This window comes from Jatrophihabitans sp., assembly GCF_036000465.1.
GTDB lineage: Bacteria > Actinomycetota > Actinomycetes > Mycobacteriales > Jatrophihabitantaceae > Jatrophihabitans.
Genome location: NZ_DASYFV010000013.1, coordinates 114,080 through 169,950 on the forward strand (window position 1 = coordinate 114,080; position 55,871 = coordinate 169,950).

Genomic DNA, 55,871 nt, shown 5'->3' on the forward strand with positions numbered 1-55,871 from the left:
TGCTCATCCGCGGCATGCTCGAGAACACCAGCGACGGCGTGATCAACGTGCTCGCCGAACGCATCGACCGGCTTCACCTCGGCCTGCACACCCGGTCCCGGGATTTCCGGTGACGTTCCGCTGGAAGGTCGCCGACGACGGGGAACCGGCACTGTTCGGGGTGGACGAACTGCTGGCCCCCGAGCGCGGGACCGGCCGGCTGTCCGGGCTCGAGTTCCTGCACGTCACGGCGAAGCGGGTGCTCAACCAGGTGCCGGAGCAGTCCCGCGCGCCCTTCCGCTGGACGATCAACGTCTACCGCGGCTGCACCCATGCCTGCGCCTACTGTTTCGCTCGTCCGACCCACGAGTACCTCGGCCTGAACATCGGTGAGGACTTCGATCGCAAGATCGTCGTGAAGCTCAATGCGGTGCAACGGGTGCGCGCCGAACTGGCCGATCCGCGCTGGGGCGGCGAGTCGGTCGCGATGGGCACGAACACCGATCCGTACCAGCGGGCCGAGGCGAAGTACCGGCTCACCCGCGGCGTCGTCGAGGCCCTGACCGAGCGCGCCAACCCGTTCTCGATCCTGACCAAGTCGCCGCTCGTCATCCGCGACCTCGACCTCCTCGCCGAAGCCGCGCGGCGCACCGAGGTGTCGGTCAACTTCTCCGTCGCCACCCTGGACGAGCGGGTGTGGCGCGCCACCGAGCCGGGCAGCCCCCACCCGCGTCGTCGGCTCGACGCGATGGCGAAGCTGGCCGCGGCCGGGGTGCGCACCGGCGCGCTCGTGGCGCCGGTGCTGCCGCGGCTCAGCGACTCCCCGACGCAACTGCGGGCCGTGGTCGAGGCCGTGCGCGACGCGGGCGGCGACCTGCTCGGCATCGGCCCGCTGCACCTGCGCGGCGCCGTGCGCGACCACTTCCTCGACTGGCTGCAGGGCTTCGACCCGCTGCTCCACGCCGACTACCTGCGCCGCTACGCCGACGGCGCCTACGCGCCGAAGCGCTACGCCGAGGACCTCTACGCGCGCGCCGGCATCACCGACCGGCCGACCTCGATCTACCGCTCGACCCGCTGAGCCTGCCCAAACGATCTTCATGCCCTGACGGCAGCGGGGCCGCAGACCCGAAGTCCGAGCGAGCGGGTGGCAGTCATCGACTGCGGTCCGCGCGCCGTCCTGACTTCGCTCTCCGCCGCCTCGGCGTGGGGATTGACCGGATGGCAGCGCGACGAGGTGCACGTCCTGGCCCCCGGCGGCGCCACGAACCCGCACCTCGACGGGCTCGTGCTGCACCGCACGCGCGACCAGGAGCGAGCCGACATCGCCCCGCACCGGCGCCTTCACCGACTCGCGCCCGCCCTGCTCGTCGCCGCCGCGAGCCTTCGATCCGAGCGACCGGGCTGCGGTCTGCTCGCTGCCGGCGTGCAGCAACGGACGACATCGCCCAGGGCGCGCAGGCGCTCCGCGTGATCGATCTCGTCCGCCTCTGCCGGCGGTTCGGACTCCCGGAACATCGCCAGACGGTCCCGTACCGATCGGTTCGGACGACGTCGCTACCTCGACGTCGAGTGGCGACTTCCGGACGGGCGCGTCGTCGCGGTCGAGATCGACGGGGCGCTGCACCTGTCGCCACTGCGCTGGGTCGACGACCAGCTTCGCCAGAACGAGGTGGTGATCGGCGGAACGCTCGTGCTCCGCTTCGCACGTGCGCTCGGCGTGCCGTTTCCGAAACTGATGGTCATGCTCCTACGGACTCTCGACCTGGTCACAGCATGAAGATCGGGTTCAGGGGGGCCGCCTCAGGTCGGCGGGTCGACGGCGAGGGCGTCCATCAGGCCCTCCAACACCGCACCGACCTCGCGCCGCGCCCGCGACGGGTCGTCGGACTGAGCGACGAACAGCGCGGCCTCGTCGAGCGCACCGATGAGCACGTGCGCGAGCGGTTCGGACGGCTGGTCGGCGATGCGACCGACCGAGATGGCGTACTGGACGAGCGACTGGACCAGCCCCAGGCCGTAGCGCAGTCCGATCTCGCGCCAGCGGGCCCACCCGAGCACGGCCGGCGCCTCGACCAGCACGATGCGCTGCGCCTCGGGCTCGGCGCACGCGTCCAGCCACACGCCCGAGCCGAACTTCATCAGCGCGATCGGGTCGCTCTCCCCCGCGTCCGACACCGCGGCGTCGATGCGAGCGGTCATCTCGGCCTCGACCGTCTCGAAGACCGCGGCGAACAGGTCCGTCTTGTCGGCGAACTGGTGATACATCGCGCCCCGCGTCACCCCGGCCGCCGCGACGATCGCCTCGGTACTCACCGCCGCGAAGCCGTCGGCGGCGAACAGCGGCCGGGCGGCGCGTACCAGCGCATCGCGGGTCGCCGCGGAGCGGGACGCCTGCGTCCTCGGGTTGTCTTTCATACAGGCAGTACGTATGTTAGTTCCAGCACGATCCGAACCTATCGCGAGGAGCAGCGTCATGCCGACCGTCGACCTTCCGCAGGGCCGCGTCCACTACCGCGAGTTCGGCCCGACCGACGGCCCGGCGGTCGTCCTCGTGCACGGCCTGCTGGTCACCGGGGAGCTGTGGACCCAGGTCGCCGAGGCACTCGCCGGCGCGGGCATCCGCAGCGTCGTGCCCGATCTCCCGCTCGGCGCCCACCCGATCGCCCTGAACGACGACGCCGACCTGTCCCCGCGCGGGGTCGCCCGGCTGATCCTCGACCTGCTCGCCGCCCTCGACCTCACCCACGTCACGCTCGTCGGCAACGACACCGGCGGCGCGCTGTGCCAGTTCCTGATCGACGCGGACGCGTCGCGCATCGGGCGACTCGTCCTCACCAACTGCGACGCGTTCGACCAGTTCCCGCCGCCGCCGTTCGGCCTGCTCGTCAAGCTCGGACGCCGCGCCGGGCGGGTGCGCTTCATGGCCAACTCGATCCGGCCGAAGGCGCTGCGCCACTCGATGCTCGGCTACGGCGGCCTGGTCCGCGACAAGCTCGACCCCGAGCTCACCCGGCGCTGGATCACCCCGGCCCTGACCGACGCCGGCGTGCGGCGCGACGCCGCGCGGTTCATGGGCGCCGTCGATCCGCAGGACCTCCTCGACGTCTCGACCCGCCTCGGCGAGTTCACCAAGCCGGTCACGCTGCTGTGGGGCAACGCCGACCGCTTCTTCAAGCTCGACTTCGCCCACCGCCTGCGCGACGCCTTCCCGGACGCGACGCTGGTCGAGATCGAGGGCGCCAAGACATTCGTCGCCCTCGACGAACCGCAGCGCGTGGCGGCCGGGATCCGCGCCGCCTGCGACGTCCCCCGCTGACGGACGGGGCGATTGGACCTAGCCAGGGCCTCGCGACTGCGGCAGGGTGAAAACCCCGCCCCCGAGACCAGTGAGGTGAGCGCAGTGAAGATCTCCGACATCCTTCGCCACAAGCACACGGCCCCCGGAACCAGTGTCGTCACGATCGCACCGTCCGACACCGTCACCACGCTGCTCGCCACTCTCGCCGAACACAACGTCGGCGCCCTGCTCGTCGTCGACCCCGGCGCCGACGGCGCCGTCGCCGGCATCGTGTCCGAGCGCGACATCGTCCGGCGCATCGCCCAGGACGGCGCGCACGTCCTCGAACAGCCCGTCTCGGTGATCATGACCAGCGGCGTCGTCAGCTGCTCGAGCTCGGATTCCGTCGACAGCATCGCCGAGACGATGACTACGCGGCGTATTCGGCATATGCCGGTTATCGACAACGGCATCTTGACCGGAATTGTCTCGATCGGAGACGTTGTGTCCAGTCGAATCCGACAATTGGAGCACGACCGCGGCCAACTGGAGCAATACATCTCGAGCTGACAACGGGGCATCGTCATAATGATCGATCCGAGCTACTCTCGACTCACCCCGACTTAACACGCCTGGATATTCGACGGCAGAGCGTGAGACAGGCGCCGCGATGTATCAGACCTACGGACCGGTGTTGGAGGCTCTGCGCATGCGGGGCGTCAGCACCGCGCTGCTGGCTGCCGCCCTGGACTCCTCCAACGAGTCCGGCCGCCCACTGCGCGACGTCCTCGTCGACGACGGCCTGGTCACCGAGGTCGAGCTTGCCGAGGCGCTGGCCCTGGCCTACGGCCTGAAGAGCATCGATCTCGGGACCTACCCGATCGACGCCGCCGCGATGGCCAAGATCCCGGTCGCCCTCGCTCGCCGCCACCGCGTCCTCGGCGTCGCGGTCGACGACCAGGAGATCGTGGTCGCCATCGCCGACCCGGCCGACGTCCTCGCCCTGGACGACGTCCGAGCGGCGTCCGGGCTGCGCGTCCGCCCGGTCGTGGTTGCTCGCGACGAGCTGCTCAAGGCGCTCGAGCGCTTCCAGCGCTCGGAGAACGACCTCGACGACGTCGCCGCCAGCCTGGGCATGGACTCCGGCCCGTCGCTCAACAGCGCCCTGGAGTCGGTCGGCGAGGAGACGCCGATCATCCGCTACGTCAACTCGCTCATCGAGCAGGCGATCGACAACCGGGCATCGGACCTGCACCTCGAGCCGAGCGAGCACGAGCTGCGGGTGCGCTTTCGCATCGACGGCGTGCTGCACGAGATCGACACGGTGCCGCGCTCGATCCAGTCGGCCCTGATCAGCCGCCTGAAGATCATGTCCGGCGTTGACATCAGCGAGCGCCGGGTGCCCCAGAACGGCCGGATCACCGTCGACCTCAACGGTCGCAAGATCGACCTGCGCACGGCCACGCTGCCCACCGTGTGGGGCGAGAAGATCGTGCTGCGCGTGCTCGACACCGGCGGCATCGATCTCGAGCTCAAGCGGCTCGGTTTCAGCGAGGCGAACTACGAGCGGTTCTCCACGTCGTTCGCCAAACCGCACGGCATGGTGCTGGTCACCGGACCCACCGGCTCGGGCAAGTCGACGACGCTCTACGCCACGCTCACCGAGATCAGCAAGCCCGAGATCAACATCATCACCGTCGAGGACCCGGTCGAGTACCGGCTGCCCGGCGTCAACCAGGTGCAGGTCAACCACAAGGCCGGCCTGACCTTCGCCGCGGTGCTGCCGGCGATCCTGCGCTCGGACCCCGACGTCGTGCTCATCGGCGAGATCCGCGACCGCGTCACCGCCCAGCTCGCCGTCGAAGCCTCCCTGACCGGTCACCTCGTGCTCTCGACCCTGCACACGAACGACGCGCCGTCGGCCGTCACCCGGCTCGTCGAGATGGGCATCGAACCGTTCCTCGTCGGCTCGTCGCTCGACTGCGTGATGGCCCAGCGCCTCGCCCGGCGGCTGTGCCAGTGGTGCCGGGCGCCGTACTCGCCGACCCGATCCGAGCTCGGTGCGGCCCGCTGGCCGTTCGGCGAGATCGAGGCGCCGCACGAGCTGCACAAGGCGGTCGGCTGCCGCTCGTGCGCCGGCACGGGTTACCGCGGCCGGATCGCGCTGCACGAGGTCATGTCGGTCAGCGAGGAGATCGAGCGGCTCGCCGTCGACCGCGCGTCGGCCCACGAGATCCAGCGGGTGGCGATCGAGGAGGGCATGGACGTGTTGCGCACCGACGGGCTGCGCAAGGCGGCCGCCGGCGACACCACGCTGGCCGAGGTGCTGCGCGTCGCGGTCTGACCCGCACCGGCGCTCCTTCCGGCCAATGGCGCGTATTCGGACATATGCCGGCGATATATGAGAAGTGCCGATATCAACGTCATTATCGATAAACGTCGCCAGGCGAATTCAAGATCCAATTCCGGCGGCCCGCAAAAAACCTGAAATTGGCCTTTACAAGGATTGTATTTCGCCTACTCGCGACGTAAGGTCGGCGTTAAGTCAATCCCACAACCCCTAGTCGCCTGGTGGGGGCCAGCGACACTCTTGCCGAAGGGCATGACGTGGACGCTCCCTCCTCCACCGCTGTGCGCGAGCCGCGTGGCGAACTGCGCGATGCCCGCAGCGAGATGCGCGAAGTGCTCGACACGATGCTCGTCGCGCTGGTCGACGCCGGCGGTTCGGACCTGCACCTCACCACGAGCGCCCCCCCGTCGATCCGCATCCACGGCGACCTGCAGCCCCTGCCCGACTACCCGGCGCTCAGCCCGGCGGACACCGCCCTGCTCGTCCGGTCCGTGCTCAGCGACGAGCAGTGGGAGAAGTTCGAGCAGACGCTCGAGATCGACATCGCGTACTCGCTGCCCGGCGTCTCCCGTTTCCGGGTCAACTGCTTCCAGCAGCGCAACGCCTACGGCGCCGTCATGCGCGCCATCCCGCACACCATCAAGCCGCTGCACGAGCTCGGCATCCCGTCGCAGATCGCCCGCTTCGCCGCGATGCCCCGCGGCCTCGTCCTGGTCACCGGGCCCACGGGCTCGGGCAAGACCACAACGCTGGCCAGCCTGCTCGACCTCGCGAACCGCACCCGCCGCGACCACATCGTCACCATCGAGGACCCGATCGAGTTCCTGCACCAGCACAACCGCTGCCTGGTGAACCAGCGCGAGGTCGGTGTCGACACCGTCGGCTTCGCCGAGGCGCTCAAGCGGGTGCTGCGGCAGGACCCCGACATCATCCTCGTCGGCGAGCTCCGCGACCTGGAGACGGTGTCGACCGCGCTGACCGCGGCCGAGACCGGTCACCTCGTGCTGGCCACGCTGCACACGCAGTCGGCCGCGCAGACCATCGACCGGGTCATCGACATCTTCCCGTCCCACCAGCAGCAGGAGATCCGGGCCCAGCTCTCGACCGCGCTGCAGGGCGTCGTCACCCAGGCCCTCGTCAAGCGATCCGACGGCAGCGGGCGCACGGTGGTCTGCGAGGTCATGTTCGCGACCGCCGCGATCCGCAACCTGATCCGCGAGGGCAAGAACCACCAGATCCCGTCGTTCATGCAGTCCTCGGGCTCCGACGGAATGCTCACCTTCGACCAGCACCTCGCCGAGCGAGTGCGGGACGGCCAGATCCCGTACGAGCAGGCGATCGGTCTCTGCCACTCGGCCGAGGAATTCAAGCGTCTCGCCGGACGGATGTGATCCGGTGAGCGCCTCGACGAAGACCAGGACCTACGAGTACGTCGTCATCGACCCGCAGGGCAAGAAGAGCAAGGGCAAGGTCGACGCGACGACCGAATCGGCGGCGGCCGCCGCGTTGCGCCAGCAGGGGGTCACCCCGCTCGCGATCTCGGAGTCGGGCAGCGGCCTGAACAAGGAGCTCAGCCTCTTCCCGGGCCGCAGGAAGAAGGTCTCGCTGAAGGACCTCGCCATCTTCGCCCGGCAGTTCGCGACGATGACGTCGTCGGGCCTGTCGCTGCTGCGGTCGCTGGCGATCCTCGAGGAGCAGACCGAGTCGCCGACGCTGCAGAAGGCGATCCGCGACGTCCGGCGCGACATCGAGGGCGGGCTCTCGCTGTCGGTCGCGATGGGCAAGCAGGACATCGTCTTCCCCCGCCTGATGATCGCCATGATCCGGGCCGGCGAGACCGGCGGCTTCCTCGACAGCGCGCTCGACCGCATCGCCATGAATCTGGAGAAGGACGCGAACCTCAGGGCCAAGATCAAGTCGGCGCTGACCTACCCGGTCATCGTGATCTGCTTCAGCCTGCTGATGATCACCGGCGTCCTGATCTTCATCGTCCCGATCTTCCAGAACATGTTCAAGAACCTGGGCGGATCGTTGCCGCTGCCGACGCAGATCATGGTGTCGCTCAGCCACAACATCCTCTGGGTCGGGCCACTGGTCGCGGGCATCGGCATGGTCAGCACCAAGCTGTTCAAGAAGCGGCTGCACGACGACTACCCGACCCGGCTGAAGTTCGACACCTTCAAGCTCAAGCTCCCGGTGTTCGGCAAGCTGCTGACCAAGATCGCGATCAGCCGCTTCGCCCGCAACCTCGGCACGCTGCTCGCGGTCGGCGTGCCGATCATGCAGGCCCTCGACATCGTCGGCGGCACCACCGGCAACGCGGTGATCGGCGAGGCCATGAACGACGTCGCGGCGTCGGTCCGCAACGGCCAGCCGATGTCGACGCCACTGGAGAAGCATGACGTCTTCCCGGCCATGGTCACCCAGATGCTGGAGGTCGGCGAGGAGACCGGCCAGGTCAGCGCGATGCTCGACAAGGTCGCCGACTTCTACGACCACGAGGTCGAGACCGCCACCGAGTCGCTGACCGCCGCGATCGAGCCGATCATGGTCGTCGTCATGGGCGCGCTCGTCGGGGTCATGGTCATCTGCCTCTACCTGCCGATGTTCACGATCTACCAGCACATCCAGGGCGCGGGCTGATGAAGCGCTCCCGAATCCTGCTGGCCGCGGGCACGACGGCGATCCTGCTGTCGGCCACCGCGGCGAACCCGGCCGAAGCCGCGCCGATCACCCCGAGTGCCTCGGGTTACGCATCGGCCGCGAGCACCGGAACCGCCACGCTGGGGGCCACCCTCGCGCTGTCCGGATCGCTCGGTTCGCTGCTCGACGGCCTGATCGGGCCGATCGTCAGCTCGACGCTGAACCCGCTCGTCTCCGCGATCAGCGGCACGGTGAACACCGCCGTCGCGTCGACGTTCGGCGCGGCCAGCCCGTACAACGCGGCGACCGGCAGCGGCACGACCCAGGTGACGACCGCCCCGGCGGCCTTCCCGAACGACACCCTCCCGTCGCCGTGCACCGCCGGCGGCAGCCAGCCCTGCATGAGCGGCGCGAACATCGCCCTCAGCGCCCCGCCGCTCGCGACCGCGCAGGTGGGCACGATCAACGGTTACGCCGAGCAGGTGGCCTCGACCGCCGACGCGACCAGTCCGATCTTCGGACGCGCCGGCGTCGCCAACACCAACGTCTCGCTGCTCAGCGGCGTCCCGACCCTGATCCCGGGGCTGCCCTCGGTCACGAACCCGCTCGTGAACGTGAACGCCGTCGCGGCCAAGTCGAACTGCCCCAACGACGGCGCCACCGGTGCGAGCAAGCCGAAGACCGCACCGTCAGTCGGCATCGAGGGCACCGGGATGTCGCTGCTCGGCGGGCTGATCACCTTCGACGTCGTCGGCACCCAGATCGCCAACCTGAAGGTGAACGGCACCGCCTACGGGACGGTGCTCAACCTGCCGACGCTGACGATCAGCGGCATCACCGTCTCGCAGTACGGCCGCGCCGTGCTGGTGTCGATCCCGCTGACGCTGAACCAGGTGATGGCCGCTCTCGGGATCACCGGCACGCTCGCCTCGAGCCTCACCTCGTACGCCACCGGGTCGACCGTCGCCCTGAACCTCGTCGTCGGCCCGAACTCGACGCTGACCAATCGCACTGCGTCGGCGTGGGGCCTCGGCATCGGCGCCGACCTCTCCGGCGCCCTCACCTTCAACCTGCAGAACCTGGTGACCGCCACCGTCACCGTCCCGTCCGGTCTCACCGGGGCGAACTACGGCAACGTGCTCGACCTGCGGCTGGCCTACACCGCCTGCCAGTCCGGCGTCGTGCTGCCTGCCGTCGTGCCGATAGTCCCCGTAGCGCTCGTCTGATCCCACAACGGTGGCCCCACGCCACCCACAGATTTCCGGTCACCCCACGGACCGGAGAACGGAAACCGGCTACCCCCACGCCGGTAGCCGGTCGGCTTCGCCCGAGGTCGACATCCAACCCCCCAGAGTCCCGGAGGCTCGAATGCTCATCTCCAAGCTCAACGCGATCCGTGAGGAGAAGGACGCGGAGGACCGCGGCTTCACCCTCATCGAGCTGCTCGTGGTCGTCGTGATCATCGGCATCCTCATCGCCATCGCGATCCCGCTGTACCTGAACTACCAGAAGGGCGCGCACGACAAGTCGGCGCAGTCCGACCTGCGCGCGGCGGTCAGCGCCTTCGAGCAGTGCTTCACCGAGAGCAGCAACAGCTACCCGGCGGCGGCGAGCGTCACGGGCAGCGGTGGCGCGGCCGGCACCGACCTGGTGCTCACCTGCGGCACTGTCGCCGCTCCCATCACCGAGACGGCCAAGGCGTCCGACGGCACGATCCTGACGTACACCCCGACCTGCGCCGCGGGCGTCTGCACCTCTTACGTGCTGAAGGCCTACAACACCGGTGGCAACAAGAACACTGCGGCCAGCGCGTACTCGTACGACAGCACCAAGGGTGGCGCGATCCAGTAGTCGCCCCTGACCGGGCCGGGACGGAGGGTTCGCCCTCCGTCCCGGCTCCGGGCCTTCCCCGTCCCTCCCCCTCCGCCGCGGTTTCCCGCGACGGTCCCCCCAGCGCGCCGACCAGCCGAAGGAGGTGCAGCATGACGACGACCAGCCTGATCCGACGGATCCGCGACCGCATCGGCCCGTCCGGGCGTGACGGCGGCTTCACCCTCATCGAGGTCATCGTCGCGTTCGCCGTCTTCGCGATCGTCAGCGCCACCGCGGCCACCGCGATCTACCGCTCGATCCGCACCTCGCACCTGAACCAGCAGCGCGTCGACGCCGCGGCCGTGGCGCAGTCGCTCATCGCCCAGGCCATCGCCCTGGCCAACAAGAACACCGTGGCCACCGAGCCCGGCCACCCGTTCCTTACAACCGTCGGCACCAAGGGCTCGGCCGCCGAGCAACTCACCGCTGCCCGCACCATCACCTTCGACGCCGGTGACACCTGCGCGCCCGGCGTGCTCTTCACCGTCAGCGTCGTCGTCACCCAGGCCCAGAGCGGTCAGTTCCTGGCCCGCAGCGATACGCGGATCGCATGTCCACCCGCGTGATCGCGCGCCTGCGGGACGCGCGGCAGTCGCCCGACGCCGGTCTCACGCTGCCCGAGGTCCTCGTCGCCATGGTGCTCAGCGTGATCATCGGGGCGATGACGCTGACCATGGTCGTCCAGCTGACCGACTCGACCTCGCGCACCACCGACCACACCAACGCGAGCGCGGCCGCGCGCAACGTGCTGCAGTCCTGGACGGCCTACCTCCGCGTCGCCGACGGCCCGACGCCCGGCAACCGGGCGGGGCGGGTCGAGTGGCTGACCGCCAACGACATGTTCTTCTACGCCGACCTGGCCAACCGCTCGATCTCCAGCCCGGGCACGACCGGCACCCAGACGATGTTCTGGCTGCGCCGCGACAGCCTCAGCCAGCTCGTCGAGGAGCAGTTCCCCGCCGGGGCCGCGGCGAACTCGTCGCCGGCGATCTGCCGGATCCTGATGACCAACCTGACCGGGTCGGCACCGGTGTTCGGCGGCTTGACGAGCAGCAACCTGGCGGTGTCGGGCGGGGTCGCACCGACCCCGTCCGGCAACTGCCAACCGCTGCCCGCGCAGCACGGGTCGCAGGACGCCAACTCGAAGGCGACGCTGCTCACCGTCTACAGCGTGACGATCGACTTCAGCGTCGTGGACAGCAAGAAGGCGCACCCCATCGAGTTCACGTCGCAGGCCGTCCTGCCGAGTCTGGGAGTGGTCGGATGATGCCCAGCCTGAGGAACGCACGGCGCCGGGCCGAGCGGCGCCGCGGTGACGACAGCGGCTTCATGATGATCTACGTGCTGATGGTCGTCGGCATCATCACCACGGTCGTCGGCGCGACGCTCACCGTCACCACGGCCACGATCGTCCCGTCGGTGCAGGCGAGCTACAACCAGGCCGCGGACGCCGCCGCGCAGGGCGGGCTGCAGGCCTTCATCGCCTACGTCGACGCGAACTGCGGGGGCGCCACGTCGTCGGTCGCCGCGTGCTCGCTGCCGACGAACTACTCGGGCACGGTGGCGATCCCGACCCCCGGAGCCGCGAGCTCCTACTCGTCCAGCTACTCCTGGCTGGCCGTCAAGGACCCGAGCAACCGCTACTTCCGGGTCAAGTCGACCGGCATCGTCAAGCAGAACGGCATCTCCTCGACGAAGGTCGTCGTCGGCGACATCGTCGGCGGCTCGACGCTCGACCTGCTCGACTACGGCCTCGTCACCGGCTTCGAGTCGCAGTCGTCGGCCACCGTGCTGGGCGACTGGCCGGCCCGCACCATCGCCCTCGACTGCGCCGCCGTCGACGCGGCCGACTACCCGATCAAGGGCGACAAGTGCACGAGCACGACGGACACGTTCCTCAACAGCATCAACTGGAGCGGCGCCTCGCCGGGAACCGCCGCCGGCAAGGTGGCGGTCTGCAACGCGACCTTCGACGCCAAGGGCGGGCGCGGCAACAACACACCACCGAAGGCGCCGAACCCGTACGTCGACTGGACCGAGGCCGGTCTCAACGGCAACAACTACACGAACTTCCAGCCGTGCCAGACGAGCTGGGGCTCGATGACGCAGTTGCGCACCCCCATCGGCAACGGGGCGGACGGCGCCGGCGGGTACTTCTCCAACGACGCCCTGCTCATCAGCAACAGCTACCCGGGCGGTCCCGGCCCGCTGTTCAACCAGCCGGTCGCCACCAACTGGCAGTACACGAGCGCCGACGCCGGGATCTGCGGTCTCGCCCCCAGCCAGAACTACCGCTCGTTCAACCTGCAGTGCGCCGGCTACCCGATCGAGGTCGGGGGCGCGCCGTCGACGGCCTCGAAGTACCCGGCGGTCACGGTCGGCCAGGGTCCGCAGCTGCCCACCGGCAACCCGGTCATCCCGGCGAACGCCTGCATCTACGCCGGCCCGACCCGGGTGCAGATCAACGGCAACACCGCGATCGTCACCAGCCCGCAGACCACGACCGCCTGGATCGCCGCGAACGCCCCGACCAATCCGGCCCAGTGCTACACCGGCGCCACGGCCTCGGGCATGGCCCTGAGCTCGGTCGACCTGACGTCGATCACCGTCCTGGTCGCGAACGACAACGGCAGCGTGCCGAAGACGACGCCGGCCATCGCGCACGGCAGCAGCGGCTGGCCGACGACGGGGCAGAAACTCGGGGCGACCGCGTCGACGAGCAACTCGCTGTTCTACCTGACCAACGCCCCCGCCGGCGGAGCCACGACGACCTACGCCGACGGCGCCACCGACAAGCCCTACACCCCGGCCACCGGAGACAACCCGAGCAGCAAGACCGACGGCGCCTGGACCCCGCAGTGGACCAGTTTCAGCAGTGGCAACAACTGCAACACCAACACGGCGACGACCGATCTGAAGCTGTTCAACTGCTACATCAACCCGGCCGGGTACTCGGCCACCGCGTACTCGACCTTCAAGTCGACGGTCCAGGCCGCCCTCGCGGCCAACCCGCAGAACTACCAGACCGCGGCCCAGCTGCAGACCTACCTGCAGTCCCTCCTCACGCCGGGCAACTCGGCCGACGCCGCGAGCACCGCCCCGACCTACACCGACAACCGCAGCCACCGGTGGAAGGTGAGCGTCGCGACCGACGCGTCGACGACCGACGGTTGCACGCCGACCGGCGGCACCCCGTCGACCACGAACACGGCGATCCCGACCCCGACCGCGGACCCGTTCTTCGCCAACACGCCGGGCAACTCGGCCGTCACCGTCCAGACCGCCACCGCATGCCTCACCGCCAGCATCACCCTGCAGATCGGCACCTGCAACGTCGCCCTGCTCGCCGGCATCTGCGTCAACGTGGGCAACTACGTCTGGGGCAACGGCACGGCCCTGCTCGGCGGCGGACTCTCCGTCCCGCAGTTCAAGGTGACCGCGACGCCGCAGGCCACCACGACCACGACCGTCATCACGACCGCGACCAGCACCTTCCCGTCGATGTCGGATGCGACGCAATACCAGATGGGCAAGAGCGGCACGTTCGGGGCGAGCGGCCCGGGTGACCTGTACATCGAGGGCACGGCGGCCCACACGATGGCCGTCGTGGCGCAGGACGACGTCGTCGTCACCGGCAACCTGAGCGGGACGGTGAACGCGGCGACCAACCGCAGCACCAGCGCCCTGCAGATCATCGGCCAGAACAACGTGCACATCTATCACCCGGTGCAGTGCCGGATCACCAACGCGACCGAGATCGCGACCACCGACCCGGGCTTCTGCCCCGACGACATCACCGGTCTCTACAACTCGATCGTGCCCAACGGGACCCGCCCCGATCAGCAGTACGTCAACATGCGCTCGGACCTGGCCGGCCTCACCATCCGCGGCGTCGTGATGGCGCTCGGCAACGCCGAATCCCACATCACCTGCCCCCAGCCCCCCGGCGGCGGCGGCACCTGCGGCGGCGAGTTCACCGTCGACAACTACAGCCGGGGCGCGCCGCTGTCCTACCTCACCGAGATCGGCACGCTCGCGATGTCGCACCACGCCCCGGTGGGGCAGGAGTGGGAGGTCTCGGACACGACCGGCCAGTCGAGTCGCCCCTACTCGGGCTACGAGATGGCCCAGCAGTACGAGAACCTCAAGGCCCTGCTCGCCGGCGTGTCGGTGCTGCCGACGCAGTCCCCCACGAGCGCCATGTGGCACATCCTCAGCATCTCGACGGGATCGGGCTCGTGAGCACCCCCTGATCCCCGCGACCACCACCGTCTTCCCCATCTGACCCCCCGCAGAAGGAGCCCCCGTGTCAGCCACCACGCTCATCGGCCTCGACATCGGATCGACCTCGATCCGAGCCGTCGAGGCCACCGTCGGCAAGGACGTGCCGGTCATCACCAACTTCGGGCAGGCCTTCCTGCCCGACGGCGCGGTCGAGGGCGGTGTCGTCAAGGACGACCGGGCCGTCACCTCCGCCCTGCGCCAGCTCTGGACGTCGCACAACTTCACGACCCGGAACGTGATCCTGGGCGTGACCCACCAGCAGGTCATCGTCCGCGAGTTCGAGGTGTCGAACCTGCCGGCCAAGGAACTGCGCCAGGCCCTGCCCTTCCTCGTGCGCGACATGCTGCCGCTGCCGGTCGACCAGGCTCTGCTCGACTTCTACCCGCTCGAGAAGCCGGGCAAGAAGGACACCGTGCACGGGCTCGTCATCGCGGCGCCGAAGGAGGCGGTGATCGACACGGTGCGCGCGGTCGAGGCCGCCGGCCTGCACGTGAGCCAGGTCGACCTCGCCTGCTTCGCCGCGCTGCGCGCGTCGGCCCACCTCGCCAACGACACCGAGGCGCTCATCGACATCGGCGCCAACGGCACCAACATCATCGTGCACACCGACGGGGTGCCGAAGATCGTCCGGACCGTCCCGCGCGGCGGGGCCGAGGTCACCAAGATGGTCGCGAGCCGGCTGAACCTGAGCCCGGCCGAGGCCGAGACCATCAAGTGCCGCGTCGGGCTGCGCGAGAGCGACAGCGCCGAGAGTGCCGAGGTGGTCGCCGAGGCGATCCGCCCGCTGATCACCGAGATCCGCGGCTCGTTCAACTACTTCGCCGCCGCGCACCCCGACACCAAGGTGCGCCGGCTGGCTCTGGTCGGCGGGGCGGCGCTGCTGCCGGGCCTGCCCGAGCTGCTGACCCGCGAGCTCGGCGTGCCCGCGTTCCTGTCCGACCCGCTGCAGCGCACCAACGACACCCGCAAGGGCGGCCGGCACGACGTCCTCGGCCGCTTCCGCTCGTCGGCCGCGGTCTCGATCGGTCTCACGTTGGGAGCGGCCTGATGGCCACCACCATGATCCCCGAGCCGGCGGCGGCCCCGGCCGCGTCGACGACCGGATCGGACGGTCTGCGCTTCGTCGCGATCCGGGCCAACCTGCTGCCCGACGAGGTCGTCGCCGGCCGCCGCGCCGACGCCATGCGCAAGCGCGTGCTGGCCGGGCTGGCCGCGCTCGCGCTCGTCCTCGTCGGCGTGTACGCGATCTCGTGGTGGCAGACGGGATCGGCCCAGGACAAGCTCGACTCGGTCCAGCGCCAGGGTGCGGCCCTGAAGAGCCAGCAGCTCGACTACGCGCCGCTGGTGAGCGCGCAGGCCGAGGTTTCGTCGATCCAGAGCCAGCTGGCCCGGCTCATGGCCGGTGACCTGCCGTGGGCGTCGATGCTGACCACGCTGCGGGACACGGCGCCGCCCGGGGTGTCACTGACGCAGGTCGACGGCACGATCAACCAGGGCGCGACCGGGGTCGCGGCCACCGGCGGTCTGAGCTCGCTGAACCAGACGGGACTCACCACCGCCGGCACCATCACCGTCACCGGCAGCGCGAGCGACAAGCCGGCCGTGGCGGCCTACGCGGACAAGCTGTCGCGGGTGAAGGGGCTCGCCAGCCCGTACATCACCTACATCACGGTGAGCGACAAGTCGGTGACCTTCGGGATCACCGCCCTGATCACGAGTGAGGCGCTGGGCGGCCGTTTCGCCACCACCGCACCGACCCTGCCCGGAGGTAAGTGACATGGAGCGGTCGCAGAACGAACGGCTGTGGATGATCGGCGGTGGCCTCGTCGCCTTCGTCGCCATCCTCATCGGCTGGTTCTTCTTCATCAGCCCGCAGCGGTCGGACACCGACAGTGTCAACGGGCAGGCCGACAGTGCCCGGGCCCAGAACGCCGCGCTGCAGCTGCGGATCACCCAGCTGAAGGCGGAGAACAGCAAGCTGCCCACCTACAAGGCTCAGCTCGCGGCGGCCCAGCTCGCGCTCCCCGGCACGAGCGGGCTGTCCGACTTCGTCCGCACCGTGCAGTCGATCGGGAGCGCCACGCAGACCGACGTGAGCTCGCTGGCCATCAGCACGCCGACCACCTCGACGCCGGCCGCCCCGGTGGCGGCGGCCACGGGCAGCGCGGGCCAGCCGGGTGCGTCGACGCCGACGTCCGGGGCCGCGACGACGGCGCCCGGAACCGGAGCCGCGGCGGCGCCGACCGCCTCGGTCTACGCACTGGCGATCACCGCGCAGGCCAGCGGCACCCCGGCGGCCCTGAACAGATTCCTCGCGCAGTTGCAGTCGGTCCAGCCCCGCGCCGTCCTCATCACCGGACTGAACGAGGGCAGCGGCGCGGCTCCGGGGGCCAAGGCCACCACGGCCACGACCACGCTGCAGCTCACCATGCAGGCGTTCGTCGCGCCGTCCATCCCGGTGCCAGGCGCCCAGCTCGGGACGACGCCCAAGTGATCGGCACCGTCCGCACCCGCGCGCTGGCCGCAGTCTGCGTCCTGGCCGCGGTCTCCCCGGCGGTCGCGGGCTGCAGCGGTGGCGGCGCACCGGCGCCGAAGGCCACCAGCGCCGTCGGCGCGATCACGCCCGTGCGCTGGTGGTCGAACGGCCAGGCCGAGGCCGGCAGCACCATCGCGTTGTCGGGACCGGACAGGGCGGCGAAGAAGCTGGTGCCGTCACGTTCGGACTACTGCTCCATGTTGAAGGAGACGGTCGCCGCCGGGAAGTCGATCCTGCCCGGTGTCACCGCATCCGATCCGGCGCTGCTGGCGTCGACCAAGGCGTTCGTCGACGAGCTGCAGCACGTCGCGCCCGCCTCCGTCGCGCCCTCATGGCACGTGCTGGGATCGGCCCTGGTTGCTCTTGTCGGTTCCGGGGGGAATCCGGTGGGAGTGCAAGGGATCGACGCCGCGGCTGTGCAGAGAGCAGGCAGTTTGGTCGCTGCTGATGCCACGCACAGCTGCGGCGTCGATCTGTCCAAGCACAGGCCGGCGGGCTGACGCCTACTGGTTCGGCGGGTATCCCGGCTGGTTCGGCGGATACTGCTGGGTCGGCGGGTACTGGCCGGTCTGCGGGTAACCCTGCTGCGGGTAGCCGCCCTGCTGGGGCGGCCCCTGCTGCGGGTAGCCGCCGCCGTAGGCCGAGCGCGCGCGCCGGTCGCTGTCCTCCTCGATGAGGCGGTTCAGCGTCTGCTGCATGAGGTCCGAGCGTGGGATGTCCTCCAGCGTCTCCTGGCCGTGCTCGCCGGCGGATTCGATGGTCAGCGTGCCGGCCTTCACCATCCGGTCCCAGAGCGACTGGGTGAACGCGACGTCGCTGATGCGCTGCAGCGATATGTCGCGCCCGGTGTGCCGGAAGACGCCGCGGCGGATCAGCACCCGGTGCGAGGTGAACACGTAGTGCGTCGTCTTCCAGCGGATCCACGGGCTGAACGCGAGCCAGCTCAGCAGGAACAGCCCGACGACGATCACGAGAACCACGACCACGAGCTGCCCGGTGCCGCTGTTCGGGGCGTACGCGATGCCGACCCCGGCGGCCGCGCAGATGACGACGAACCACAGCGTGGCGGGCACGAGCGTGATCCAGTGCGGGTGCAGGTGCTCGACGACCTTCTCGTCGTTCGCGAGCAGCTTCTCGGGATAGGCCACGTCGATCCTCCTCGGGACGGTTCGCCGTCGCAGCGGAGGCTATCCGGTTCGGGGCGGTTGCGTCTGCGGCTCAGCCGGCCCGGACGTGCTCCACGTCGCCCGCGCTCACCGGCTGCGGCCCGTCCGGTCCGGCGACGACGAGCCGGCCGGCCGGGTCGACGTCGACGGCCGTGCCCTCGAGGGTGTTGCCCTCGGCGAGGCTCACCCGAACCCTCGGCCCCACCGTCGCGCAGCGCGCCCGGTAGGCCGCGGCCAGCCCGCACGCCTCGGCGTCGCCGTCGTGGTCGGCCCACTGCGCCATCCGGGCGTCGAGCCGGCCGAGGATCGCGATGAGGAGGTCCGCCCGGTCGGGCGGCGTGGACGAGTGGAGGGCGAGCGAGGTCGCGGTCACCCCCGGCAGTTCGTCCGGGGTGGTCGACACGTTGAGCCCGATGCCGACGACGACGCGATCGTCCGAGCTCTGGACGAGGATCCCCGCCGTCTTGGCCTGATCCGGGCCGGTCAGCAGGTCGTTCGGCCATTTCAGGGCGGCGGCCAGGCCGGTCGCCTCCTCGACCCCCTCGGCGAGCGCAACGCCGGCGAGCAGGGGCAGCCAGCCCCAGCGCATCGGCGACACGGCCGGCCGGAACAGGGCGGAGAAGGTCAGTCCGGCCCGCGGCGGTGAGGTCCAGACACGGTCGAACCGGCCCCGGCCGGCGGCCTGGTACTCGGCGACGCGAGCGGTGCGGTCGGGCGCCTCGAGGTCGGCGAGCAGGTCGGCGTTGGTCGACGCGGTCTCCTCGACCAGCTCGATTCGGGCCCAGCGGGCGGCGGCGTCCCGGACTCGCTCCACGTCCAGGGCCGGGCGGTCGACGGTCATGCCGCCAAGGTAGTCCCGCGAGATCGGTCACCTCACGACGCCGGGGACGCCCGAGCCCGATTAGGCTCAGGCCCCATGGCAGAGCCCGTCGACGCCGATGCGTCCCTTCCCGACATCCACACCACGGCGGGAAAGCTCGCCGATCTCGAGCGGCGCTACGACGAAGCCGTGCACGCCGGCTCGGACCGCGCGGTCGAGAAGCAGCACAAGAAGGGCAAGAAGACCGCCCGCGAGCGCATCGAGACGCTGCTCGACCCGGATTCCTTCGTCGAGTTCGACGAGTTCGCCCGGCACCGATCGACGTCGTTCGGGATGGAGAAGAACCGCCCGTTCAGCGACGGCGTCATCACCGGCTACGGCACGGTCGACGGGCGTCCGGTCTGCGTCTTCAGCCAGGACGTCACGCTCTTCGGCGGCGCGCTCGGCGAGGTCTACGGCGAGAAGATCGTCAAGGTCCTTGACTTCGCGATGAAGAACGGCTGCCCGGTCGTCGGCATCAACGAGGGCGGCGGCGCGCGCATCCAGGAGGGTGTCGTCTCGCTCGGCCTCTACGGCGACATCTTCCAGCGCACCGTGCACGCCTCGGGCGTCATCCCGCAGATCTCGCTGATCATGGGGGCCGCCGCGGGCGGCCACGTCTACTCCCCCGCGCTGACCGACTTCGTCGTCATGGTCGACCAGACCTCGCAGATGTTCATCACCGGCCCGGATGTCGTGAAGACGGTGACCGGCGAGGAGGTCACGCTCGAGGAGCTCGGCGGGGCGCGGACGCACAACACCACGAGCGGCAACTCGCACTACCTGGCCTCGGACGAGGACGACGCGATCGGCTACGTGCGCGCGCTGCTGTCCTACCTGCCGTCGAACAACCTCGACCCGCTGCCGACCTTCGACAGCGCGGTCGACCTCGAGCCCGACCCGTTCCTCGACACGTTCATGCCCGACTCCGCGAACACGCCGTACGACATGCACGAGATCGTCGAGCACGTGCTCGACGACGGCGAGTTCCTCGAGGTGCACCCGCTGTTCGCGCAGAACATCATCTGCGGCTTCGGCCGCGTCGAGGGCTACCCGGTCGGCGTCGTCGCCAACCAGCCGATGCACTTCGCCGGGTGCCTCGACATCGACGCCTCGGAGAAAGCGGCCCGGTTCGTCCGAACCTGCGACGCGTTCAACATCCCGGTGCTGACCTTCGTCGACGTCCCCGGCTTCCTGCCGGGTGTCGGCCAGGAGCACGCCGGCATCATCCGCCGCGGCGCCAAGCTGATCTACGCCTACGCCGAGGCCACCGTCCCGAAGATCACGATCATCACCCGCAAGGCCTTCGGCGGCGCGTACGACGTCATGGGCTCGAAGCACCTCGGCGCCGACATCAACGTCGCGTGGCCGACGGCGCAGATCGCGGTCATGGGCGCGCAGGGCGCGGCGAACATCCTGCACCGCAAGGCGCTGGCCAAGGCCGACGACCCCGAGGCCCTGCGGGCCAAGCTGGTGCAGGAGTACGAGGACACCCTCGCCAACCCCTACATCGCCGCCGAGCGCGGCTACATCGACTCGGTGATCATGCCGTCGCACACCCGCTCGTACGTGGTGAAGTCCCTGCGCGTGCTGCGCAACAAGCGGCAGTCGCTACCGCCGAAGAAGCACGGGAACATCCCGCTGTGAGCTCGGAGGAGACGGGACCGGCGCGGCCCGTGCTGCGGGTGGTGAAGGGCGATCCGTCACCCGAGGACCTCGCCGTGCTCACCGCGCTGATGGCGGTGTCCGGGGGCGGCGAGGAGCCGGCGCCGAAGGAGCGGCGCGGCGGTTGGAACGACCCGTCACGCCAGCACCGCGCGCCGCTCATCCCTGGCCCGAATGCCTGGCGCGCCCAGCCCTTCTGAGACGTGATCGACTCGCCCGGAGCAGGTCCACAGACCTGCCCCGGGCGCGATGATCACGCAAGGCCGCGGCGCAGGTCCCGCTCCCGGCCGCCCAGCCACGCCCGCACATCGCTCACGAAGCGGGCCCGGTCCCGCAGCGCCGACGGCGGACGGTGGATCACGCTGTAACCGAACGTCGTCAGGTCGAGATGACGGTCCCAGGTGCCGGCCCAGTCCCGCTGGTCGAAGTGCCACTCGACACTGTCGATCTCCAGGCAGGCCCGCAGACCCGGCCAGTAGAAGTCGACCACCCGGGTCGAACCGTCGGGCAGCACGAGGGTCGCGTTCTGCTCGAACCCGGTGAGTCCGGCGCGGCGCAGGATCGTGGCCGCTTCCGCCTCCGGAGCCGACGCGGCACCCCAGCCGACCTCGGCGAGCGCCTGACGCAGGAATGCGCTTCCCCGCCGCGGGCCCGCCTCGAGCTCGCCCGCGAGTTCGTCGAGGCGGCAGCCGCCGTCCTGCACCACACGGGCGACGAGGGTCCGCACGTCGTCGAGCCGGCGCAGGGCCAGGCACGCGTCGGCGGTCGCTCGCGCCGGCTCGACCCGGCGCGGGCCGCTCCACCGCGCGACCGTGATCGGACGGAAGGTGCACCGGACCTGTACCCAGTCACGCGAGCGCGTCCGGTTCGACGGAGGCACCAGGATCAGCACCCGCTGCGGGCACGGGACGCGCCGGACCTGCGCGGCCCACAGCGCGGCCGTGCCCGACAGCGCGGCCCCCGACCCGGCGAACGCCAGGGCGGCGCGGCACCGATCCAGATCGCTCATCGTCTCGCCGGTGAAGTACGTCCGCGGCAGGACGCGGTCCCACTGTCCGGTCGAGAGCCGGTGATCGATCGCGTGGCGCGAGAAGCCCCGGCGCAGCGCGTCAGCGCGGCCGATCACACGCGGGAGCGCGTCCGGATCGGGAAAGGGATCGAGTCTCATCCCGCGATCGTCGGCAGGCGCGCGACGGCGCGTCGGTCCGACCGCGGATCTGTGGACGAGCGATCAGCCTGTGGACGGCCCGCCCTCCTTGATCATCGCGCCCGGAGCAGGTCCACAGACCTGCCCCGGGCGTGTTGATCAAGGAGGAGGCGCAGGCCGGCGATCAGGGCGACGGCCGCGGCGGCGAAGGCGTAGATCAGCGTGTCGTGGTCGGCGTGGACGAGGTAGGCCCCGACGGCGGCGAAGGCCAGGGGGGTCCACTCGACGGCGCCGGTCATCGCGACGAGGGCGACCAGCAGGCCGGTGTACCAGCCGTAGCTCGGCGTGAAGACGGCGAAGGCGACGCCGACGACCACGACGGCACTGCGTTCCGGGTGCTCCGGCGCGGCCCGCAGCCAGGCCCACAGGGCGACCGCGCCGACGATCACGACGCCGACGATCGTGTCGGCCGGGTGCGGCAACACCTCTCCGAGCAGCAGCAGCCGCTTCCCGCTCGAGTAGTTCTCCTCCTTGAGGTAGCCGGGCAGGTAACCGATGACCGCCGAGCCGACGGCGACGACGTGCGGCACGTAGACGAGCACCACGAGGCCGAGCGCCGACCCGACGGCCGCGAACGGGTGGCGCCGCATCAGCGCGGGCAGTACGAGCGCGGGGTAGAGCTTGACCGCGATCGCCGCGCCGACGAGCGCTCCGGCGAGCCCCGGGCGACGCGCCGCCGACGTCGCGAGCGCGAGAACGACGAGCAGTACGGCCAGCCAGTCGATGTGCGCGTTGTTGGCGTATTCGACGACGACGATCGGGCACCACGCCCAGACGGCCGCGAGCCACGGACGGCCCCGGGCCGACGCCCAGCGCAGCAGCAGCCAGCCGATGACGAGCGAGCCGAGCACGGCCGCGAGCTGCAGGGGCAGGTGCTCGCCCTGCCCCCCGAACGACAACACCCGCACGAGGGTGAACGCCCCCTCGGCCACCGGCGGGTAGATCGTGCGCACGGTGGGCCGGTTGATCGAGGTGCAACCGCCGGGGAACGCGTGCTGGCAGTGACCGGGCGCGCCGAACAGCGCCGCTTCCCGCAGCCCGGCCAGCGCCGGCGACGAGGGCGGGTCGCGGTACGGGTCGATGCCGGCGAGCTGCACCTTGCCGTCCCAGAGGTAGCGGTAGTCGTCGTCGGACGTCGACGGCCGGCCGGTCAGCGCGACCAGGTGCAGCACCGCGCTCGCGCCGAGCACCACGACCGTGAACCCCCGCGCCGACAGTCGGCAGCGCGACAGCAACCACACCGCGAGCACCCACAGCGGGGTCGCGATCAGCATCAGGCGTTGCGCGTGCGGAACGTCGGTACGACGGATCAGCGCGCCGTACGCGGCGGTCTCGGCGGCCAGCGTCAGCCCGAGTGCCGCGACGACGGCGGACGAGCGGGACAGTGGCACAGGAGGAGCGTCCCAAACCGTCCGGGTTCGTACCGCACCGGAGGCCCCGGCGTCCTCGGGTCGTAAGGGTTCGACGGCTCTCCGCACGCCACACTTGCGTGGTGCCCGGAACCTCGACCCCGACCCGACCGCGGTTCTGGCCGCGCTTCGCCAGCCCGGTGCGCTCGACTGCGCTGACCGCCCGCCTCGGGCGGGTGCTCGGCATCATGTTCGGGATCTGCTTCGTCACCGGGTTGCTCAGCCACTACCAGTACCAACCGTGGTCCTGGCTGCCCGAGCCCGCCACGCCGGTGTGGGGCTACCGCATCACGCAGGGCCTGCACGTCGCCACGGGGACGGCCGCGATCCCGCTGCTGCTGGTCAAGCTCTGGTCGGTCTTCCCCAAGCTGTTTCAGTGGCCGGTGGTGAAGGGCGCGCGGCACGGCCTCGAGCGGTTGAGTGTCGCGCTGCTCGTGTCGTCCGGGCTGGTCGAGCTGTTCACCGGCCTGTTCAACTCGCTGAACTGGTACCCCTGGCCGTGGGACTTCGTGCCGGTGCACCGCTTCCTCGCCTACGTCCTCATCGGCTCGATCCTCCTGCACATCGCGGTGAAGCTGCCCGACATCAAGTACGGCCTGAACACCAAGCTCGCGCTGGGCGACGTACTGACCGAGAAGTCGTGGCAGGAGAACCCGGACGCGTACAGCAACAACGACAACACGCACGTGGCGCCGCCGGCGCCCGAGGGGCTGAGCCGCCGCGGCGTGCTGCTCGCCACCGGTGCCGGGGTGGGTCTGGTGGTCGCCACGAGCGTCGGTCAGACGGTCACGCCACTGGCCCCGATCGGCCTGCTCGCCACCCGTCAGGCGAAGAAGGGCCCGCAGGGGGTGCCGGTGAACCGCACGGCCGACCAGGCGAAGGTCCGCGGACTCGCGCTCGCCCCGGGCTACACGTTGCAGGTCACCGGACCGGCGCCGTTCACGCTCACCCTGGCCGAGGTCGAGGCCCTGGCCACGCACGAGAAGAGCTTCCCGATCTCGTGCGTCGAGGGGTGGAGCGTCGGCGCCCGCTGGCAGGGCGTTCGCCTGATCGATCTCGTCGAGCGGGCCGGCGGCTCGGCCGACTGCCGCGTCCGCGTCGTCTCGCTCGAACCCAAGGGTTCCTACCGGCACTCCTACGTGGACGGGCCGCAGGTGGCCGAGGCACTGCTCGCCACGCACCTCAACGGCGACCGCCTGCACATCGAGCACGGCTACCCGCTGCGGCTGATCGCGCCCGACCGCGCCGGGGTGCTGAACACGAAGTGGCTGGCTCGGGTGGAGATCTCATGAGCGACGCGTGCCGAGCGAGGCCAGACCGATGAGCCGGACGCGAATGGTGATCGGCAGCTCGGGCGGCCTGCTGATGCTGTTCGGGGCGTTCCGCCTCTTCACCGAGGTGTCGACCCGCAACCTGCTCTTCCTGGCGCTCTGGCTGGCCGGCGCGGTCGCGATCCACGACGGTGTCCTGGCGCCGGTCGTCGTCGGCATCGGGGCGGCCCTGCGTCGCATCCCGGCCCGCGCGCGGCGCTTCGTGCAGGGCGCGCTCATCGCCGGCGGCCTGGTCACCGTGATCGCGCTGCCGCTCATCCATCGCGAGAACAGCCAGCCGAAGGTGAAGGCGGTGCTGCAGCAGGACTTCACCGCCAACGTGGCGATCCTGCTGACGATCGTCGCCGGGGTCGCGGTGCTGCTCTACCTCGTCCGCGTGGTGAGTGGCGGTCAGGCCGCGAGCGCGACGAACGACCGGCCGTCGGACGACCACGCCTCGTCGAGCGAGTAGCCGGCCATCGCGGCGTAGCGCAGCAGCGGCTCGCGGCCGACGCTCGCCCAGTCGAACGGCGGGCCGACCACGGTCCCGTGCGAGGTGAACCGCACCTCGATCAGGTCGTCGGCGTCGTCGTCCTCGTGCGTTTCCACCACCAGGCAGCCGCCCGGACGCAGCAGCGCCCGGATGCGGGTGAGCAGCCGCAGCGGGTCGCCCCCGATGCCGATGTTGCCGTCGATGAGCAGGACGGTCGGCCAGCGTCCCTCGCCGGGCAGATCGCCGAACACGCTGCGCAGCAGGGCCGGGAAGCCCTGGCCGCGGGTGAGCGCGACCGCGGTCTCGGCGATGTCGACGCCCAGGGCGGCGATGCCGCGGGCGTTGAGGGCCGAGACGAACCGTCCCGGGCCACACCCCACGTCGAGGACGGGCCCGGTGCAGCGGTCGACGACGCTGCGGTCGGCGTCGTCGGCGCCGGCCAGCCAACGGGCGACGTCGAGGGCGATGACCCGGCCGTCATCGGTGCGCAGGCCGAGCGGCCCGCTCGTGCGCAGCGCCCGCTCGTACGGGGCGAGGGCGCCGAGCTCCATCAGCGGGCCCCGGTCCGGGTGAGCGCCTGCGCGAAGGCCGAGCGCGGCACCTCGTGCGCCACCTCGCGGGCGGCGTCGATGGTGTCGACGTCGGTCAGCTCGTCGAGGAGCTGCACCCGTAACCCCAGCTCGTCGAGCCGCGCGAGTTGGTGCTCACGCGTCGTCGCGAGCGACATCGGGATGCCGCTGATGGCCGCCGCGGCGACGGTGGCGTCGGTGAAGCCGATCGCCCAGTAACCCCCGTCCGAAGCCGGCCCGAGGCAGGCGTCGAACCGATCGGGATCCCACGCGGTGAGCTGGTCGGCCCGCAGCTGCGGCGTGTCCATGCCCACGAGTACGGAAGGCCCGTTCCCCGCGGCCTCGAAGGCGGCGACGAGGCGGGTGTCGAGACCGCCCTCGGGCTGCGCGCTCACCCGCCATCCCTCCGGACACCATTGCGCGGCATCACCGTCGAAGGCGAGCAACCGCTGCCGCACCGGCACCGGGGCGACCGCGCGCAGCGTGTCCCACAGGGCCGCCGCGGCGACGTCCGCCGCCTGCTCGAAGGTCAGGGGCGGGACGAGACGGGTCTTCACCCGACCGGCCACCGGCTCCTTGGCGATGACGAGCAGCGTGTCGATGCCGCTCACGACGCGAGCACCGCGCTCATGTCGCGGACGGCCTGCAGCGTGCCGCGGACGGTGCCGGTGACCTTCGACCGTCCGGTGCGGGGGGCGTAGTCGACGTCCTCCTGGACGATCGTCCAGCCGGCCTGGGCGGCGCGGAGCACCGTCTCGACCGGGTAGCCGCTGCGCCGGTCGGCGATGGGCAGCGCGAGCAGCGGCTCGCGGCGCGCCACGCGGAGCGGACCGACGTCACGCAGGTCGGCGCCGGTGCGTCGACGTACCCGCCGGGCCAGCTCGACGTTCGCGACGCGGGCGTGCAGCGACCACGCCCCCCTGGAGACCGGCCGCCGCCGCCCGACGACGAGGTCGGCCCCGGCCCGGATCCCGTCGAGCAGGCGCAGCGCGTCGCCCGGGTCGAGCGAGGCGTCGCAGTCGCAGAACGCGACGAACTCGGCGGTGGCGGCCTCGAGGCCCGCGTGGCAGGCGGCGCCGTACCCGCGCCGGTCGCAGGTGACGACGAGAGCGCCGCGGGCGCGGGCGATGTCGGGCGAGCCGTCGGTCGAACCGTTGTCGACCACCACGGCGCGGGCGCCGGGCGGGATCCGGTCGAGGACCCAGGGCAGCGCGCCGGCCTCGTCGAGGCAGGGCAGCACGATGTCCAGCTGCGGGGTCACGGGGGTCACTGCTCCGAGGCTATTCGGTGAATCCGCACAGCACCGCCCAGGAACCCTTACGGTGCAGTGACGCGGGCCGTTCGGCGGCCCCGTCGCGCCGACCACTCCCTACGATGTGCGTATGGCTCAGGTGATGGTCGTCGACGACGACGACACCGTCGCCGCTGTCGTCGTCACCTACCTCGAGCGCGCGGGGCACACCACCCGCCGGATCGGCGACGGGCAGGCCGCCCTGGACGCGGTCGCCGAGAAGGAACCCGACCTGATGGTGCTCGACCTGATGCTGCCGGGGATCGACGGGCTCGAGGTGTGCCGCCAGGTGCGGCAGCGCTGGCCGAACCTGCCCGTGGTCATGCTGACCGCACTGGCCGAGCCCGAGGATCGCATCGCCGGTCTCGAGGTGGGCGCGGACGACTACGTCACCAAGCCCTTCTCGCCCCGCGAGCTCGCGCTGCGGGTCGATTCGGTGCTGCGCCGCGCGTCCGCCGCCCAGCCGCCCGCATCGAAGGCCGTGCTGACCGCGGGCGCCATCACCGTCGACACCGCCGCCCGGCGGGTGACCCGCGACGGTGTCGAGATCGCCCTCACCGTGCGCGAGCTCGACCTGCTGACCTTCCTGCTCATGCACCCGGGCCAGGCGTTCAACCGCGAGCAGCTCATGCACGAGGTCTGGGGCTGGACGTTCGGCGACCAGTCGACCGTCACCGTGCACGTCCGCCGGCTGCGCGAGAAGGTCGAGGCCGACCCGACGAACCCCACCCTCATCCAGACGGTGTGGGGCATCGGCTACCGGCTGGAACTGCCGTGAACCTCACCTGGTCGAACCTCGGCGCGGCCCTGCTGTGGTCGGCGGTCGGAGGCCTCGGCGTCTGGTTCCTGCTGCTGCCGGTCCGCCGCCGCTCACTGACCGGACTGCTCACCTCCCTCGTCCTCACCGGCGCCGCGGCGTCGATGGGCGCGCTGTGGGGGGCGATCCACGCGATGCTCGTCCCCTGGTGGGACTGGAAGACGATGATCGCGCTGACCGCGTTCTCCGGCGCGGTCACCGGCATCGCCGCGTTCGCCGCCGCCCGGCGGCTCGGCAAAGACGCCGCCGCGTTGCGTCGCGCCGTCGCCGAGATCGGTGAGGGACGCGTGCCCGCGCCGGACGGGCGTCGCCTCACCGCCGAGGTCGAGCGGGTCCGCCAGGAGCTGCGTGCCACCGCGGCGGCGCTGACCGCGACGCGCGAGCGGGAACGCGCGCTCGAGACGGCGCGTCGCGAGCTGGTGTCGTGGGTGAGTCACGACCTGCGCACGCCGCTCGCCGGCCTGCGGGCGATGAGCGAGGCGCTGGAGGACGGCGTCGTCGACGACCCCGAGCTCTACTACAAGCAGATCGGCGCGTCGGTCGAGCGGCTCAACCAGATGGTCGAGGACCTCTTCGACCTCTCCCGCATCCAGGCCGGTGTCGTGTCACGCGACCTGGAGAGCATCTCGCTGGACGATCTCGTCTCGGACTGCCTGGCCGCGCTCGAACCGCTCGCCGCCGCCCAGGGCGTCCGCCTTACCGGCTCGGTCGACGGCACCGCGGCCGTCACCGGCAACGGCCCCGAGCTCAACCGGGCGCTGACCAACCTGGTCGCCAACGCGATCCGGCACACCCGGGCCGAGGGCAACGTCGACGTGCGGGTCGGCATCAGCGCCGACCCGGCGTCGCTCGCCGAGGTCGTGGTCAGCGACGAGTGCGGCGGCATCCCCGAGGCCCACCTGCACCGCGTCTTCGACGTCGGCTTCCGCGGCGAGGCCGCCCGCACGCCGCACTCGCCCGGCTCGACCGGCGGCGCCGGCCTCGGCCTCGCGATCACCCGCGGCATCGTCGAGGCGCACTCGGGCACGGTCGACGTGGAGAACCGGCCCGGCGGCTGCCGCTTCCGGGTGCGGCTGCCGGTCAGCGCGCCCTAGTCCTCTGCCAGCTCGGCGGTGCCGTCGGCGAAGTCGACCTGCGGCGCCCAGCCGAGTTCGGCCTTCAGCCGGGAGGAGTCGGCGGTGATGTGCCGGACGTCGCCGAGGCGGTAGGCGCCGGTGACCTGCGGCGGCGGGCCGCCGGTCGCGGTGGCCAGCGCGTTCGCGAGGTCGCCGACGGTGCGTGGGGTGCCCGAGCCGACGTTGAACGCGCGGACGCCGGAGTCGTGCCGCTCGGCGGCCGTCACCGTGGCCGCCGCGACGTCGCGGACGTGCACGAAGTCGCGCCGCTGGCCGCCGTCCTCGAAGACCTGCGGCGCCTCGCCGCGGCGCAGCGCGGACAGGAAGATCGCGGCCACCCCGGCGTAGGGCGTGTCGATCGGCAGGCCCGGGCCGTAGACGTTGTGGTAGCGCAGGGCCGCGACGCTCCCGCCGGCGGCGCGGGCCCACGACGAGGCGAACTGCTCCTGGCCGAGCTTGCTGTCGGCGTAGGCGTTGCGCGGGTCGGTGGCGGCGTCCTCCCCGACGAGCGCGGGCGCGAGTTCGGCCCCGCACACGGGGCAGGGCGGCTCGAAGCGCCCGGCGGCGAGGTCGGCCTCGCGCCGCGGTCCGGGGATCACCTCGCCGTGCTCGGCGCAGCGCCCGCGTCCCTCCCCGTAGACGACCATCGAACTGGCCAGCACCAGCCGCCGGACGCCGCAGCGGGCCATCGCGGCCAGCAGCACGGCGGTGCCGTGCACGTTGGAGTCGGCGTAGTCGGGAAGATCCTGCACGTCGACCCCGAGGCCGACCTTGGCCGCGAGGTGGACGACGGTGTCGATGCCGGCCAGCGCCCGCTCGACGGCAGCCGCGTCCCGCACATCGACCGGATGGTCAACCGACTTGACCGTCCCGCGGTGGACCTCGGGCCGCAGCGAGTCGAGGACGGCCGTCTCGTGACCGCGCTCGCGCAACCGGGCCAGCACGTGCGTGCCGATGAACCCGGCGCCGCCGGTGAGCAGGACCCGCATCAGGGCAGCACGTGCGACGCGGGGTACCCCGAGGTGTCGGCGCAGCCGCATCCGCCCGGCGTCGCCGGCAGCCGCTGCAGCGTGCCGACGAGCAGGTCGCGCAGGCGGGGCAGGTTCTGGTCGAACGCCGCCAGCACCTCGGCGTGGGTGACCCCGGTACCGGCCTCGACCCCGGCGTCGAGGTCGGTGACGAGCGCCAGCGTGGAGTAGCAGAGCGCGAGCTCGCGGGCCAGGCCCGCCTCGGGCATCGCGGTCATGCCGATGATCGACCAGCCGTGCGACTGGAACTCGAGCGACTCGGCCCGCGAGGAGAAGCGCGGCCCGTTGACCACGACGAGCGTGCCGCCGTCGTGGGTCGGCTCGTCGCCGGCGGTCGCGGCGGCCCGCATCGCCGGGCAGTACGGGTCGGCGAAGGTGGCGTGGCCGACCCCGTCGGCGCCGTCGAAGTAGGTGTGCGGGCGGCCATGGGTGCGGTCGACGACCTGGTCCGGCACGACGAGGGTGCCGGTCGGCAGCCCGGTCGTCAGCGACCCCACGGCCGACAGCGAGACGACCTGCCGAACCCCGAGCGAGCGCAGCGCCCAGAGGTTGGCGCGGTAGGGCACGAGGTGTGGCGCGAACCGGTGACCCTTGCCGTGGCGGGGCAGGAACGCCACCGAACGGCCGGCGAGATGGCCGGTCGTGATCGTGTCGCTCGGGGCCCCGTACGGCGTCTCGAGCTCGTGCGGCTCGTGCTCGTCGAGCAGGGAGTAGAAGCCCGATCCCCCGATGATCCCGATGGGCTGGTCTGCGGCCATGAGGCCACGCTATCGGGCGCCGACCGGGCGGACGTCGAAACCCGGGAAGCGCGCGGGCGCCCCTGGCGTATCAGGGTCACCCGTACCGGCGGAAGAAAGTCCGAAATCCCCTTCAAGTCGGCGCGCGGGCCGCCGAAAGGGAGGCCATGCTGACCAAAACCGCCGAACGCGCGAGTACGACGCGGGTCGTGCCGACGCGGATCCCGCGTTGGTCGGACCTCGAACTCTGCGAAGCGATGTACTGGATCCACCGCTCCCGGGCCCGCGGCGACGCCGCCCGCCTGCAGAACTGGACCGACCGGATGAACGCCCTGCTCGACTGGCGGCTCGTGCACGGCCCCGATCGCCCGTTCTGACCCGGTCCGCGGGTGCTCGCGGCCTGAGCCGCTCCTAGAGTGAGCCCATGGACCGCATGCACTACGACGCCGACCACCTGGCCTTCGGCGAGGCCTTCCGCGCCTTCACCGACAAGGTGATCGCCCCCCACTACCTCGACTGGGAGGGCGCCGGCATCACGCCGCGCGAGGTCTTCCAGGAGGCCGGCCGGGGTGGCTTCCTGGGCATGGCCGTCCCCGAGCAGTTCGGCGGCGGCGGCGTCGACGACTTCCGGTTCAACCAGATCCTGGACGAGCAGATCGCGGCCGCCGGCATCACCGGTTCGGGTCTGGGCATCTCGCTGCACAACGACATCTGCCTGCCCTACTTCCTGACCATCTGCACCGACGAGCAGAAGCAGCGCTGGCTGCCCGGCATCGCCTCGGGCGAGCTGATCACCGCGGTGGCGATGACCGAGCCCGGCGCCGGGTCGGATCTGTCGGGCATCCGCACGAGCGCCAAGCGCGACGGCGACAGCTACCTCGTCAACGGCAGCAAGACCTTCATCACCAACGGCATCAACGCCGACCTCGTCATCACCGCGGTGCGCACCGGCGAGGACCGTCATAAGGGCATCTCCCTGCTCATCCTCGAACGCGGCATGGACGGCTTCGAGCGCGGGCGCAACCTCGACAAGCTCGGCATGCACTCGCAGGACACCGCCGAGCTCTCCTTCACCGACGTCCGCGTCCCGGCCGCCAACCTGCTCGGCGAGGAGGGCGCGGGCTTCAGCTACCTGACCGACAAGCTGCCGCAGGAGCGCATCTCGATCGCGATCAGCGCGGTCGGCGAGGCCCGCGGCGCCTTCGACGAGACGCTGGCCTACGTCAAGGACCGCAAGGCGTTCGGCACCACGATCGGCTCCTTCCAGAACACGAAGTTCGTCCTGGCCGAACTGGCCACCGAGATCGACATCGCCGAGGCGTTCGTCGACCGCTGCGTCGACCGGCTGTCGGTCGCGAAGCTCTCCGCCGCGGACGCGTCCAAGGCCAAGTGGTGGACGACCGAGATGCAGGCCCGGGTGATCGACAAGTGCCTGCAGCTGCACGGCGGCTACGGCTACATGGCCGAGTACGCGATCTCGCGGCGTTACGCCGACGCGCGCATCACCCGCATCTACGGCGGCACGACCGAGATCATGAAGAGCGTCGTCTCGAAGTCCCTCGGCCTGTGAGGTTCGTCCTGGCGTCAGCCTCACCGGCCCGGCTTACCACGCTGCGCCGCGCCGGGCTCGACCCCGAGGTCATCGTCAGCGGCGTCGACGAGGACGGCGTGACGGCTCCCACTACCGGCGAGCTGGTCGGCCGGCTCGCCGACCTCAAGGCCCAGGCGGTGGCCACCACGATCGCGGGCGCAGCCCTCGTCCTCGGCTGCGACTCGCTGCTGGAGCTGGACGGCGAGCCGGTCGGCAAGCCGGGTACGGCGCAGGCCGCGGTCGAGCGGTGGCGGCGCCTGCGCGGGCGAAGCGGCGTCCTGCACACCGGCCACCGCCTCATCGACACCGGTGCGGGCACGAGCACCGGCCACACGGCCGCGACCGTCGTGCACTTCGCCGACGCGAGCGACGCCGAGATCGAGCGCTACTGCGCGAGCGGCGAGCCCGAGTCCGTCGCCGGCGCGTTCACCATCGACGGGCTCGGCGGCTGGTTCATCGACCGCGTCGACGGCGACCCGCACACGGTCGTCGGCGTCTCGCTCCCCGCGCTGCGCCGCATGCTGCACGAGCTCGGCCACCAGCTCGTGGACTTGGGGTACCCGGCCCGGTAGCCGGTCACCGCGCTCGACCACTTCTGTATGCGGCGTAATGCATTTCCGGACGCAGCCGCCTCCGGAGTCAGGCAGTCCAGATGTCGGTCGGCACGTCGCGGCCCTTCAGCACGACGCTGCCGACGGGCAGCCAGTGCTCACCCTCGCTGCCGGTGAGCCGCTCGATCACATCCGCGCTGGCCAGCAGGTGCTGGCGCATCTCCTTCGACAGCGCGGTCAGCCGGGCCGCCTCGTTCACGGCGTCACCGATGACGGTGTACTCGAGCCGGCTGCGGGTACCGACCTGGCCGGCGACGACCGGGCCGGCGGCGACACCGACACCGACCTCCACCTCGCCCATCGCGAACACGCGGTCGCGAATGCGCCGGGCCGCACCGAGGGCGGCGGCCGCGGCGTCGATGAGCTCGACCGGGGCGCCGAACACGCACAGCGCGGCGTCGCCCTCGAACTTGTTCAGCAGGCCGCCCGCACCCTCGACCTCGTCGACCACGATCTCGTAGAAGCGGTTCAGCATGCCGACGAACTCGACCGGGTCCGTGTCGCGGGTGCGTCGCATCGAGTCGGTGATGTCGACGAACACGGCGACGACGTCGCGCAGCTCGCCCGAGAGGGTGACCCCGCTGCGCAGCGCCACCTGCGCGACCGACGAGCCCACATGGCGGCCGAAGAGGTCGGTGACCCGGTCACGTTCCCGCAACCCGGCGACCATGTCGTTGAACCCGGCCTGGACGAGGCCGATCTCGCCCGCGTCCTCGATCGGGACGATGATGTCGAGATCGCCGGCGCCGACCCGGTGCAGCACGTCGACCATGCCGCGCAGCGGTTCCCCGATGGCCCGCGCGGCCAGCGCCGTCGACGCCCCGCCGAGTACGAGGGCGACGACGGCCACCACGATGCTGGCGCCGACGATGTGGCTCTTGCCGCTGGGGGCGGTGAGGATCAGCACGAGCCCGAGCACCGGCGCCGCGCTGGTCAGCAGCCAGTTCAACAGCAGCTGCCAGCGCACGCCGAGCACCGGCGCGGTCTCGGGCGGGCAGGACGCCAGGGCGAGGCGGGCGATCGGGCCGGACACGCGGCGGATCAGCAGGTAGGTGATGCCGGCCGAGCTGAGCCCGGCGATGACGATGCCGCCGGCGATGCCGATGGTGGTCGTGGCGTCTTCACCGACCGCGCCGGCCACCGCGCTGATGACGATGCCGCCGGTGAACCACAGGACGGCCGCGATGACCGACATGTCCCGCGGCATCCGCAGCGCGCGCCGGGCATCGGCGGTCGAGGGGCTCTCCCCGCGCAACAGCCAGCGCAGCGTGCGGCGCTGTACCAGCACGCCGGCCGTCACGCCGACGAGGACCGAGAGCAGGACGACGCCGCCGGTCGTCGCGAGGATCACCGTGAGCTGGTGCCGGTTGGCCGTCGCGTTCATCGCCGCAACGACGAGGGCGACGACCACCACACCGAAGACGTTCGCGCCGATGCCCAGCACCGACATGCCCAGGAACGTGCGGATGACGAAGGGCAGGTTGCCCGCCACCAGCGCGACCTCGACCGGTTGCGGCCGCGCCGAGGCGCGCTGCGGGGCCGTCTGGGTCACTGCCCGATTCTGCACCACCGGAAGGCGTCACACCTGCCGAGAGGCCGGCGGCGTCCGCGCAGCGCGCGCGTCGATCCGGCTCAGCGCCCGCCCCGCGCATCACGGAGTGCGGCCAGCCGGGTGGCGCGCCAGCGGGCGAACGCGTCGGGGCGCGCCTCGCGCGGCCGGCGCACGAGGGCCAGCACGACGGCCAACTCCTCGGCCGTCGCACCGCCCCGCACCCGCACGTCGTCGCTCATACCGGCGGGACGCCGTGCCGCTTCGTGGCGAAGTGGCGGGACTTGCCGACCAGCACCGAGTAGCGGCGCAGCAGCTCGGAGCGCAGCTCGGAGGGCTCGATGATGACGTCCAGCACGAGGTCGGACGCGAGGCGCAGCAGGTCGACGTCCTTCTCGTACTCGGCCCGCTTCTCGACCACGAAAGCGTTCTGCTCCTCGGGGTCGTCGATGGCCGCGATCTTGTTCGCGTACACGGCGTTGACCGCGGCCTGCGGACCCATGATCGCGATCTTCGCGGTGGGCAGCGCGATGCAGATGTCCGGACCGAAGCCGGGGCCGGCCATCGCGTACAGCCCGGCGCCGTAGGCCTTGCGGACGATGACCGAGATCTGCGGCACCGTCGCCTCGGACACCGCGCTCACCATCTTGGCGCCGTGCCGGATGATGCCCTGCCTCTCGACCTCGCTGCCGATCATGAAGCCGGGCACGTCGGCCAGGTAGAGCAGCGGGACGTTGAACGCGTCGCACAGGGTGATGAAGCGCGCGGACTTGTCGGCCGAGTCGACGAACAACACGCCGCCCTTGACCGCCGAGTTGTTGGCGACGATGCCGACCGGCCGGCCGTCCATGCGTCCGAAGCCGATGACGACCTCGGCCGCGAACAGCGGCTTGATCTCGAAGAACGAGTCGGCGTCGACGAGACCGTCGATGACCTCGTGGACGTCGAACGGCACCGACTCCTCGACCGGCACGCAGTCGTCGGTCAGCTCGGCGGCCGGTGCCTCCGCCTCCATCTCGGGCGGCTGCTCGCGCCAGCACGTCGGCAGGTAGCTGAAGAAGAGGCGGGCCTGCTCGATCGCGTCCGCGTCGTCGACCGCGAGGTTGTCACCGCAGCCGGAGACGGTGGCGTGCATGCGCGCGCCGCCCATCTCGTCGAGGGTCACCTTCTCGCCGACGACCATCTCGGCCATGCGGGGCGAGCCGAGGTACATCGAGGCGTTGCCCTCGACCATGATCACGATGTCGCAGAACGACGGGATGTACGCCCCGCCCGCGGCGGACGGCCCGAACAGGCAGCAGATCTGCGGCACCTTGCCCGAGAGCGCCACCTGGTTGTGGAAGATGCGCCCGGCGCCGCGGCGGCCGGGGAACAGCGCGACCTGGTCGGTGATGCGACCGCCGGCGGAGTCGATGAGCCAGAAGATCGGCAGCTCCTCGACGAGCGCGCGCTCGGTGATCCGGATCATCTTCTCGACGGTGCGGGCGCCCCACGAGCCGGCCTTGACCGTCGGGTCGTTGGCGACGATGAGCGCCGGCCGGCCGTCGACCAGGCCCTGCCCGGTGACCACGCCGTCGGCGGGCAGCCCGACCGACTGCGCGTTCGCCAGCTGCCCGTCCTCGACGAAGGTGCCCTCGTCGACGAGCAGCGCGATGCGGTCCCGCACGTAGAGCTTGTTCTGCGAGGCCAGCTTCGCCGCGGCACGCTCGGGCGGCGCGAGAGTCGCCTCCCGCGCCGCGCGCAGCTCCTTGTCCTTCATCGCCCGACTCCCATGACGCCACCCTGACAGAGAGGGCGGCCGGGCGTCACGCCACGTACGGCGTGCGGTCCGCCTTCTCCTCGCAGGTGAGCCCGAGCGGCGCGGTGACCATCCGGTCGCGCTCGCGATTCGCGGCGAGTCCGAGGTCGTCGCGGTGCTCGTCCAGCAACCGGCGCAGCACCGGGTGCCGGCGCGCCGTGTCGACCCACGCCGTGCGGGCGAGCTGGGCGGCGTCCTTCGGCGCGCTCCTCGGGTCGAGCGAGAGCAGCTCGATCCTGGCCCAGAGGGCCTGCGACCAGTCGTACTGCAGCGCCAGCATCAGTTCGCGGCGCGAGGAGAAGGCGGCCGGCACCTCGGGCAGCACGTCGAAGGGCAGTCCCCCGGCCGGATTGCTCCCGGCATGCACCAGCACCGACTCGACGGCGGCGCGGCGGCGGCTGTGATCGGCCCAGCTCATGACCGGAGTACCCCCTCGACCGGTGACCACATGGCGAGAGGAGCAGGACGCGGCGTGGCTGATACCTCGTCACTGGACGGGCAGACCCAGGCCACGCGCGATGAGCATGCGCTGCACCTCGGAGGTGCCCTCGCCGATCTCGAGGATCTTGGCGTCGCGGTAGAAGCGGGCCACCGGGAACTCCTCCATGAAGCCGTTGCCGCCGAACACCTGGGTGGCGATGCGGGTCGCGGTCACGGCGGCCTCGGTGGCATACAGCTTGGCGATGGAGGCGGCCTGCTTGAGCTGCGCCGCGGGGCGCCCGGCGTCCTTGAGCCAGGCCGCCTTGTAGGTGAGCAGGCGGGCGGCCTCGACCGACACCGCGAGGTCGCTCAACGCGAACGCCACACCCTGCCGCGCACCGATGGGCGAGCCGAAGGTGTGCCGCTCCTTCGAGTACTTCACCGACAGGTCGAGGCAGCCCTGGGCCAGGCCGACGGCGAGGGCGGCGATGGCGATCCGGCCGTCGTCCAGCACGGCGAGGAACTGGCGGAAGCCGTCGCCGCGGCGTCCGAGCAGGTTCTCCTCCGGCACCCGGCAGTCGTCGAAGGTGAGGCCGTGGGTGTCGGAGATGTGCCAGCCGAGCTTGTCGTAGGCCGGCTCGACGACGAACCCCTCGGTGCCCGACGGCACGATGATCGAGGAGATCTCGTTGTCACCGGTCTTCGCGGTGACGGTGACGCACGAGGTCATGTCGGTGCCGGAGTTGGTGATGAAGGCCTTGGCGCCGTTGATCGTCCAGGTGCCGTCGGCGAGGACGGCCCGGGTCTTGGTGGCCCCTGCGTCCGAGCCCGCCTCGGGCTCGGTGAGGCCGAAGCCGGCCAGCGCGCGGCCGGCGACGAGATCGGGCAGCCACGTGTGCTTCTGCTCGTCGGTGCCGTAGGTGAGGATCGGGTTGATACCCAGGCCGACGCCGGCCTCGAGGGTGATGCCGATCGACTGGTCGACGCGGCCGAGCTCCTCGATGGCGACGCAGAGCGACGTGAAGTCACCGGCGCTGCCGCCGTACTCCTCGGGGACGACGAGGCCGAACAGGCCGAGGTCACCCATGGCGCGCACGACCTCGAGCGGCAGGTGGTGGTCCCGATCCCACTGGGCGACGTGCGGGGCGACCTCGCGCTCGGCGAAGTCGCGCACCACCTTGCGGAAGGTCTCGTGGTCGGAGGACAGCTCGAAGGTCATGGTCGGTGGCTCCCGGCGGTACTTGACGTTGACGTGAACGTAAAGCCACGATAGCGCCCATGGCGGCCGAGGCGGAAAAGCGCACATGGACGGTCGGCGAACTGGCGCAGGACCTCGGCGTCACCACCCGCACGCTGCGCTTCTACGAGGCCGAAGGGCTGCTGACCCCCGAGCGGGCCGGGACGAACCGCCGCTACCGCCCGCGGGACCGCGCCCGGATGCGCCTCATCCTGCGCGGGCGGCGCCTCGGCATGAGCCTGGCCGAGTGCCGCGAGATCGTCGACATGTACGACGGCGCCGAGAGCTCCGAGCAGCGCCAGCTGACGACCCTGCTCGGCCGGCTCGACGAGATCGCCGCCGACCTGCGGCGGCGCGAGGCCGACCTGGCCCGGACCCTGACCGAGGTGACCGAGGTCGCCGCCCTCTGCCGGCGCCGGCTGGACGAGCTCACTCCCTGAACCCGGCGCTTGCCCGATGATGTTAGATTTAGGTAAAGTCGTTCTGGGAGCACACACTCTGCGTACGCACTTGATGCCAGGGTGGCTGCTGTCTGCAGACCGCAGCGGGGAATTCGCACGACACTGACGACAGCCTTGGGCAGCCGGCGTCCGTGTCAGAACGAACGGACCCCTGATGCGCGCCCTGCCCCGCCGAACCGCCGCGGTCCCGGCTGCCGTCTTCCTCGTTGTCGTCATGACGCTCTCCACTGCACTGGCCGGCGGCGCGGGGGCCGCCACCCTCGGCTCGACCCGCTCGGCCACCGCGCACATGACCGTGTTCGTCCGCGCGACCGCTCGGGCCACTGTCTCGGTCACGGAGTCGGCGACCGTCACCGTCGCCGGGTTCACGGCCTCGTCGCGCGCGACCGCCGCCCGGTCGGCCGCCTCGACGGCCGGGGCCTGGGGGACGGCGGGTGCGTGGGCGGCCGCCCGGGCGCCCCGGGCCTCCCTCGCGATCGCCCGGGCCCGCTGGATGGCCGAGAGCGTCGCCCTTCACCGGGCCACCGCGCGGGCCCAGGCCACCGCCGCCCGTCGCGCCTTCGTCGACGCCCGCCAGAACGCCCAGGCGAGCGCCGTCGCCGCGGCCCGGGCCGCGGCCACCTCACGTGCGCGGTCCGAGGCCGGCGCGGCCTACACCGCGTCCAAGCGCGCGCCGAGCCCGGCGCCGGCCCCCTGCGGCGGCCTGACCCCGGCCAAGCCGGGCGGCGGAACCTACGTGTGCTCGTTCGACGACGAGTTCAACGGCACGAGCCTCAACTCCGCGGCCTGGACCCCGGTGACCACCGCGAACGCCGGCACCGGCGAGGGTGGCGTCTGCTACGTCGACTCGCCCGACAACATCTCGGTGAGCGGCGGCTATCTCAACCTGACCGTGCGCAAGCTCAGCACCCCGATGACCTGCCAGGCGCCCGCGGGCAGTTACTCGACCTCCTACACCGGCGGCAACGTCGCCACGTGGGGGAAGTTCACCCAGACCTACGGCCGGTTCGCCGTGCGGGCGTCCTTCCCCGCCTCCACCGTGGCCGGGCTCCAGTCGTCGCTGTGGCTCTACCCCCAGACCATGACGTACGGCGCGTGGCCGTTGTCGGGCGAGATGGACATCGCCGAGGAGTACAGCCAGTACGCCGACCGGGCCGTCCCGTTCCTGCACTACGGGTTCGATCCTTCGACGGTCGACCCGGCGACAAGCACGAACATCGACACGAACACCAACTGCATGGTGAGCGACGTCCACGCCTTCCACGAGTACGTCCTCGACTGGAGGCCGGGCAACCTGACCATCAGCTTCGACGGGCAGACCTGCCTGGTGGACAACTACGTCGCGAGCGGGCTCACCGGGGCGGCGCCGTTCGACAACCCCTTCTTCATCGCCCTCACCCAGGCGCTCGGCTCCACCACCAACGCGCTGACCGCGGCGACGCAGTTGCCGGCCACGACGCGGGTCGACTACGTGCGGGTGTGGAAGTAGCCGCGACCGCAGGGCACCCGGCCGGCTGAGCCGGTCATGGCGGGGGCCACATCCCGTCCGTCCTGAGTTGACCGCCCGGTAATCTCGGCCGACGGTAGGTCGCGCCGAGCTCTTCGGCGACCGCGGCGTTACACAGGAGGCTGGCTCGTGCAGAAAGTGCTCATCGCCAATCGGGGCGAGATCGCAGTCCGGGTCATCCGGGCCTGTCGGGACGCCGGGTACACCTCCGTCGCCGTCTATGCCGACCCCGACCGCGACGCACTGCACGTGCGCATGGCCGACGAGGCCTTCGCCCTCGGCGGCACGACCCCGGGCGACTCGTACCTGGTGATCGAGAAGGTCATCGAGGCGGCCCACAAGTCGGGCGCCGACGCCGTCCACCCGGGCTACGGCTTCCTGTCCGAGAACGGCGACTTCGCCCAGGCCGTCATCGACGCCGGGCTCACCTGGATCGGCCCGTCGCCGCAGTCGATCCGCGACCTCGGCGACAAGGCGGTGGCCCGGCACATCGCCGAGGCGGCCGGCGCGCCGCTCGTCGCCGGCACGAAGGACCCGGTCAAGGACGCCGACGAGGTCGTCGCCTTCGCCGAGGAGCACGGCCTGCCGATCGCCATCAAGGCCGTCTACGGCGGCGGCGGCCGCGGCATGAAGATCGCCCGCGAGATGAAGGAGGTCGCCGAGCTCTACGAGTCGGCCGTCCGCGAGGCCACCTCCGCCTTCGGCCGCGGCGAGTGCTTCGTCGAGCGCTACCTCGACCGATCGCGCCACGTCGAGGCCCAGGTGCTGGCCGACCAGCACGGCAACGTCATCGTCGTCGGCACCCGCGACTGCTCGCTGCAGCGCCGCAACCAGAAGCTGGTCGAGGAGGCGCCCGCGCCGTTCCTCACCGACGAGCAGCGCGCGACGATCCACGCGTCGGCCAAGGCGATCTGCCGCGAGGCGAACTACTACGGCGCCGGCACGGTGGAGTACCTCGTCGGCAACGACGGGGTGATCAGCTTCCTCGAGGTGAACACCCGCCTGCAGGTCGAGCACCCGGTCACCGAGGAGACCAGCGGCATCGATCTCGTCCGCGAGCAGTTCCGCATCGCCGAGGGCGAGAAGCTGCGCTTCGACGTCGACCCGACACCGCGCGGGCACGCCTTCGAGTTCCGCATCAACGGCGAGGACCCGGGCCGCAACTTCCTGCCCGCGCCCGGCACCGTGACCACCTACGTCGAACCGGGCGGGCCGGGTGTGCGCGTCGACTCGGGCATCGACGGCACGTCGGTCATCGGCGGCGCGTTCGACTCGCTGCTGGCCAAGCTCATCGTGCACGGCGAGAACCGCGACGAGGCCCTCGCCCGGGCCCGCCGCGCCCTCGACGAGTTCGTCGTCGACGGCATGGCCACCGCGCTGCCGTTCCACCGCGCGGTCGTGCGCGACGACGCCTTCACCGCCGATCCGTTCACCATCTTCACCCGCTGGATCGAGACCGAGTTCGACAACCGGATCGAGCCGTTCGCCGGCGGCGCCGATGCCGAGGACGACGCGCTCCCGCGCGAGACCGTGGTCGTCGAGGTCGGCGGCAAGCGGCTCGAGGTGTCGCTGCCGGCCGGGTTCGGCGGCGGCGGTGGCGGCGGGGGCGCCCGGAAGGCCGCGCCCAAGCGCTCCGGCGGCAAGAAGTCCGGCGCCGCGGCCTCGGGCGACTCGCTCACCGCCCCGATGCAGGGCACGATCGTGAAGGTCGCCGCGGCCGAGGGCGACACCGTCGAGGCCGGTCAGGCCATCGTCGTCCTCGAGGCGATGAAGATGGAGCAGCCCATCAACGCGCACAAGGCCGGCACGATCACCAACCTCAAGGCCGAGGTCGGCGCCGTCGTCACCTCCGGCAGCGTCATCTGCGACATCAAGGACGCCGAATAGACCGCTTCCCCTCCGGCTGACCCCAGAACTCCGTCCAGATCTGGGGCGGACGAGAGGGGAGCGGCTACTCGGGGGCGGCGCCGCGGCGGCGGGTGATGCGGTCGATCATCTCGGCGCGGCGGCGGGCGATCGTGGCCATCTCGTCGGCGCGGCGACGGATCGCCTCGACGTCGGCGCCGGAGGTGAAGACCATGGCCCAGCCGCCGTCGCCCTCGAGCTCGGGTACGCGCTCGACGATCTCCTCCTGCAGCACGTGGTGCGTGCCGTTGAACGAGTGCTCGATGTCGACCACGGCGACCAGCACGTGGCCGTCGGGGACATCGGGCAGAGCGGCCACGATGATCTCGGCGTGCTCGGCGAACACCGCCGCCGCGTCGGCCGTGCGTCCGGCCCGGTGCCGGGCCTCGGGTGAGTAGTCGCCGTGCATCGCCATAATCGGGGCCTCATTCGTCATGGAGTCAGTCAAGGTCGTCGTGCAGCATGAGCCGGCGGGCGGCCTCGGCCACCGAACCGGACAGGGACGGGTAGACGCCGATCGTCGACGCCAGATCGTTGACGGTCAGGCCGCGGTGCACCGCGAGGGTCAGCGGGAAGATCAGCTCGGACGCGTTGGGCGCGACGACCACCCCGCCGATGACCACGCCGGTGGCCGGGCGGCAGTACATCTTCACGAAGCCGTCCTGGTGGCCCTGCATCTTGGCCCGGGCATTGGTCGCGAGCGGCAGCATGACCGTCCGCGCCGGCACCGCCCCCGACGCGATCGCCTGGTAGCCGATCCCGACGGTGGCGATCTCGGGATGGGTGAAGACATTGGCCGCCACCGTCTTGAGCCGCAGCGGCGCGACCGCCTCACCGAGCGCGTGCCACATGGCGATGCGGCCCTGCATGCCGGCGACCGAGGCGAGCAGCAGCACGCCGGTGCAGTCGCCCGCCGCGTAGATCGACGGCACGGACGTGCGCGAGACGCGGTCGACGGCGATGTAGCCGTGCTGGTCGAGCGCGACGCCGACATGCTCGAGGCCGAGGCCGTCGACGTCCGGGACGGAACCGACGCACATCAGCGCGTGCGAGCCGGTGACCCGCCGTCCGTCGACCAGCTCGACCACGACGCCGCCGGCGGTCCGCGAGACCGACGCGGCCCGGGCCCGCTTCATGAGCGTGCCGCCGCGGCGGGTGAAGACGTTCTCGATCACGTCGGCGGCGTCGGGGTCCTCGCCCGGCAGGACGCGGTCGCGGCTCGACACCAGCGTGACCGGCACGCCGATCTCGCTGTAGCCCGACGCGAACTCCGCGCCCGTGACGCCCGACCCGACGACGACGAGGTGCGACGGCATCTCGTGGAGGTCGTAGACGTCGCGCCAGGACAGGATCCGCTCGCCGTCGGGCACCGCGGTCGGCAGCGTGCGCGGGGTGCCACCGGTGGCCAGCAGCACGATGTCGGCCTCGACCGTGCCCGCGACGTCTCCCGCGGGGTCGACGACGTCGAGCCGGTGGGTGCGGGGCGGCTGCATCGCGCTGAACCGGCCCCGCCCGGGCAGCACGGTGACGCCTTCGCGGGCGAGCCGCTCGGCGATGTCGGTCGACTGCTGATGCGCAAGTTCCTTGATGCGGCCGTTGACGGTGGCGAGATCGACGGCGACGTCGGCCCCGGCCGTCCCGACCCCCACCTGCGGGGCGTCGCGCAGCGCACTGACCCGCTCACTGGTGGCGATGAGGGTCTTGCTGGGCACGCAGTCGGTCAGCACGCAGGCACCGCCCAGACCGTCCCGGTCGATGACGGTGACCTCGGCGCCGAGCTGGGCCGCGACGAGGGCGGATTCGTACCCGGCGGGGCCGCCGCCGACGATCGCGATGCGTGTCACGCGTCCATTGTCCCGTGCTGTTCTCGGGCTGAGTACGCTGCCCTGAAATGACTGGGTCGAGCGGGCTGTACGCGGCGTACGGCTCCAACATGGATCCCGAGCAGATGCTCGAGCGCTGTCCGCACTCCCCCGCGGCCGGCACCGGCTGGCTGCCCGGGTGGCGGCTCACGTTCGGCGGCGAGGAACACGGCTGGGACGGCGCCCTGCCGATGATCGTCCCCGACCCCGACAGCCAGGTGTTCGTGGCGCTGTTCGAGATGTCGCCGCCCGACCTGGCGCTGCTGGACACGTGGGAGGCCGCCGACACCGGCCTGTACGACCGCATCCGGCTGCGCGTCTCCACGCTCGACGACGACGTCCTCGCCTGGGTCTACATCCTAAACGGCTACGAGGGCGGCCTGCCGTCCGCGCGGGCCATCGGCCTGATGTCCGACGCCGCCGAGAAGGCCGGCGCGCCGGACGAGTACGTCGCCGAACTGCGGGCCCGGCCCTGCCGCTCGCTGGGCGAGTAGGCAGTATCGGCTGCCCCTCGGGGCACACCTCCCGATTTCGGTTGCCGGGGCGCGTTCTGGGTCGGTTGGCTTCGGCCATTCCCCAGAGCAAAGGAGCCGACATGACCGTGGTCACCGTAGCCGGGCACGGCGGATGGGACCGGCAGGAACTCGCATCGCGCGGAGAGGCCAACTGGATCTCCGCCGCGCGCATCCCGGTGTACTTCTTCACCGAGAACATGAAGAGCATGTGGGGCATGGCCAAGAAGGGCGGCGCCCTCGGCGAGGCCGACATGCTGGCGACGGCGGACGCGGCCGACCTCATGGAACTGGTCAACCAGGGCATGTACAGCCGCAAGGTCGACGCCGGCTCGGGCTGCCTCAACTACGTCGTGGGCGACGACGAGACCAGCGACGACCTCACCGCCGGCGACGGCGTGGTGCTGCACCACGGCGGTGAGTACAGCCTGCAGAACCTCATGGACACCTACACCGATGCCACTGCGATCTTCTGGTGCTGCTGCAGCGCGATCATGCTCAACGACGCCGGCGGGTCGGAGCTCGGCGTGGACGAGGGCCAGCACGTGTTCGACAAGAACACCGGTGAGTGGCTCGACGCGAACGCCGGCGACCAGCGCGACTGGAAGGGGGTGTCCGGCGACTTCACCCCGCAGGGCGTGCAGCAGTGCGACGCGACGTGCGCCGAGTGCAACGGCCGCTGCCGTCTCGGCACCGAGCACCACGGCGTCTACGCCCACCAGTGCGACCAGGGGCACACCTTCAACGACGACCAGGCCGGGCTCGGCATCGCCCAGCTGCACGGCGACCAGCCGGGGGAGCAGGCGACGAGCTGGATGGACGACCCCGACTGGAAGAACTTCATCGAGCGCCTGGTCACCTCGGACGCGGCGACGTCGCGGCAGATGTGGGACGAGCTCGGCTTCGACACCCAGGCGCAGCTGCGCCAGAACGACCGCGTCGCGACCTGGGCCGGCACCGCCGGGGTCTGACGCCTCGAACCACGACACCGCTCGCCGGGCCCGGAGCCCGGCGAGCGGTGTCGTTCGTGTCTAGGCGCCCGGAGCGACGATGCGGTTGAGCGCCGGCGGCGCGACCGGGCTGTGCGAGGCGAAGTACGAGGTCAGCGCGTCGATGTCCTGCGCCCCGCCGAGCGGGTTGGTGCCCTGGTTGAACACGGTGAACCCGTCCCCGCCGGTGGCCATGAAGTTGTTCATGGTGACCCGGTAGGAGGCGGCCGGGTCGACCAGCACGCCGGAGATCCAGATCCGACCGATCCGGTCGGCACAGGCCGCCGCACCCGGGGTGGACTCGTACTTCAACGTGGCCGAGATCTGCATGACCCGCTGCGTGGTCTGCCCGCCGCAGCCGACGAACTGCTGCTCGAGGACGCTGCGGATCTGGGCCCCGGTGAGCGTCTTGGTCACCAGCGAGTTGCCGAACGGCTGGACGGTGAACGCCTCGCCGTAGGTTATCTGGCCCGGCGCCTCGCCGCCCGCGCTGTTCGTGTAGATCATGTCGGCCCGCACGCCGCCGATGTTCATGAACGCCGCGACCGCGCCGCCCAGCGTCGGGGCCTTGGTGGCCTCGTACTGCGAGTCGGCGATGACGTCACCCATCGTGGTCTCGCCGAGCGGCGAGGGGGTGCGGGTGAGGTCGGCCGTGATCGAGCCGATCACCTTGTTGGCCAGCGGCGCCGAGGCGGCGACGTACTGGTCGACGACCTTCTGCACCGCCGGGTCCGCGAGCGAGGGGTCGGGCTGGCGGGTGACCCCCGGGCCCGGCTTGTTCTGCGCGTTGTTGACCAGGACGTTGGTGGCATCGGCGCTGACGAGCTCGCCGTTGGTCGACTGCACGGTGAGGTCGATGTCGCTCAGCACGCGCCCGAACGACGATGCACTGGTGATGAGCCGGGTGACGCCGTTGGTCGTGATCGTGCAGCGGTACTCGGCGTGCGTGTGGGCCGAGATGATCACCTTGATCGACGGGTCGAGCCGCTGGACGATCTTCTCGATGTCACTGCCGGCGAGGTTGCCGGCGCAGCCGTTCAGGGTCGCAGGCCCGCTCTGGAAACCACCCTGGTGGATGACCAGCACCGGGACCTTCACGCCCTTCGCGGCGAGGGCGGCGACGGCGCGGTTGGCGGCGTCGGCCTCGTCCTGGAAGGTGAGCCCGGCGACGCCCGTCGGGGTGACGATCGACGGCGTGTCCTTGAGGACCTCACCGATGAAGCCGACCTTGACCTTGTGATTGCCGAGGTCGGTCGGGAAGGACTTGATGCCGTAGGCCGGGAACAGGGTCTTGCCGGTCGAGTCGACGACGACGTTGGCCGACAGGTACTGGAAGTCGGCGCCCGGGAAGGTGGCGCTGGTGCCGCCGTTGGCCAGCGCGTAGGGGGCGCCGGTGCAGCCGTCGGCCGAGCAGCCCCCGTTCTGGATGCGCAGCAGCTCCTGGCGGCCCTTGTCGAACTCGTGGTTGCCCACCGACGCGAAGTCGGCGTGCATCAGGTTCGAGACGATGGTCGAGGGCTCCTCGTGGAACAGGCTGTTGGCGAGCTGGCTCGCCCCGATGCCGTCGCCGGCGAAGATGGTCGCCTCGTTCGCGCCGTACGTCCGCTGCCGGTCCTTGACCACCTTGGCCAGGTAGGCCGCGCCGCCGGCGAAGGACCCGTAGAGGGTCTGGCTCGCCGGGTCGAGGGTGCCGTGCAGGTCGTTGTAGGCCAGCAGGTGCACCTGGGTGGTCTTGCCGGTCGGCCGCGCGAAGGTGACCGCCACCTTGTCCGACAGCGACTGGGCGCCGGCGATGGTCACCGCCGCGGCCGTCTGGGTGGTGGACGTCGCCAACGGGGCCACGAGGGCGACGCCGAGCGCCGTCGCCGCTAGGGCTGCCTGGACGCCGCGGGCTCGCAGGGCATCACGCATGTCTCCCCCAAGGGTTGCTCGTTCGTCGCGGCCGGGTCCGCGCCGGCCAGGGCCACCCAGGTCGGCACGAACTGAACATTCCGCATGCAGGACCTGAACGTAGCCTGATAGGCGGCACAGTTCCAGAGGCATCCGGAGCGTCGTTAGGTTGTACGCCTATGAGCACCTCGACGGTGACGCGACGGCGTGCCGACGCCGGCATCGCGATCATCGTGGCGGTCGTGGTGGTGGCCACGCTCGCCCGCCCGCTCATCCATGACCTGGTCGCCCGCCCGGCCGTCGCGAACTTCGCCACCGTGTTCGTGGCGATCGTCCTGCAGGCCGTCCCCTTCCTCGCCCTCGGCATCACCGTGAGCGCCGCGATCGCGACGTTCGTGCCGCCCGGCCTGCTGCCCCGCGTGCTGCCCAAGCGGCCCGAACTCGCCGTGCCGGTGGCCGCGGTCGTCGGGGCGGCCCTGCCCGGCTGCGAGTGCGGCTCGGTGCCCATCGCGCGCCGTTTGGTCGATCGCGGGGCCCCGCCCGCGGCGGCGCTGAGCTTCCTGCTGTCGGCCCCCGCCATCAACCCGGTGGTGCTGGTGGCGACCTCGGTCGCGTTCCCGGGACGTCCCGAGATGGTGCTGGCCCGCTTCGTCGCCAGCCTGCTCGCCGCGTCCGTCGTCGGCTGGGTCTGGGCCCGCCTCGGCCGCGACTCGCTGCTCGTCTCGCGCCGCAACGCGCACGCGCACACCGGTTCCAAGCCGTCGGTGTTCCTGCAGACCGCCCAGCACGACTTCCTCACCGCCGGCGGCTTCCTGATCATCGGCGCCGCGACGGCGGCGCTGCTGCAGACGGTGGTGCCGCGGCGGGTGCTGGACTCGGTGGCCGGCAACGGGATTCTCGCGGTCGTCGCGCTCGCCGCCCTCGCCGTGATCATGGCGATCTGTTCCGAGGCCGACGCGTTCATCGCGGCCAGCCTCAAGCAGTTCTCGCCCACCGCGCAGCTCGCGTTCATGGTGGTCGGGCCGATGGTCGACGTGAAGCTGATCGCGCTGCAGGCGGGCACGTTCAGCCGGGCCTTCGCGGTCCGGTTCGCCCCGCTCACCCTCGTCGTCGCCACCGCGTCGGCCGCCCTCGTCGGAAGCCGGCTGCTGTGAAACCGGCGGCGGGCACCCTCACCGCGCTGGTCGGGCTGCTCACGATGCGGCTCACCGTCGACGGCTCGTTCCAGCGCTACGTGCGGACGAGCATGCGGCCGTGGCTGCTGATCGCGGGCGTCGCCCTGCTCGCGCTCGGCATCGTGGCGATCGCGATCGGCATCCGGACGCCCGCGGAGCCGGCCGACGACGACGACCACGGTATCGGCGTCGGATGGCTGCTGCTCGTGCCGGTCGTCGCGCTGCTGCTCGTGGCACCGCCGACGCTCGGCAGCTTCGGCGTCGACCGCTCGACGGCGATCCGGGTGACGGCGGGGCGCAGCTCCCTCCCCCCGCTGGCGCCGAGCGACCAGCCGATCCCGATGACGCTGCAGGAGTACACCGAGCGCAGCTTCGACCACGCGGGCGCCTCGATGAGGAACGCCGTCATCTCGCTGACCGGGTTCGTGGCCAACGGCGCGACCGCGACGTCGTTCCGGCTCGCCCGCTACCAGATCTCGTGCTGCGCGGCCGATGCCGCCGCGGCCGTGGTGAAGGTGATCGGCTTCTCCGGCTCGGCACCGCCCCGCGACCAGTGGTTGACCGTCACCGGCCGGGTGAGTTCGGTCGAGGGCGAGGACCCGGTGCTGAGGGCCACCACCGTGCGCGACATCTCCGCCCCCGAGGATCCGTACGAGTAGCCGCTACTCCTCGGCGTCGGCCCGCGCGTCGGCGAGCGCGCTGTGCGCGAGCGCCACGCTGTAGCGCACGCCCAGCATCAGCGCGTCCTCGTCGATGTCGAAGGTGCCCTGGTGCAGGTCGAACGCCGGCGCGCCCGCCTTGCGCACGCCGAGCCGCGCGAGGGCACCGGGGATCTCTTCGAGGTACCAGGCGAAGTCCTCGCCACCCATGCTCTGCGCGGTGTCGACGAGCGCGTCCTGCCCGAGCGCGTGGACGACCGCCTGCCGCTGCACCGCGACGGCCTCGACGGCGTTGATGACCGGCGGCACGCCCTTGGTGTACTCGGTGTGCGCCCGCACCCCGGAGGGCGCGACGATCTGGTCGACGAGCGCGCTGACGAGCGGACCGGCGGAATCCCAGGCGTCGCGGTCGAACACGCGCAGCGTGCCGCGCAGGCGTCCGGACATCGGTACGGCGTTGGCGGCGCGGCCGGCCTGCACCGAGCCCCACACCATCGACAGCGCTGCCCTCGGGTCGACCCGGCGGGACAGCAGGCCGGGCAGGTCGGTGATGAGCTGGCCCGCGGCGAAGACGAGGTCCTGGGTGAGGTGCGGTCGGGCGGTGTGACCGCCCGACCCGGCGAGCGTGACCTCGATGTGGTCGCAGGCCGCCGTGATGGCACCGACGCGCACGCCGACGTGGCCGGTGGCGACGCGCGGGTCGCAGTGCAGCGCGTAGATCTGCTCGACGCCGTCGAGCACGCCGTCACCGACGGCGGCGAAAGCCCCGCCGGGCACCGTCTCCTCGGCCGGCTGGAAGATCAGCCGTACCCGCCCGTCGATCGGCTGGCGGGCCAGTTCGTGGGCGACGCCGAGCAGGATCGCCGTGTGCGCGTCGTGACCGCACCCGTGGCACAGGTCCTCGACCGTCGAGCGGTAGGGCACATCCTTGAGGTCGGCGATCGGCAGCGCGTCGATGTCGGCCCGCAGCGCGATCATCGGACCGTCCGAGCCGAGGTCGCAGACCACGCCGGTGCCGCTCGGCAGCACCTTGGGCGAGAGCCCCGAGGCCCGCAGCCGGTCGACGATGACCTCGGTCGTGCGGTGCTCGGCGAAGGCCAGCTCGGGGTGCGCGTGCAGATCGCGACGGATCGCGACGACGTCGATGCTCTCCGGGCTGAAGACATTCACAGGTGCAGACCGTCCCGCATCTCGGCCAGCAGCAGGTCGACGACCGGCACGAGGTCGCCCCCGTTCGCGGCCGCGGTGGCGCGCTGGCGCTGGTAGCTCGCGCCCCGCTCCATGAGCCGCGGAATCATCTCGAGCTCCTGCACGCAGTCGAGGCGGCGCGCGATCGGCAGGAGGTCCTCGACGAGGTCGTTGATCGCGTCTTTGACCGGCTGGACGGTGCCGGAGTTGTCGATGACGATCTCGGCGTCGAGCCCGTAGCGGGCGGCCCGCCACTTGTTCTCGCGCACCAGCCAGGGGCGCGGGTCGGGCAGCTGGTAGCCGTTGTCGAGCTGGCGGTCGAAGCGCTCGACGAGGCACTGCGCGAGCGCGGCGACGCAGGCGATCTCGTCCAGCGAGGGCAGGCCGTCGCAGATGCGCAGCTCGACGGTGCCGAAGTTCGGGTGCGGACGGATGTCCCACCACACCTCGCGGATCGACTCGATCGCGTGCGAGGAGAGCAGGGCGTCCATGTACTTCTCGAAGGCGTGCCAGCCGGACAGCTGGTAGGGCAGGCCCGCCGTCGGCAGGGCCTCGAAGATCTTCGAGCGGTACGACGCGAGCCCGGTGTCCGAGCCGATCCAGTACGGCGAGGACGCCGAGAGCGAGAGGAAGTGGGGCAGGTAGCCGAGCAGGGCGTTGACGATCGGGATCGCCTTCTCGGGCGCGCGGATGCCGCAGTGCACGTGCACGCCGAAGATCTGCAGCTGCCGGGCCATCCACTGGTTGCGCTCGATGAGCGCGTGGTAGCGCGGTAGGTCGGTGACGCGCTGGGTCGACCAGTCCGTCATCGGGTGCGTGCCGCTGCAGAGCAGCCCGATGTTCCGCGGGGTCGCGATCTTCTCGAGCTCGGCGACGGTGCCCGCGAGGTCGGCCCGCGCCTCGGCGACCGTCTGGCAGATACCGGTGATGACCTCGACGCACGACTGGAGCAGCTCGTGCTTGGCCTTCGGATGCTCGCCGTCGCCGTTCTCGGAGATCTCGGCGAGCAGCGCGTCGGAGGCGCCGGTGAGCTGGCGGGTGTCGAGGTCGATGAGCTCGAGCTCCCACTCCACGCCCAGGCTGGTGCGCTGCGACGGCGAGAAGTCGATGTGCATCTGTCAGAGCCTAGGGTGTGCGGCCCTCACGCGGTGAAGACGCGGTCCGGACGCTCGTCGTCCTCGGCCAGGGCGAGTACCTCGTCCCCGGCTTCCAGGCGGGTGTCGCCCCGCACCTGGACGAGCCGGCCGGCCCGGCTGACCATGCTCACCCAGAAGTTCTCGCCGACGTCGAGGTCGCTGATCGTGCAGCCGTCGGCGGGCGATCCGGGGGCGACGACGTAGCGGTGCAGCCCCTCGGGCTCGTCGCGGAAGCGCATGCCGAGGGCCCAGGGCTCGGGCTCGACGATGCGCATCGGCACCTTCAGCAGCCGGGCGACGGTGGGCACCAGACCGCCCTGCAGCACGACCGACACGAGCACCACGACGAAGATGACGTCGTAGATCTCGGCCGCGTGCTTCGTGCCCTCGGCGAGGACGTAGGTGCCGAGCAGGATCGGCACGGCGCCCTTCAATCCGGCGAACAGGACGAACGACCGCTCGTTGCGGGCGAGCCGGACCGGCAGCAGCACCGCGCCCACGAGCAGCGGGCGGACGACCACGATGAGCAGCCCGGCGAGACCGAGTCCCGTCCAGAGATGGCCGTCGTGCAACACCGACGACAGGTCGACCGAGAGCCCGAGCACCACGAACGCGACGATCTCGGCGATGCTGGCGAGGGCGCCGGCGAAGCGCTCGATCTCGCGCTTGTAGGGGGCCCGGCTGTCGCCGACGAGGATGCCGGCCACGAACACGGCGAGGTAGCCCGAGCCCTCGGCCGCCGTCGCGACGCCGTAGAGCAGCAGCGCGAACGCGACCGTCTGCACCGGGTAGAGCGCCTCGCTGGGCAGCGGCAGGCGGCGCATGAGCTGCAGCAGGACCCAGCCCCCGCCGACGCCGACCGCCCCGCCGACGACGAGTTGGAGGGCGAAGTGCCCGACGCCGCTGCCGACCGCGCTCCAACCGCCACCGGTGGCGCCGAGCAGGCTGACCATGAGCGCGATGCCCACCGGGTCGTTCGCGCCGGACTCGCCTTCGAGCAGGGTGCCGGAGCGACCGGAGATCTCGCGCCGGCCGAGCACCGAGAAAACGACGGCCGGGTCGGTGGGCGCGAGCGCGGCGCCGATCAGCAGCCCGGTGCGCCAGTCGAAGCCGAACAGGTAGTGCGCCCCGAGCGCGAGGGCCCCGGCGGTGACGACCGTGCCGGCCACGCCGAGCCAGACCACGGCGCCGGCGGCCGGGCGCATGCGGCTCCAACCGATGTGCATGCCGCCGTCGAACAGGATCACCACCAGTGCGATCGTGACGATGCGCTGATCGGTGACCACGGACAGGTCGCCGAGACGGGGGACGAGGTCGGACGCGGCGGCGGCGACGATCAGGAAGATCGCGGCGGCCGGGATGCGGATGCGTTCGGCGAGGCGGTTCGAGCCGACGGCGACGAGCAGGGCGGCGGCGACCGTCAGCGTGACGACGGCGAAGGGCACGAGGTCGTGCACGCGGTCTCCTTCCGGGCAGGTCCGATCGATCGCCGACCAGGCTTCCCGGCACCCCGTATCAGCCTAGCCGTCGGCCCTGATCGAGCCGCAATCCCTTGTGCCGCAGGCGATTCGCTGATCACTAAACCGGATGTGAGAGTCGGAACAGCGCCCACGACCGTCCGATTTGCGAGGTGTTCCGACCGTACAGTCGAAGACGTCCGACCGTGCCCGCGGCGGCTGCGCACAACCCCGGCGCAGCGCCATCCAGCCCGAAAGAGGTTGACCGATGCGGAACATCCCGTCCTTTGCCGTCAACCGGACGCCGGCCCAGCTCGTCTCCCTGCTGGCCAGCTTCGCCGTCGCCGCCACCGTGGTGCGCTTCGGCGTGGCCAACATCCAGAAGCGGCGCGCCCGCGAGCGCTCGGGTCTCTAGCCCTCCGCGTCGAGGGCGGCGAGGATCTGCGTCGCCGCCTGGTCCGGCGTGAGGTGCTCGGCCCGGACCGCCTCCTCGGCCGTGCGGACGACGTCGCGCACGGGCGGCCGGTTCAGCCGGGCCAGCAGCCGGTCGCGCACCATCGCGCGGGTCCACTCCACCATCTGGTCGCGGCGCTTGCGCTCGAGGCCACCGTGCGACTCGAGCCAGTCGCGGTGCCGGACGACGTGCTTCCACACCCGGTCCAGGTTGATGTTGTGCAGCCCGGAGCAGGTGACGACCGGGGTCTGCCAGTCGCGGTCGCTGCCGCGCAGCAGCCGCAGCGCACCGGACAGCTCGCGGGCCGCCCTCTCCGAACCGTCCTCGTGGTGCTCGTCGGCCTTGTTGACCGCGATGACGTCGGCGAGCTCGAGGATGCCGCGCTTCATGCCCTGCAACTGGTCGCCGGTCCGGGCGAGGGTGAGGAACAGGAAGGTGTCGACCATGCCGGCGACGACGTACTCCGACTGCCCGACCCCGACCGTCTCGACCAGCACGACGTCGTAGCCGGCGGCCTCCATCACCAGCATCGTCTCGCGGGTGGCCTGGGCGACCCCGCCGAGCGTGCCGGCTGAGGGCGACGGCCGCACGAAAGCGTTCTCGTCCGCCGACAGCCGGGTCATGCGGGTCTTGTCGCCGAGGATCGAGCCGCCGGTGCGCCCGGACGACGGGTCGACCGCCAGCACGGCGACGCGGCGGCCCTCGGCGATGAGGTTCACGCCCAGCTGATCGATGAAGGTCGACTTGCCGACGCCGGGCACGCCGCTGATGCCGATGCGCTCGGCGTTGCCGGTGTCGGGCAGCAGCGACGCCAGCAGCTCCTGCGCCTGCGCGCGGTGGTCGTCGCGGCGCGACTCGACGAGCGTGATCGCCCGGGCGATCGACGCCCGCCGGCCGGCGCGGACGCCGTCGGCGAGCTCGTCGACCGAGGCCGCCATCAAACCGCGTGCAGCCGCTCGGTGAGCTTCGCCAGCATCTCGATCGCGGACCCGGCGATGACCGTGCCGGGCGGGAAGATCGCAACCGCGCCGGCCTCGCGCAGCGCAGCGAAGTCCTGCGGGGGGATGACGCCTCCGACCACGATCATGATGTCCGACCGCCCCTGCGTCGCGAGCTCGTCGCGCAGCTCGGGCACCAGCGTCAGGTGCCCGGCGGCGAGCGAGTTGACGCCGACGATGTGGACGTCGGCCTCGACGGCCTGGCGGGCCACCTCGGCCGGGGTCTGGAACAGCGGGCCCACGTCGACGTCGAAGCCGAGGTCGGCGAACGCGGTGGCGAGCACCTTCTGCCCGCGGTCGTGGCCGTCCTGGCCCATCTTCGCCATCAGGATGCGCGGGCGGCGGCCCTGCGCCTCCTCGAACTCGTCGCTGGCGGCGCGGGCCTGCTCGATGAGGTCCACGCCCGCCCCTGCCTCCTCGCGATAGACCCCGGAGATCGTCCGGATGGTCGCCGAGTGCCGACCGTAGACCTTCTCGAGGGCGTCGGAGATCTCGCCGACCGTCGCCATCTTGCGGGCCGCGTCGATGGCGAGCTCGAGCAGGTTGCCGTCGGCCTTCGAGTCAGCCGCCTTGGTCAGCGCGTCGAGGGCGGCCTCGGTCGCCGCGGAGTCGCGCTCGGCCCGCAGCCGCTCGAGCTTCTCGGCCTGCTCGCGGCGCACGCCGGCGTTGTCGACCTTGAGCACGTCGAGCAGGTCCTCCTCGGCCAGCCGGTACTTGTTGACGCCGATGACCGGCTGGCGGCCGGAGTCGATGCGGGCCTGGGTGCGGGCCGCGGCCTCCTCGATGCGCAGCTTGGGCAGCCCGGCGTCGATGGCCTTGGCCATGCCGCCGGCCTCCTCCACCTCGGTGATGTGGGCCCAGGCGCGGCGGGCGAGGTCGTAGGTCAGCTTCTCGACGTAGGCCGAACCGCCCCACGGGTCGATGACGCGGGTAGTGCCCGATTCCTGCTGCAGCACGAGCTGGGTGTTGCGGGCGATGCGGGCCGAGAAGTCCGACGGCAGCGCGAGGGCCTCGTCGAGCGCGTTGGTGTGCAGCGATTGCGTGTGCCCCTGGGTCGCGGCCATCGCCTCGACGCAGGTGCGGATGACGTTGTTGTAGACGTCCTGCGCGGTCAGCGACCAGCCGCTGGTCTGGCAGTGGGTGCGCAGCGACAGCGACTTGTCGCTCTTGGGGTCGAACTGCTTCACCAGCTTGGCCCAGAGCAACCGGCCGGCCCGCAGCTTCGCGACCTCCATGAAGAAATTCATGCCGATGGCCCAGAAGAACGACAGCCGCGGCGCGAAGCGGTCGATGTCGAGACCCGCATCGAGGCCGGCCCGGATGTACTCGACACCGTCGGCCAGCGTGTACGCGAGCTCGAGGTCGGCCGTCGCCCCGGCCTCCTGGATGTGGTACCCGGAGATCGAGATGGAGTTGAACTTCGGCATCTGCTGCGAGGTGAACTCGAAGATGTCGCTGATGATCCGCATCGACGGCTGGGGCGGGTAGATGTAGGTGTTGCGGACCATGAACTCCTTGAGGATGTCGTTCTGGATCGTCCCCGTGAGTTGCTCCGGCCTCACCCCCTGCTCCTCGGCCGCGACGACGTAGAGCGCGAGGACGGGCAGCACCGCGCCGTTCATGGTCATCGACACCGACATCTTGTCGAGCGGGATGCCGTCGAACAGCTGGCGCATGTCGTAGATCGAGTCGATCGCCACGCCGGCCATGCCGACGTCGCCGGTGACGCGCGGGTTGTCGCTGTCGTAACCGCGGTGCGTCGGCAGGTCGAACGCGATCGACAGGCCCTTCTGCCCCATGGCCAGGTTCCGCCGGTAGAAGGCGTTCGACTCGGCAGCGGTGGAGAAGCCGGCGTACTGCCG

Annotated in this window: 57 protein-coding genes (2 of these 57 running past the window's edge); 34 read left to right on the top strand and 23 right to left on the bottom strand. The window is 71.3% G+C overall.

Annotation, left to right across the window (positions count from 1 at the left end):
• The 3 genes from VGN18_RS04925 to VGN18_RS04935 form a co-directional block, all read left to right on the top strand.
• Positions 1-113 carry the 3' portion of an error-prone DNA polymerase gene (locus VGN18_RS04925; RefSeq protein WP_327538532.1) on the top strand. Its footprint begins 3,298 nt before the window's first position, so only the last 113 of its 3,411 coding nucleotides appear in the window; its start codon lies beyond the left edge, outside the window; its stop codon occupies positions 111-113.
• Positions 110-1,060: a radical SAM protein gene (locus VGN18_RS04930; protein WP_327538533.1), complete on the top strand. Its 951-nt coding sequence runs from the start codon at positions 110-112 to the stop codon at positions 1,058-1,060. The genes VGN18_RS04925 and VGN18_RS04930 overlap by 4 nt, the downstream gene beginning before the upstream one ends.
• 66 nt (positions 1,061-1,126) lie before the next feature.
• Entirely contained in the window at positions 1,127-1,453 is a 327-nt protein-coding gene (locus VGN18_RS04935; RefSeq protein ID WP_327538534.1) for a hypothetical protein, read from the top strand.
• 329 nt (positions 1,454-1,782) lie between these two features.
• Here the strand turns inward: VGN18_RS04935 and VGN18_RS04940 are convergent, their stop codons facing one another.
• On the bottom strand, positions 1,783-2,397 hold the full coding sequence (locus tag VGN18_RS04940) for a TetR/AcrR family transcriptional regulator (protein WP_327538535.1): 615 nt from the start codon (positions 2,395-2,397) through the stop codon (positions 1,783-1,785).
• 58 nt (positions 2,398-2,455) lie between these two features.
• On the opposite strand from VGN18_RS04940, the gene VGN18_RS04945 reads away from it, so the two are divergent.
• From VGN18_RS04945 to VGN18_RS05010, 14 genes are all read left to right on the top strand, one after another.
• Positions 2,456-3,298: an alpha/beta hydrolase gene (locus VGN18_RS04945; RefSeq protein ID WP_327538536.1), complete on the top strand. Its 843-nt coding sequence runs from the start codon at positions 2,456-2,458 to the stop codon at positions 3,296-3,298.
• An 84-nt stretch (positions 3,299-3,382) separates the two neighbouring features.
• On the top strand, positions 3,383-3,829 hold the full coding sequence (locus VGN18_RS04950; protein ID WP_327538537.1) for a CBS domain-containing protein: 447 nt from the start codon (positions 3,383-3,385) through the stop codon (positions 3,827-3,829).
• Positions 3,830-3,968: 139 nt separating this feature from the next.
• Complete coding sequence (locus VGN18_RS04955) at positions 3,969-5,603, top strand: GspE/PulE family protein (protein WP_327538538.1); 1,635 nt, start codon at positions 3,969-3,971, stop codon at positions 5,601-5,603.
• A 263-nt stretch (positions 5,604-5,866) separates the two neighbouring features.
• Positions 5,867-7,000 (top strand): type IV pilus twitching motility protein PilT, encoded by a 1,134-nt coding sequence (locus VGN18_RS04960; RefSeq protein WP_327538539.1) that lies wholly within the window; start codon positions 5,867-5,869, stop codon positions 6,998-7,000.
• A gap of 4 nt (positions 7,001-7,004) precedes the next feature.
• Positions 7,005-8,252, top strand: coding sequence for a type II secretion system F family protein (locus tag VGN18_RS04965; protein ID WP_327538540.1), 1,248 nt, complete (start codon positions 7,005-7,007; stop codon positions 8,250-8,252).
• Entirely contained in the window at positions 8,252-9,478 is a 1,227-nt protein-coding gene (locus VGN18_RS04970) for a hypothetical protein (RefSeq protein WP_327538541.1), read from the top strand. The genes VGN18_RS04965 and VGN18_RS04970 overlap by 1 nt, the downstream gene beginning before the upstream one ends.
• A 142-nt stretch (positions 9,479-9,620) precedes the next feature.
• The gene (locus tag VGN18_RS04975; RefSeq protein ID WP_327538542.1) at positions 9,621-10,103 is read left to right on the top strand and encodes a prepilin-type N-terminal cleavage/methylation domain-containing protein; all 483 of its coding nucleotides are present in this window, start codon (positions 9,621-9,623) and stop codon (positions 10,101-10,103) included.
• 131 nt (positions 10,104-10,234) lie between these two features.
• The gene (locus VGN18_RS04980; RefSeq protein WP_327538543.1) at positions 10,235-10,690 is read left to right on the top strand and encodes a type II secretion system protein; all 456 of its coding nucleotides are present in this window, start codon (positions 10,235-10,237) and stop codon (positions 10,688-10,690) included.
• Positions 10,675-11,391, top strand: a complete 717-nt coding sequence (locus tag VGN18_RS04985; protein ID WP_327538544.1) for a prepilin-type N-terminal cleavage/methylation domain-containing protein — start codon at positions 10,675-10,677, stop codon at positions 11,389-11,391. Before VGN18_RS04980 ends, VGN18_RS04985 begins: the two co-directional genes overlap by 16 nt.
• Positions 11,388-14,366, top strand: coding sequence for a hypothetical protein (locus VGN18_RS04990; RefSeq protein WP_327538545.1), 2,979 nt, complete (start codon positions 11,388-11,390; stop codon positions 14,364-14,366). The genes VGN18_RS04985 and VGN18_RS04990 overlap by 4 nt, the downstream gene beginning before the upstream one ends.
• 64 nt (positions 14,367-14,430) lie before the next feature.
• A complete protein-coding gene (gene pilM / locus VGN18_RS04995) occupies positions 14,431-15,456 on the top strand; it encodes a type IV pilus assembly protein PilM (protein ID WP_327538546.1) in 1,026 nt (341 codons plus the stop codon).
• Positions 15,456-16,184 carry a hypothetical protein gene (locus VGN18_RS05000; RefSeq protein ID WP_327538547.1) on the top strand — a complete coding sequence of 243 codons (729 nt, stop codon included), beginning with the start codon at positions 15,456-15,458 and terminating at the stop codon, positions 16,182-16,184. The genes pilM and VGN18_RS05000 overlap by 1 nt, the downstream gene beginning before the upstream one ends.
• Position 16,185: 1 nt before the next feature.
• Positions 16,186-16,902 (top strand): hypothetical protein, encoded by a 717-nt coding sequence (locus VGN18_RS05005; RefSeq protein WP_327538548.1) that lies wholly within the window; start codon positions 16,186-16,188, stop codon positions 16,900-16,902.
• The gene (locus tag VGN18_RS05010) at positions 16,899-17,444 is read left to right on the top strand and encodes a hypothetical protein (protein WP_327538549.1); all 546 of its coding nucleotides are present in this window, start codon (positions 16,899-16,901) and stop codon (positions 17,442-17,444) included. Before VGN18_RS05005 ends, VGN18_RS05010 begins: the two co-directional genes overlap by 4 nt.
• A 3-nt stretch (positions 17,445-17,447) precedes the next feature.
• Here VGN18_RS05010 and VGN18_RS05015 read toward each other — a convergent pair whose 3' ends face one another.
• Positions 17,448-18,092, bottom strand: a complete 645-nt coding sequence (locus VGN18_RS05015; protein WP_327538550.1) for a PH domain-containing protein — start codon at positions 18,090-18,092, stop codon at positions 17,448-17,450.
• A 70-nt stretch (positions 18,093-18,162) separates the two neighbouring features.
• Positions 18,163-18,951 carry a biotin--[acetyl-CoA-carboxylase] ligase gene (locus VGN18_RS05020; RefSeq protein WP_327538551.1) on the bottom strand — a complete coding sequence of 263 codons (789 nt, stop codon included), beginning with the start codon at positions 18,949-18,951 and terminating at the stop codon, positions 18,163-18,165.
• A 75-nt stretch (positions 18,952-19,026) separates the two neighbouring features.
• On the opposite strand from VGN18_RS05020, the gene VGN18_RS05025 reads away from it, so the two are divergent.
• Positions 19,027-20,616: an acyl-CoA carboxylase subunit beta gene (locus VGN18_RS05025; RefSeq protein WP_327538552.1), complete on the top strand. Its 1,590-nt coding sequence runs from the start codon at positions 19,027-19,029 to the stop codon at positions 20,614-20,616.
• Positions 20,613-20,834: an acyl-CoA carboxylase subunit epsilon gene (locus tag VGN18_RS05030; protein WP_327538553.1), complete on the top strand. Its 222-nt coding sequence runs from the start codon at positions 20,613-20,615 to the stop codon at positions 20,832-20,834. Before VGN18_RS05025 ends, VGN18_RS05030 begins: the two co-directional genes overlap by 4 nt.
• Positions 20,835-20,887: 53 nt before the next feature.
• On the opposite strand, the gene VGN18_RS05035 is transcribed toward VGN18_RS05030, so the two are convergent.
• Positions 20,888-21,802: a hypothetical protein gene (locus VGN18_RS05035; RefSeq protein ID WP_327538554.1), complete on the bottom strand. Its 915-nt coding sequence runs from the start codon at positions 21,800-21,802 to the stop codon at positions 20,888-20,890.
• Between the two features lie 92 nt (positions 21,803-21,894).
• Complete coding sequence (locus tag VGN18_RS05040; protein WP_327538555.1) at positions 21,895-23,232, bottom strand: glycosyltransferase 87 family protein; 1,338 nt, start codon at positions 23,230-23,232, stop codon at positions 21,895-21,897.
• A 101-nt stretch (positions 23,233-23,333) separates the two neighbouring features.
• Here VGN18_RS05040 and VGN18_RS05045 point away from each other — a divergent pair, with 101 nt between their 5' ends.
• Positions 23,334-24,542, top strand: a complete 1,209-nt coding sequence (locus VGN18_RS05045; RefSeq protein ID WP_327538556.1) for a molybdopterin-dependent oxidoreductase — start codon at positions 23,334-23,336, stop codon at positions 24,540-24,542.
• Between the two features lie 28 nt (positions 24,543-24,570).
• The gene (locus tag VGN18_RS05050; protein ID WP_327538557.1) at positions 24,571-25,032 is read left to right on the top strand and encodes a hypothetical protein; all 462 of its coding nucleotides are present in this window, start codon (positions 24,571-24,573) and stop codon (positions 25,030-25,032) included.
• On the opposite strand, the gene VGN18_RS05055 is transcribed toward VGN18_RS05050, so the two are convergent.
• The 3 genes from VGN18_RS05055 to VGN18_RS05065 are packed head-to-tail and all read right to left on the bottom strand — an operon-like array spanning position 24,972 to position 26,892.
• Positions 24,972-25,604 carry a methyltransferase domain-containing protein gene (locus tag VGN18_RS05055; protein ID WP_327538558.1) on the bottom strand — a complete coding sequence of 211 codons (633 nt, stop codon included), beginning with the start codon at positions 25,602-25,604 and terminating at the stop codon, positions 24,972-24,974. The genes VGN18_RS05050 and VGN18_RS05055 overlap by 61 nt on opposite strands.
• A complete protein-coding gene (locus tag VGN18_RS05060) occupies positions 25,604-26,233 on the bottom strand; it encodes a TIGR04282 family arsenosugar biosynthesis glycosyltransferase (RefSeq protein WP_327538559.1) in 630 nt (209 codons plus the stop codon). Before VGN18_RS05060 ends, VGN18_RS05055 begins: the two co-directional genes overlap by 1 nt.
• Complete coding sequence (locus tag VGN18_RS05065; RefSeq protein WP_327538560.1) at positions 26,230-26,892, bottom strand: glycosyltransferase family 2 protein; 663 nt, start codon at positions 26,890-26,892, stop codon at positions 26,230-26,232. Before VGN18_RS05065 ends, VGN18_RS05060 begins: the two co-directional genes overlap by 4 nt.
• Positions 26,893-27,004: 112 nt before the next feature.
• Between VGN18_RS05065 and VGN18_RS05070 the strand changes: the two genes are divergently transcribed.
• Together VGN18_RS05070 and VGN18_RS05075 are read left to right on the top strand one after the other, a co-directional pair.
• Positions 27,005-27,691: a response regulator transcription factor gene (locus VGN18_RS05070; RefSeq protein ID WP_327538561.1), complete on the top strand. Its 687-nt coding sequence runs from the start codon at positions 27,005-27,007 to the stop codon at positions 27,689-27,691.
• A complete protein-coding gene (locus tag VGN18_RS05075) occupies positions 27,688-28,824 on the top strand; it encodes a HAMP domain-containing sensor histidine kinase (RefSeq protein ID WP_327538562.1) in 1,137 nt (378 codons plus the stop codon). Before VGN18_RS05070 ends, VGN18_RS05075 begins: the two co-directional genes overlap by 4 nt.
• Here the strand turns inward: VGN18_RS05075 and VGN18_RS05080 are convergent.
• Both VGN18_RS05080 and VGN18_RS05085 read right to left on the bottom strand, forming a co-directional pair.
• Positions 28,821-29,834 (bottom strand): NAD-dependent epimerase/dehydratase family protein, encoded by a 1,014-nt coding sequence (locus VGN18_RS05080; RefSeq protein ID WP_327538563.1) that lies wholly within the window; start codon positions 29,832-29,834, stop codon positions 28,821-28,823. The two genes, VGN18_RS05075 and VGN18_RS05080, sit on opposite strands and share 4 nt — an antisense overlap.
• Positions 29,834-30,631: an S-methyl-5'-thioadenosine phosphorylase gene (locus tag VGN18_RS05085; protein WP_327538564.1), complete on the bottom strand. Its 798-nt coding sequence runs from the start codon at positions 30,629-30,631 to the stop codon at positions 29,834-29,836. Before VGN18_RS05085 ends, VGN18_RS05080 begins: the two co-directional genes overlap by 1 nt.
• A 146-nt stretch (positions 30,632-30,777) precedes the next feature.
• Here VGN18_RS05085 and VGN18_RS05090 point away from each other — a divergent pair, with 146 nt between their 5' ends.
• The 3 genes from VGN18_RS05090 to VGN18_RS05100 are packed head-to-tail and all read left to right on the top strand — an operon-like array spanning position 30,778 to position 32,773.
• The gene (locus VGN18_RS05090; RefSeq protein ID WP_327538565.1) at positions 30,778-30,987 is read left to right on the top strand and encodes a hypothetical protein; all 210 of its coding nucleotides are present in this window, start codon (positions 30,778-30,780) and stop codon (positions 30,985-30,987) included.
• A gap of 47 nt (positions 30,988-31,034) precedes the next feature.
• A complete protein-coding gene (locus VGN18_RS05095) occupies positions 31,035-32,180 on the top strand; it encodes an acyl-CoA dehydrogenase family protein (protein WP_327538566.1) in 1,146 nt (381 codons plus the stop codon).
• Positions 32,177-32,773, top strand: coding sequence for a Maf family protein (locus VGN18_RS05100; protein ID WP_327538567.1), 597 nt, complete (start codon positions 32,177-32,179; stop codon positions 32,771-32,773). The genes VGN18_RS05095 and VGN18_RS05100 overlap by 4 nt, the downstream gene beginning before the upstream one ends.
• A gap of 67 nt (positions 32,774-32,840) precedes the next feature.
• Here VGN18_RS05100 and VGN18_RS05105 read toward each other — a convergent pair whose 3' ends face one another.
• The 5 genes from VGN18_RS05105 to VGN18_RS05125 form a co-directional block, all read right to left on the bottom strand.
• Complete coding sequence (locus VGN18_RS05105; RefSeq protein ID WP_327538568.1) at positions 32,841-34,364, bottom strand: adenylate/guanylate cyclase domain-containing protein; 1,524 nt, start codon at positions 34,362-34,364, stop codon at positions 32,841-32,843.
• 80 nt (positions 34,365-34,444) lie between these two features.
• A complete protein-coding gene (locus tag VGN18_RS05110; protein ID WP_327538569.1) occupies positions 34,445-34,603 on the bottom strand; it encodes a hypothetical protein in 159 nt (52 codons plus the stop codon).
• A complete protein-coding gene (locus VGN18_RS05115; RefSeq protein WP_327538570.1) occupies positions 34,600-36,120 on the bottom strand; it encodes an acyl-CoA carboxylase subunit beta in 1,521 nt (506 codons plus the stop codon). The genes VGN18_RS05110 and VGN18_RS05115 overlap by 4 nt, the downstream gene beginning before the upstream one ends.
• Before the next feature lie 46 nt (positions 36,121-36,166).
• Positions 36,167-36,577 (bottom strand): hypothetical protein, encoded by a 411-nt coding sequence (locus VGN18_RS05120; protein ID WP_327538571.1) that lies wholly within the window; start codon positions 36,575-36,577, stop codon positions 36,167-36,169.
• A gap of 69 nt (positions 36,578-36,646) precedes the next feature.
• Positions 36,647-37,798 carry an acyl-CoA dehydrogenase family protein gene (locus VGN18_RS05125; RefSeq protein ID WP_327538572.1) on the bottom strand — a complete coding sequence of 384 codons (1,152 nt, stop codon included), beginning with the start codon at positions 37,796-37,798 and terminating at the stop codon, positions 36,647-36,649.
• Between the two features lie 59 nt (positions 37,799-37,857).
• Here VGN18_RS05125 and VGN18_RS05130 point away from each other — a divergent pair, with 59 nt between their 5' ends.
• The 3 genes from VGN18_RS05130 (at position 37,858) to VGN18_RS05140 (ending at position 41,671) form a co-directional block, all read left to right on the top strand.
• Positions 37,858-38,256: a MerR family transcriptional regulator gene (locus VGN18_RS05130; RefSeq protein ID WP_327538573.1), complete on the top strand. Its 399-nt coding sequence runs from the start codon at positions 37,858-37,860 to the stop codon at positions 38,254-38,256.
• A 175-nt stretch (positions 38,257-38,431) separates the two neighbouring features.
• A complete protein-coding gene (locus tag VGN18_RS05135; RefSeq protein ID WP_327538574.1) occupies positions 38,432-39,766 on the top strand; it encodes a glycoside hydrolase family 16 protein in 1,335 nt (444 codons plus the stop codon).
• Between the two features lie 147 nt (positions 39,767-39,913).
• Positions 39,914-41,671, top strand: a complete 1,758-nt coding sequence (locus tag VGN18_RS05140) for an acetyl/propionyl/methylcrotonyl-CoA carboxylase subunit alpha (protein ID WP_327538575.1) — start codon at positions 39,914-39,916, stop codon at positions 41,669-41,671.
• 64 nt (positions 41,672-41,735) lie between these two features.
• Here VGN18_RS05140 and VGN18_RS05145 read toward each other — a convergent pair whose 3' ends face one another.
• Positions 41,736-42,125: a hypothetical protein gene (locus VGN18_RS05145; RefSeq protein WP_327538576.1), complete on the bottom strand. Its 390-nt coding sequence runs from the start codon at positions 42,123-42,125 to the stop codon at positions 41,736-41,738.
• A 4-nt stretch (positions 42,126-42,129) separates the two neighbouring features.
• The gene (locus VGN18_RS05150) at positions 42,130-43,533 is read right to left on the bottom strand and encodes an NAD(P)H-quinone dehydrogenase (RefSeq protein WP_327538577.1); all 1,404 of its coding nucleotides are present in this window, start codon (positions 43,531-43,533) and stop codon (positions 42,130-42,132) included.
• A gap of 47 nt (positions 43,534-43,580) precedes the next feature.
• Here VGN18_RS05150 and VGN18_RS05155 point away from each other — a divergent pair, with 47 nt between their 5' ends.
• Together VGN18_RS05155 and VGN18_RS05160 are read left to right on the top strand one after the other, a co-directional pair.
• Complete coding sequence (locus VGN18_RS05155) at positions 43,581-44,045, top strand: gamma-glutamylcyclotransferase family protein (RefSeq protein ID WP_327538578.1); 465 nt, start codon at positions 43,581-43,583, stop codon at positions 44,043-44,045.
• A gap of 101 nt (positions 44,046-44,146) precedes the next feature.
• Complete coding sequence (locus VGN18_RS05160; RefSeq protein ID WP_327538579.1) at positions 44,147-45,034, top strand: hypothetical protein; 888 nt, start codon at positions 44,147-44,149, stop codon at positions 45,032-45,034.
• Between the two features lie 60 nt (positions 45,035-45,094).
• Here VGN18_RS05160 and VGN18_RS05165 read toward each other — a convergent pair whose 3' ends face one another.
• Complete coding sequence (locus tag VGN18_RS05165) at positions 45,095-46,963, bottom strand: bifunctional metallophosphatase/5'-nucleotidase (RefSeq protein WP_327538580.1); 1,869 nt, start codon at positions 46,961-46,963, stop codon at positions 45,095-45,097.
• A 158-nt stretch (positions 46,964-47,121) separates the two neighbouring features.
• On the opposite strand from VGN18_RS05165, the gene VGN18_RS05170 reads away from it, so the two are divergent.
• Positions 47,122-48,096: a permease gene (locus VGN18_RS05170; protein ID WP_327538581.1), complete on the top strand. Its 975-nt coding sequence runs from the start codon at positions 47,122-47,124 to the stop codon at positions 48,094-48,096.
• Complete coding sequence (locus VGN18_RS05175; protein WP_327538582.1) at positions 48,093-48,776, top strand: TIGR03943 family putative permease subunit; 684 nt, start codon at positions 48,093-48,095, stop codon at positions 48,774-48,776. Before VGN18_RS05170 ends, VGN18_RS05175 begins: the two co-directional genes overlap by 4 nt.
• A 3-nt stretch (positions 48,777-48,779) precedes the next feature.
• Here VGN18_RS05175 and VGN18_RS05180 read toward each other — a convergent pair whose 3' ends face one another.
• Genes VGN18_RS05180 through VGN18_RS05190 form a run of 3 tightly spaced genes read right to left on the bottom strand, consistent with a single transcriptional unit; the run spans position 48,780 to position 52,557 of the window.
• Positions 48,780-49,946: an amidohydrolase gene (locus VGN18_RS05180; protein WP_327538583.1), complete on the bottom strand. Its 1,167-nt coding sequence runs from the start codon at positions 49,944-49,946 to the stop codon at positions 48,780-48,782.
• Positions 49,943-51,079: a glutamate--cysteine ligase gene (locus VGN18_RS05185; protein ID WP_327538584.1), complete on the bottom strand. Its 1,137-nt coding sequence runs from the start codon at positions 51,077-51,079 to the stop codon at positions 49,943-49,945. Before VGN18_RS05185 ends, VGN18_RS05180 begins: the two co-directional genes overlap by 4 nt.
• A gap of 26 nt (positions 51,080-51,105) precedes the next feature.
• A complete protein-coding gene (locus VGN18_RS05190; RefSeq protein WP_327538585.1) occupies positions 51,106-52,557 on the bottom strand; it encodes a potassium/proton antiporter in 1,452 nt (483 codons plus the stop codon).
• 268 nt (positions 52,558-52,825) lie between these two features.
• Here VGN18_RS05190 and VGN18_RS05195 point away from each other — a divergent pair, with 268 nt between their 5' ends.
• Complete coding sequence (locus VGN18_RS05195) at positions 52,826-52,972, top strand: hypothetical protein (protein ID WP_327538586.1); 147 nt, start codon at positions 52,826-52,828, stop codon at positions 52,970-52,972.
• Here VGN18_RS05195 and meaB read toward each other — a convergent pair.
• A complete protein-coding gene (gene meaB, locus VGN18_RS05200) occupies positions 52,969-53,949 on the bottom strand; it encodes a methylmalonyl Co-A mutase-associated GTPase MeaB (protein ID WP_327538587.1) in 981 nt (326 codons plus the stop codon). The genes VGN18_RS05195 and meaB overlap by 4 nt on opposite strands.
• Positions 53,949-55,871, bottom strand: partial view of a methylmalonyl-CoA mutase gene (scpA, locus tag VGN18_RS05205; RefSeq protein ID WP_327538588.1) — the 3' portion only. 237 nt of this gene lie beyond the right edge of the window; the window shows 1,923 of its 2,160 coding nt (coding positions 238-2,160); the start codon falls outside the window, past its right edge; its stop codon occupies positions 53,949-53,951. The genes meaB and scpA overlap by 1 nt, the downstream gene beginning before the upstream one ends.

What these genes read in the sequence shown, in the direction of transcription:
- VGN18_RS04940 (WP_327538535.1), bottom strand. Translation starts at nt 2,397, where the DNA reads ATGAAAGACAACCCGAGGACGCAGGCGTCCCGCTCCGCGGCGACCCGC.
- VGN18_RS05090 (WP_327538565.1), top strand. Translation starts at nt 30,778, where the DNA reads ATGCTGACCAAAACCGCCGAACGCGCGAGTACGACGCGGGTCGTGCCG.
- VGN18_RS05135 (WP_327538574.1), top strand. Translation starts at nt 38,432, where the DNA reads ATGCGCGCCCTGCCCCGCCGAACCGCCGCGGTCCCGGCTGCCGTCTTC.
- VGN18_RS05120 (WP_327538571.1), bottom strand. Translation starts at nt 36,577, where the DNA reads ATGAGCTGGGCCGATCACAGCCGCCGCCGCGCCGCCGTCGAGTCGGTG.
- VGN18_RS04985 (WP_327538544.1), top strand. Translation starts at nt 10,675, where the DNA reads ATGTCCACCCGCGTGATCGCGCGCCTGCGGGACGCGCGGCAGTCGCCC.
- meaB (WP_327538587.1), bottom strand. Translation starts at nt 53,949, where the DNA reads ATGGCGGCCTCGGTCGACGAGCTCGCCGACGGCGTCCGCGCCGGCCGG.
- VGN18_RS05025 (WP_327538552.1), top strand. Translation starts at nt 19,027, where the DNA reads ATGGCAGAGCCCGTCGACGCCGATGCGTCCCTTCCCGACATCCACACC.
- VGN18_RS04980 (WP_327538543.1), top strand. Translation starts at nt 10,235, where the DNA reads ATGACGACGACCAGCCTGATCCGACGGATCCGCGACCGCATCGGCCCG.
- VGN18_RS04990 (WP_327538545.1), top strand. Translation starts at nt 11,388, where the DNA reads ATGATGCCCAGCCTGAGGAACGCACGGCGCCGGGCCGAGCGGCGCCGC.
- VGN18_RS05145 (WP_327538576.1), bottom strand. Translation starts at nt 42,125, where the DNA reads ATGACGAATGAGGCCCCGATTATGGCGATGCACGGCGACTACTCACCC.
- VGN18_RS05125 (WP_327538572.1), bottom strand. Translation starts at nt 37,798, where the DNA reads ATGACCTTCGAGCTGTCCTCCGACCACGAGACCTTCCGCAAGGTGGTG.
- VGN18_RS05050 (WP_327538557.1), top strand. Translation starts at nt 24,571, where the DNA reads ATGAGCCGGACGCGAATGGTGATCGGCAGCTCGGGCGGCCTGCTGATG.
- VGN18_RS05070 (WP_327538561.1), top strand. Translation starts at nt 27,005, where the DNA reads ATGGCTCAGGTGATGGTCGTCGACGACGACGACACCGTCGCCGCTGTC.
- VGN18_RS05110 (WP_327538569.1), bottom strand. Translation starts at nt 34,603, where the DNA reads ATGAGCGACGACGTGCGGGTGCGGGGCGGTGCGACGGCCGAGGAGTTG.
- VGN18_RS05130 (WP_327538573.1), top strand. Translation starts at nt 37,858, where the DNA reads ATGGCGGCCGAGGCGGAAAAGCGCACATGGACGGTCGGCGAACTGGCG.
- VGN18_RS05020 (WP_327538551.1), bottom strand. Translation starts at nt 18,951, where the DNA reads ATGACCGTCGACCGCCCGGCCCTGGACGTGGAGCGAGTCCGGGACGCC.
- VGN18_RS05160 (WP_327538579.1), top strand. Translation starts at nt 44,147, where the DNA reads ATGACCGTGGTCACCGTAGCCGGGCACGGCGGATGGGACCGGCAGGAA.
- VGN18_RS05080 (WP_327538563.1), bottom strand. Translation starts at nt 29,834, where the DNA reads ATGCGGGTCCTGCTCACCGGCGGCGCCGGGTTCATCGGCACGCACGTG.
- VGN18_RS05085 (WP_327538564.1), bottom strand. Translation starts at nt 30,631, where the DNA reads ATGGCCGCAGACCAGCCCATCGGGATCATCGGGGGATCGGGCTTCTAC.
- VGN18_RS05055 (WP_327538558.1), bottom strand. Translation starts at nt 25,604, where the DNA reads ATGGAGCTCGGCGCCCTCGCCCCGTACGAGCGGGCGCTGCGCACGAGC.
- VGN18_RS04970 (WP_327538541.1), top strand. Translation starts at nt 8,252, where the DNA reads ATGAAGCGCTCCCGAATCCTGCTGGCCGCGGGCACGACGGCGATCCTG.
- VGN18_RS04975 (WP_327538542.1), top strand. Translation starts at nt 9,621, where the DNA reads ATGCTCATCTCCAAGCTCAACGCGATCCGTGAGGAGAAGGACGCGGAG.
- VGN18_RS05155 (WP_327538578.1), top strand. Translation starts at nt 43,581, where the DNA reads ATGACTGGGTCGAGCGGGCTGTACGCGGCGTACGGCTCCAACATGGAT.
- VGN18_RS05005 (WP_327538548.1), top strand. Translation starts at nt 16,186, where the DNA reads ATGGAGCGGTCGCAGAACGAACGGCTGTGGATGATCGGCGGTGGCCTC.
- VGN18_RS05095 (WP_327538566.1), top strand. Translation starts at nt 31,035, where the DNA reads ATGGACCGCATGCACTACGACGCCGACCACCTGGCCTTCGGCGAGGCC.
- VGN18_RS05115 (WP_327538570.1), bottom strand. Translation starts at nt 36,120, where the DNA reads ATGAAGGACAAGGAGCTGCGCGCGGCGCGGGAGGCGACTCTCGCGCCG.
- VGN18_RS05000 (WP_327538547.1), top strand. Translation starts at nt 15,456, where the DNA reads ATGGCCACCACCATGATCCCCGAGCCGGCGGCGGCCCCGGCCGCGTCG.
- VGN18_RS05170 (WP_327538581.1), top strand. Translation starts at nt 47,122, where the DNA reads ATGAGCACCTCGACGGTGACGCGACGGCGTGCCGACGCCGGCATCGCG.
- VGN18_RS05195 (WP_327538586.1), top strand. Translation starts at nt 52,826, where the DNA reads ATGCGGAACATCCCGTCCTTTGCCGTCAACCGGACGCCGGCCCAGCTC.
- VGN18_RS05165 (WP_327538580.1), bottom strand. Translation starts at nt 46,963, where the DNA reads ATGCGTGATGCCCTGCGAGCCCGCGGCGTCCAGGCAGCCCTAGCGGCG.
- VGN18_RS04945 (WP_327538536.1), top strand. Translation starts at nt 2,456, where the DNA reads ATGCCGACCGTCGACCTTCCGCAGGGCCGCGTCCACTACCGCGAGTTC.
- VGN18_RS04955 (WP_327538538.1), top strand. Translation starts at nt 3,969, where the DNA reads ATGCGGGGCGTCAGCACCGCGCTGCTGGCTGCCGCCCTGGACTCCTCC.
- VGN18_RS05185 (WP_327538584.1), bottom strand. Translation starts at nt 51,079, where the DNA reads ATGCACATCGACTTCTCGCCGTCGCAGCGCACCAGCCTGGGCGTGGAG.
- VGN18_RS05035 (WP_327538554.1), bottom strand. Translation starts at nt 21,802, where the DNA reads ATGAGACTCGATCCCTTTCCCGATCCGGACGCGCTCCCGCGTGTGATC.